The 57,671-nt window shown below is 55.1% G+C and carries 45 protein-coding genes and 2 pseudogenes; 23 read left to right on the top strand and 24 right to left on the bottom strand.

Translation table 11 applies throughout. The annotated features are described in order from the left end of the window. Positions 1-36 precede the first annotated feature (36 nt). Positions 37-450, bottom strand: a complete 414-nt coding sequence (locus tag D5270_RS11595; protein ID WP_166544251.1) for a BlaI/MecI/CopY family transcriptional regulator — start codon at positions 448-450, stop codon at positions 37-39. 218 nt (positions 451-668) lie between these two features. On the opposite strand from D5270_RS11595, the gene D5270_RS11590 reads away from it, so the two are divergent. The 3 genes from D5270_RS11590 to D5270_RS11580 are packed head-to-tail and all read left to right on the top strand — an operon-like array spanning position 669 to position 4,064. Then, the gene (locus D5270_RS11590; RefSeq protein WP_166544250.1) at positions 669-1,340 is read left to right on the top strand and encodes an ABC transporter ATP-binding protein; all 672 of its coding nucleotides are present in this window, start codon (positions 669-671) and stop codon (positions 1,338-1,340) included. A 13-nt stretch (positions 1,341-1,353) separates the two neighbouring features. After that, on the top strand, positions 1,354-2,250 hold the full coding sequence (locus D5270_RS11585; protein WP_207709374.1) for a hypothetical protein: 897 nt from the start codon (positions 1,354-1,356) through the stop codon (positions 2,248-2,250). Continuing rightward, a complete protein-coding gene (locus D5270_RS11580) occupies positions 2,232-4,064 on the top strand; it encodes a hypothetical protein (protein WP_166544248.1) in 1,833 nt (610 codons plus the stop codon). The genes D5270_RS11585 and D5270_RS11580 overlap by 19 nt, the downstream gene beginning before the upstream one ends. A 68-nt stretch (positions 4,065-4,132) precedes the next feature. Here D5270_RS11580 and D5270_RS17135 read toward each other — a convergent pair whose 3' ends face one another. Beyond that, positions 4,133-5,758: an alpha/beta fold hydrolase gene (locus D5270_RS17135; protein WP_207709373.1), complete on the bottom strand. Its 1,626-nt coding sequence runs from the start codon at positions 5,756-5,758 to the stop codon at positions 4,133-4,135. 320 nt (positions 5,759-6,078) lie between these two features. Between D5270_RS17135 and D5270_RS11565 the strand changes: the two genes are divergently transcribed. Next, positions 6,079-8,655 (top strand): GAF domain-containing hybrid sensor histidine kinase/response regulator, encoded by a 2,577-nt coding sequence (locus D5270_RS11565; protein WP_166544247.1) that lies wholly within the window; start codon positions 6,079-6,081, stop codon positions 8,653-8,655. 163 nt (positions 8,656-8,818) lie between these two features. Next, positions 8,819-11,272, top strand: coding sequence for a response regulator (locus D5270_RS11560; protein WP_243150341.1), 2,454 nt, complete (start codon positions 8,819-8,821; stop codon positions 11,270-11,272). Positions 11,273-11,338: 66 nt separating this feature from the next. On the opposite strand, the gene D5270_RS11555 is transcribed toward D5270_RS11560, so the two are convergent. Further along, positions 11,339-13,285 carry a methyl-accepting chemotaxis protein gene (locus tag D5270_RS11555; protein WP_166544245.1) on the bottom strand — a complete coding sequence of 649 codons (1,947 nt, stop codon included), beginning with the start codon at positions 13,283-13,285 and terminating at the stop codon, positions 11,339-11,341. A gap of 231 nt (positions 13,286-13,516) precedes the next feature. Between D5270_RS11555 and D5270_RS11550 the strand changes: the two genes are divergently transcribed. After that, positions 13,517-13,954, top strand: coding sequence for a MarR family winged helix-turn-helix transcriptional regulator (locus D5270_RS11550; protein ID WP_161473637.1), 438 nt, complete (start codon positions 13,517-13,519; stop codon positions 13,952-13,954). Between the two features lie 37 nt (positions 13,955-13,991). Further along, positions 13,992-15,320 carry an MATE family efflux transporter gene (locus D5270_RS11545; protein WP_166544244.1) on the top strand — a complete coding sequence of 443 codons (1,329 nt, stop codon included), beginning with the start codon at positions 13,992-13,994 and terminating at the stop codon, positions 15,318-15,320. A gap of 66 nt (positions 15,321-15,386) precedes the next feature. On the opposite strand, the gene D5270_RS11540 is transcribed toward D5270_RS11545, so the two are convergent. Continuing rightward, positions 15,387-15,875, bottom strand: coding sequence for a hypothetical protein (locus D5270_RS11540; RefSeq protein WP_166544243.1), 489 nt, complete (start codon positions 15,873-15,875; stop codon positions 15,387-15,389). A 152-nt stretch (positions 15,876-16,027) separates the two neighbouring features. Then, positions 16,028-17,755 carry an ABC transporter ATP-binding protein gene (locus D5270_RS11535; protein WP_243150340.1) on the bottom strand — a complete coding sequence of 576 codons (1,728 nt, stop codon included), beginning with the start codon at positions 17,753-17,755 and terminating at the stop codon, positions 16,028-16,030. Between the two features lie 293 nt (positions 17,756-18,048). On the opposite strand from D5270_RS11535, the gene D5270_RS11530 reads away from it, so the two are divergent. The 9 genes from D5270_RS11530 (at position 18,049) to D5270_RS11490 (ending at position 32,522) form a co-directional block, all read left to right on the top strand. Further along, the gene (locus D5270_RS11530) at positions 18,049-20,205 is read left to right on the top strand and encodes a helix-turn-helix transcriptional regulator (RefSeq protein ID WP_166544242.1); all 2,157 of its coding nucleotides are present in this window, start codon (positions 18,049-18,051) and stop codon (positions 20,203-20,205) included. A 322-nt stretch (positions 20,206-20,527) separates the two neighbouring features. Beyond that, complete coding sequence (locus D5270_RS11525) at positions 20,528-21,487, top strand: ABC transporter permease (protein WP_166544241.1); 960 nt, start codon at positions 20,528-20,530, stop codon at positions 21,485-21,487. Positions 21,488-21,519: 32 nt separating this feature from the next. Beyond that, on the top strand, positions 21,520-22,428 hold the full coding sequence (locus D5270_RS11520) for a carbohydrate ABC transporter permease (RefSeq protein ID WP_161473641.1): 909 nt from the start codon (positions 21,520-21,522) through the stop codon (positions 22,426-22,428). 92 nt (positions 22,429-22,520) lie between these two features. Next, positions 22,521-24,191 carry an extracellular solute-binding protein gene (locus tag D5270_RS11515; RefSeq protein WP_166544240.1) on the top strand — a complete coding sequence of 557 codons (1,671 nt, stop codon included), beginning with the start codon at positions 22,521-22,523 and terminating at the stop codon, positions 24,189-24,191. A 158-nt stretch (positions 24,192-24,349) separates the two neighbouring features. After that, on the top strand, positions 24,350-25,717 hold the full coding sequence (locus D5270_RS11510; RefSeq protein WP_166544239.1) for a hemerythrin domain-containing protein: 1,368 nt from the start codon (positions 24,350-24,352) through the stop codon (positions 25,715-25,717). 70 nt (positions 25,718-25,787) lie between these two features. Next, positions 25,788-26,639: an MBL fold metallo-hydrolase gene (locus D5270_RS11505; RefSeq protein ID WP_166544238.1), complete on the top strand. Its 852-nt coding sequence runs from the start codon at positions 25,788-25,790 to the stop codon at positions 26,637-26,639. A 235-nt stretch (positions 26,640-26,874) separates the two neighbouring features. Then, on the top strand, positions 26,875-27,246 hold the full coding sequence (locus D5270_RS11500; protein ID WP_330587523.1) for a response regulator: 372 nt from the start codon (positions 26,875-26,877) through the stop codon (positions 27,244-27,246). Beyond that, complete coding sequence (locus D5270_RS11495) at positions 27,246-29,774, top strand: response regulator (RefSeq protein ID WP_166544237.1); 2,529 nt, start codon at positions 27,246-27,248, stop codon at positions 29,772-29,774. Before D5270_RS11500 ends, D5270_RS11495 begins: the two co-directional genes overlap by 1 nt. 51 nt (positions 29,775-29,825) lie before the next feature. Next, positions 29,826-32,522 (top strand): DegV family protein, encoded by a 2,697-nt coding sequence (locus D5270_RS11490; protein ID WP_166544236.1) that lies wholly within the window; start codon positions 29,826-29,828, stop codon positions 32,520-32,522. Positions 32,523-32,608: 86 nt separating this feature from the next. Here the strand turns inward: D5270_RS11490 and D5270_RS11485 are convergent, their stop codons facing one another. The 12 genes from D5270_RS11485 to larB all read right to left on the bottom strand — a co-directional run bounded on the left by D5270_RS11485 (position 32,609) and on the right by larB (position 45,266). After that, positions 32,609-33,115, bottom strand: coding sequence for a GNAT family N-acetyltransferase (locus tag D5270_RS11485; RefSeq protein WP_166544235.1), 507 nt, complete (start codon positions 33,113-33,115; stop codon positions 32,609-32,611). Between the two features lie 12 nt (positions 33,116-33,127). After that, positions 33,128-33,904, bottom strand: coding sequence for an ABC transporter permease (locus D5270_RS11480; RefSeq protein ID WP_166544234.1), 777 nt, complete (start codon positions 33,902-33,904; stop codon positions 33,128-33,130). A 5-nt stretch (positions 33,905-33,909) separates the two neighbouring features. Continuing rightward, positions 33,910-34,713, bottom strand: a complete 804-nt coding sequence (locus tag D5270_RS11475; RefSeq protein WP_166544233.1) for an ABC transporter permease — start codon at positions 34,711-34,713, stop codon at positions 33,910-33,912. Between the two features lie 9 nt (positions 34,714-34,722). After that, on the bottom strand, positions 34,723-35,511 hold the full coding sequence (locus tag D5270_RS11470) for an ABC transporter ATP-binding protein (protein ID WP_166544232.1): 789 nt from the start codon (positions 35,509-35,511) through the stop codon (positions 34,723-34,725). Beyond that, positions 35,504-36,049 (bottom strand): hypothetical protein, encoded by a 546-nt coding sequence (locus tag D5270_RS11465; RefSeq protein WP_166544231.1) that lies wholly within the window; start codon positions 36,047-36,049, stop codon positions 35,504-35,506. Before D5270_RS11465 ends, D5270_RS11470 begins: the two co-directional genes overlap by 8 nt. A gap of 258 nt (positions 36,050-36,307) precedes the next feature. Then, entirely contained in the window at positions 36,308-37,669 is a 1,362-nt protein-coding gene (locus D5270_RS11460; RefSeq protein WP_166544230.1) for an MATE family efflux transporter, read from the bottom strand. A gap of 21 nt (positions 37,670-37,690) precedes the next feature. Then, complete coding sequence (locus D5270_RS11455; protein ID WP_166544229.1) at positions 37,691-39,574, bottom strand: ABC transporter ATP-binding protein; 1,884 nt, start codon at positions 39,572-39,574, stop codon at positions 37,691-37,693. Then, positions 39,567-41,351 carry an ABC transporter ATP-binding protein gene (locus tag D5270_RS11450; RefSeq protein ID WP_166544228.1) on the bottom strand — a complete coding sequence of 595 codons (1,785 nt, stop codon included), beginning with the start codon at positions 41,349-41,351 and terminating at the stop codon, positions 39,567-39,569. Before D5270_RS11450 ends, D5270_RS11455 begins: the two co-directional genes overlap by 8 nt. 294 nt (positions 41,352-41,645) lie before the next feature. Next, positions 41,646-43,295 (bottom strand): methyl-accepting chemotaxis protein, encoded by a 1,650-nt coding sequence (locus D5270_RS11445; protein ID WP_166544227.1) that lies wholly within the window; start codon positions 43,293-43,295, stop codon positions 41,646-41,648. A gap of 109 nt (positions 43,296-43,404) precedes the next feature. After that, entirely contained in the window at positions 43,405-44,022 is a 618-nt protein-coding gene (locus D5270_RS11440) for a flavodoxin family protein (RefSeq protein ID WP_166544226.1), read from the bottom strand. Between the two features lie 41 nt (positions 44,023-44,063). After that, on the bottom strand, positions 44,064-44,483 hold the full coding sequence (larC, locus tag D5270_RS11435) for a nickel insertion protein (RefSeq protein ID WP_166544225.1): 420 nt from the start codon (positions 44,481-44,483) through the stop codon (positions 44,064-44,066). A 36-nt stretch (positions 44,484-44,519) separates the two neighbouring features. Next, the gene (gene larB, locus D5270_RS11430) at positions 44,520-45,266 is read right to left on the bottom strand and encodes a nickel pincer cofactor biosynthesis protein LarB (protein ID WP_166544224.1); all 747 of its coding nucleotides are present in this window, start codon (positions 45,264-45,266) and stop codon (positions 44,520-44,522) included. Between the two features lie 167 nt (positions 45,267-45,433). Between larB and D5270_RS11425 the strand changes: the two genes are divergently transcribed. Genes D5270_RS11425 through D5270_RS11400 form a run of 6 tightly spaced genes read left to right on the top strand, consistent with a single transcriptional unit; the run spans position 45,434 to position 51,120 of the window. Beyond that, the gene (locus D5270_RS11425) at positions 45,434-46,372 is read left to right on the top strand and encodes an AEC family transporter (protein ID WP_166544223.1); all 939 of its coding nucleotides are present in this window, start codon (positions 45,434-45,436) and stop codon (positions 46,370-46,372) included. Next, positions 46,359-46,748 carry a DUF5655 domain-containing protein gene (locus D5270_RS11420; RefSeq protein ID WP_166544222.1) on the top strand — a complete coding sequence of 130 codons (390 nt, stop codon included), beginning with the start codon at positions 46,359-46,361 and terminating at the stop codon, positions 46,746-46,748. The genes D5270_RS11425 and D5270_RS11420 overlap by 14 nt, the downstream gene beginning before the upstream one ends. Next, entirely contained in the window at positions 46,745-47,209 is a 465-nt protein-coding gene (locus D5270_RS11415; protein ID WP_243150338.1) for a GNAT family N-acetyltransferase, read from the top strand. Before D5270_RS11420 ends, D5270_RS11415 begins: the two co-directional genes overlap by 4 nt. Before the next feature lie 8 nt (positions 47,210-47,217). Beyond that, positions 47,218-47,952 (top strand): HAD family hydrolase, encoded by a 735-nt coding sequence (locus D5270_RS11410; protein ID WP_166544221.1) that lies wholly within the window; start codon positions 47,218-47,220, stop codon positions 47,950-47,952. A 19-nt stretch (positions 47,953-47,971) separates the two neighbouring features. After that, positions 47,972-49,906 (top strand): aconitate hydratase, encoded by a 1,935-nt coding sequence (locus D5270_RS11405; protein ID WP_166544220.1) that lies wholly within the window; start codon positions 47,972-47,974, stop codon positions 49,904-49,906. Further along, positions 49,903-51,120 carry an NADP-dependent isocitrate dehydrogenase gene (locus tag D5270_RS11400; RefSeq protein WP_166544219.1) on the top strand — a complete coding sequence of 406 codons (1,218 nt, stop codon included), beginning with the start codon at positions 49,903-49,905 and terminating at the stop codon, positions 51,118-51,120. Before D5270_RS11405 ends, D5270_RS11400 begins: the two co-directional genes overlap by 4 nt. A 99-nt stretch (positions 51,121-51,219) precedes the next feature. On the opposite strand, the gene D5270_RS11395 is transcribed toward D5270_RS11400, so the two are convergent. Continuing rightward, complete coding sequence (locus tag D5270_RS11395) at positions 51,220-52,122, bottom strand: peptidylprolyl isomerase (RefSeq protein WP_243150337.1); 903 nt, start codon at positions 52,120-52,122, stop codon at positions 51,220-51,222. Between the two features lie 206 nt (positions 52,123-52,328). Between D5270_RS11395 and D5270_RS11390 the strand changes: the two genes are divergently transcribed. After that, positions 52,329-53,027, top strand: a complete 699-nt coding sequence (locus D5270_RS11390) for a DUF5714 domain-containing protein (protein WP_442858606.1) — start codon at positions 52,329-52,331, stop codon at positions 53,025-53,027. 33 nt (positions 53,028-53,060) lie between these two features. Here D5270_RS11390 and D5270_RS11385 read toward each other — a convergent pair whose 3' ends face one another. From D5270_RS11385 to D5270_RS11360, 6 genes and pseudogenes are all read right to left on the bottom strand, one after another. Next, positions 53,061-54,161: a DHHW family protein gene (locus D5270_RS11385; protein ID WP_166544218.1), complete on the bottom strand. Its 1,101-nt coding sequence runs from the start codon at positions 54,159-54,161 to the stop codon at positions 53,061-53,063. A 10-nt stretch (positions 54,162-54,171) separates the two neighbouring features. Continuing rightward, a complete protein-coding gene (locus tag D5270_RS11380) occupies positions 54,172-55,572 on the bottom strand; it encodes an MBOAT family O-acyltransferase (protein ID WP_166544217.1) in 1,401 nt (466 codons plus the stop codon). 25 nt (positions 55,573-55,597) lie between these two features. Then, the gene (locus tag D5270_RS11375) at positions 55,598-56,200 is read right to left on the bottom strand and encodes a bacteriocin transport accessory protein (RefSeq protein WP_243150336.1); all 603 of its coding nucleotides are present in this window, start codon (positions 56,198-56,200) and stop codon (positions 55,598-55,600) included. A 437-nt stretch (positions 56,201-56,637) separates the two neighbouring features. Continuing rightward, positions 56,638-56,790, bottom strand: a complete 153-nt coding sequence (locus D5270_RS17275) for an HAD hydrolase-like protein (RefSeq protein ID WP_166544216.1) — start codon at positions 56,788-56,790, stop codon at positions 56,638-56,640. Positions 56,791-56,910: 120 nt separating this feature from the next. Further along, positions 56,911-57,373 (bottom strand): annotated as a pseudogene (tnpA, locus tag D5270_RS11365) (IS200/IS605 family transposase). A gap of 82 nt (positions 57,374-57,455) precedes the next feature. Continuing rightward, a pseudogene (locus D5270_RS11360) lies at positions 57,456-57,671 on the bottom strand (helix-turn-helix transcriptional regulator); the annotation flags it as partial.

Raw genomic sequence — 57,671 nt, 5'->3', positions numbered from 1 at the left:
AACTAAAGCTTTGCTATACTATCCCGAAAATCCCCCTCACCCCTGCGCCAGCCTTCTCTTCTTAATCACCGCCTCAATCCCGGCCAGCACCGGCTCAAAGTCTATACCGGGAGTGAGGTCCAAAAGGGCTGTAAGTATGTCGGGGATGTCCGAGGGCTTATAGCTCTTTGCGGAGTACACCTGCAGGGCAAGGAACTCATTGCAGGAGACCGTGGGGGCATACCGCCGGGCGTTCTTGCGGCCTATGCCGCCATTGTCGATTGGTATCAGGTAGCCTTTTGCAATCAGCTCGTTTGCCAGCAGGTGAAATGAGTTTTTCGCGAACATATGCTCGTCGGCGCTGGCCTTTTCCAGAATCTCCTGTTTATTTAGGGGCCTTGAGGCCTCCCAGAGTATCTGCAGCAGGGCCAGCTCTGAGGATGTTACCGGTGCGTGAGGCTGCTTTGACATGGGACGCACTCCTTTTCTGATAATCTTATATAGCAATACTATATTATATTCCTGACAGAATGTCAACTAAAAAATAGTATAAATTATTTATTCTATTATTGACAGGACGCCAGAGATATGTTATAGTGAAATAGCGATATTTAAGGGAAATAGCAGCTTCTATATCGTGCACAAATAGCATAATAAAACTATAATGGGTTTTGATTTGAGGGTCAACTATGAGTGTTCTGAGCGCCGAAGAACTATCCTTTACCTACCAGAGCAAGTATCAGAAGGTCCACGCCCTGGACAACGTGAGCTGTGATTTTGAGCTGGGCAGGTTCTATGCCATTGTAGGGCAGTCCGGCAGCGGTAAAACAACTCTGCTGTCCATGTTAGCGGGGCTCGGGAACCCGGACGAGGGCCGGGTGGTCTCCGAGGGCCGTACAGTCCGGGAGATAGGCAGCGAACGCCATAGGCGGGAGAATGTTTCCGTCATATACCAGTCCTTCAACCTGTTCCCCCACCTGACAATACTTGAAAATGTGGCCTACCCCATGCGGGTAGTAAGGGTGCCCATGCGCCAGGCTGTCCCCCGAGCCCAGGAGCTTTTGGCGGCGGTGGGCCTCGAGGATGTTGACCCCCGCAAGCGTCCCGCCATGCTCTCCGGCGGACAGCAGCAGAGGGTGGCTATCGCCCGGGCCCTTGCCAGCGAAGCAAAGGTCCTGCTCGCGGACGAGCCCACCGGCAACCTGGACAGTGAAAACGGCAGGAACATAATCACCCTGCTGAAATACCTGGCAAAAGAAGAGATGCGCTGCATAATAGTCATTACCCATGACCGGGAGATTGCGGCCCAGGCCGACGTTATCTACCGTATGCGCGACGGCAAAATCGAGATGGAGGGCTGAGGATGTACCCGTGGTGGTGAGTGTGACTAATCCCGGCGGGGACAGAGATTCTATGCTGAACATAAACGCTTTCAGACATGACAACTTTCTTTCAAGTCCGTATCTGGAAGATTTTTACGCTCGTATCTACTGTGAAGGCACCTATAGCCAGGAGAGCCGGCAAAGCGAGATACCCCAGGCTGACTGTACAGTAAGTGCCGTCAGCAGCCTGGACCACCTCTGGGTGTCCGACGGCGAGTATGCTTTCTCATATGGCTATGACGAGAGCATGTTCAAAACCAACAAGCCCATATGCCTTGTAGAGCGGAATTTTGCCGAACGCAATGGCATTGAGGTCGGAGACGAGGTTTCCATGCCTCTCTACTCCATGTCCTACGAAGTAGGAAAAGACATTATCTATACTCCACTAGGTGAACAGACCATAAAGGTGGTGGGCACCTGCTTTTCCAAAATAAATTTCTGGGAATTTATTGTCCCGGCAAGCTGGATACGAGCCGAGATGGAGTCCCAGGGTACAGATGTATACTATAACGAACTGAGGGCCGTACTGAAGGACCCTCGGCAGCTTAGCGTCTTTAAAGAGAGCATACAAAGCCTCATTTTTTTGGAGCCCGCTCCAGCTACTTATAAGGACTACACCGGCGCAGCCATAGTAGTGGATGACGAACAATACATCACCTCAGCGGAGACCTTGGGCCAGACAGTTGTGCTCTTTAGGCAGTTTCAGATACCTTTCTTCGTGCTGGCGATAGGTATGATAATATTAGCTATATTCCTGATAATGCGGGGCGTTTCTCCTGTGCGCCTGCGCAGGGGATATCGTGGCGCTACTGCTGCTCCTTCGCTTCAACGCTTTTACGCTGCTCACCGCGGTAGAATAGGGGGTATATCATGTTTAATTTCAGTATAAAGCAACTGTTCCGGCAGCCGTGGAAGGCTATGCTCTTTTTCCTGCTGATGGCGGTAAGCACCGCGCTGGTGGTCACCGGGGCCGTGCTGACAATAGAAAACAACGAGCGCCTACGGATAGTGGAGGATACATACTCTACAGTGGGCTTTGTGGAGCAGCCGGCCGTCAACACGGAGCGCGTGCCGGTTCCAAACGCCTGCGGCGGAATCAACTTTGTCACTACCACTGACTATGGCGAGTATATCTACCCGGAGGACCTGGACTTTCCCGGGGCGGACTACATCCTGAAGCCCGAGCATAGGCCGTATTACATTTTTAATGAGCCCGAGTTTTCACAATTTGGTGATGGCGACACTTTTCATGTAGTGGAGTTTACGCCCCTTGAGCCGGTGGAGGACGATGGCGCGCCGGTGGAAGTAGAGATAACCAAAGTCCTGTTCAGCAAGGACAACAAGAGCCAGGGAACCTGCGTTACGCCGGACACTGCCCTGCACGAGGGCGACCATATCACCGTGTGCCAGTGCTGGGGCGCGACCCGCTATCCTATGGAGCCCGGGGAGAAGTATGCGGCCGAGCTGGCAAAGTGGTGGAACTGCCCGGAGCACCAGGTGGACGAATATGTGGTGTATAGCCGCCCACACTCAGGCCGGACGGACCGGAATGGAAAGCATATCGGCACAGAGAATTTCCCGGACGATAAAGACTGGGGCTTTCAATCTCCTTATTACCCCCAGATTGCCCATGTTACCGGAAAAGATTTCTATGAGAAGGGCAGTCCCGGATATAATTTCGTCCAGTGGGCCAAGAATGTTGAACAGAGGGTGCACAGCTTCTGTTCCCTGGGCACCAACTCACTTGAACTTCTTCCCAGGTGGCACAAAAAAACCAGCGTCCTGAGGGATGGCAGGGAGATAACCCCGGAGGAGTTTGAGGCCGGTGCGCCGGTTTGTATGATATCAAAGGAATTTGCCGGAAGGAACGGGCTAAAGGTTGGCGACAAGGTGAACATGCCCTTTGTCTGCGCAATGTACCGGGACTTAAGCTCAATAGGCGGCAGACCCCACGCCTCCTTCAGCCTTCTGGACGCTGACGGCGAGTTTTACGAGCCTTTCTTTGAGCAGGAGTATGAGGTAGTCGGGCTTGTTGATTGTCTTGAAATGTATGGTATCGAGGCCGGGCCGGACACGCTCATAATCCCTGCAAAGTCCGTCACAGCCAGCGACGATAATAATATTGCCTACTATACGCCTATGACCCCATTCACAGCCTCCTTCCAGATTCCAAACAGTACTATCCAGCAGTTCGACGCGGCTCTAAAGGAGCACGTCCCCGAGGCCGGGCGGCTTAACATCATCTATGACGATAGGGGCTACTCGGAGATAAGGAAGTCCCTTGACAACAGCCGGACCATGGCGCTCCTCCTGTTGCTTGCGGGTATCATGGCGGCGCTGTCCATAGTGGCGCTCCTGCTTTACTTCTTTTTAGCGGGACTGATAATACTGACGGTATTCTCGGCGTGCGCTGGGAGCGTATGCGGCACGCTGGCCCTGGATAAGGTGCGCGAGCCCCAGGTCACGGCCTCGACCGCAGAGGAGCGGGACAGCCTATACAGCTACGACACCCGCTACAGCACCTGGGCGGCGGGCCGGGAGCTTGCAGAGAAGACTGAGATAGACGTGGAGGTGCCGGTGTATGTAAGCTATACTATACCGCTTTGCATAAGCTTACTGGTGCTGGTTTTGGCGCTGATGCTGATGGCAGCCGGCTTCCGCACCGACCCCATATATCTTTTGAGCACGAGAGAAAAAGAGTAGCGTGAGAAAACAGGCGGGCCGGCGGGCATACGAAATGCTCCCCGGCCTGCCTTATATATTGGGGTTTACTAAATGTTTCCTTTCACAAAATCCAGCGCCAGACTGACAGCCCTATCCTCGGCCGCTCCGAAGAACCCATGCCCCGCGCCCTCAATCTCTATAAGCTTAGCCGAGGGAAACACCTCTGCCGCACGTTGGGAATACCTGATGGGTACTACGTCGTCAGCGGTGCCGTGGATGAGCAGTACCGGGCCGGGGTAATTTTTTATCACATCGTAGATGTCAAAGGACATGGCGTCCTTAGCATAAACACGGCCCAGCAGCAGGCCCATTATCTTCTCTGTCTCCGGCAGCTCCCGGCCCTCTGTGCGCTTTTTCGCGTCGTCCTGCAAAACATAGGCCGGGAAGATGGGCACAAGCCCCCGCACCAGCTCCGGGCGGGTGCCAGCCAGGTATGAGGCCACAAAACCGCCCTGGCTCTGACCGGACAGGAAGATGTTTCTGCTGTCAATTTCTTCCATAGCGGATATGCCGTCCAGCACCGCCGACATATCCGCTGCCTCGGTGAGCACGGACATCTCAGTGGTCTTCCCATCGCTCTGAATGTCATTGCCTCCGCCTATGAAGTCGAAGATATAGGCGGCAATGCCGTTTTTGGCAAAGGCCTCCGCATATGGGCGGTTATGGACGCACTTCCCGCCGAAGCCGTGGGCCATTATCACAGCCGGGAAGGGGCCGCTGCCCTCAGGCAGGTACAGCTCGCCATAAATCCTCTTTCTGCCGCGCTCAAAATACAGCACCTTCATTTCGTATTCACTTTCCTCCATCCCCCGCAGCTTCACCAGGAACCTCTCGGCGGCCTTTGTAAACACCTGGTCCTTTTTCCACAGCACAAACATTGGGGTCTCGTTCCGCGGCGTAAGTGGCCGGAAGCACAACTCGCTGTCCCCGGTGGTGTTGATGATATTGTCAAAAGCCAGGGCGTACCCCATGCCCTCCTCCACCATCAGCGAGCCGCTGTACAGCAGATTATAGCTGCCCACGATGTTCAGCTTGCTCTGCCTGCGGCCTAAAATCTCCTCCACACCCTGGTCGCAGATGGCCTGGCGGGAGACAATCAGGGGCTTGTCCCAAAGCTCCTCGGGGTCAATGCTGGTCCTGTCCGCAAGTGGGTCATCCCGGCGCATGAGCACCCCGAAGTGCTCAGGGCGCGGGATTCGAAAGTATCCATATTTAGATGTATCAAAGTTGCCGAATACCACTCCGAAATCGATAAGCCCGCCGTCCAATTGCTCTATCACTGAGCATTTGTCCCCACTGACCACATGGAAATGCACCCCCGGGCACTCCTCACGCAGGGCCTGCACCGCCCGCACCAGTACCCGCAGGCCGTCGGTCTCCCCTGCCCCCACGGTGATATTGCCGGCAGCCGACTTCTCGGCCAGGGCAATCTCGTCCTCGGCCTTTTTAACCAGCTCCAATATCTCCTCGGCCCGCTTGCGCAGAATCATCCCCTCCTCCGTGAGGGTAATGCTCCTGGTGCCGCGGATGAAAAGCTGCTTGCCCAGCTCCCGCTCCATGTCCCTGAGTTGCCTGGAGAGTGTGGGCTGGGAAAGGTGCAGCGCCCCTGCCGCGCGCAGGATATTCTGTTCCCGGGTGACGGCTAAAAAGTATTGCAGCAAGCGAAGTTCCATAATCTGCCTGCCTCCTGTTGAAATTACTGCCTACAGCATAGCAGAAATCGGTATAGCTGTCAAGCATATTGGGGGTGGGGTGAAAAAATGATATAGCTTTTCCGCAGTCTGCTAATTGTAAGTTTCTCCCTTTTTATCATTGACAGGACCCTCATCACGTGGTATTATTATATTGATTTTTTGGAATTTACGGCTAAACCGCGAAAAGGAATTAATTAAGCTCAAGATATATAAACAGTGCTTTCCAGCAAGGAACTCTTCCGTGCTGGAATTTGCTGTGGTATTTACGGCATGAAGCGTTATGAATGGAGGACATGCGTATGGACAATTCAGGGGGAGTTTTGGAGCTTTGCGGGAAATCAAAGGAGCCCTGTGCCAGTGAGCAGCACAGCGGTATGCAGAATGTTCAGAACCTTGAGGCTGTTCTCAATGAGGGCCTTCGCGTAGCTCTGTTGGAGGAGACCCCGGACCAGTCCCTGGAGGTGCTGTTGGAGCGCCTGGGGAAGGCGCTGAACGGAGAGCGCACCTATATATTTGAACAGAACGAGTCCGGCTGTGACGACAACACCTATGAATGGGCCGCCGAAGGTGTTGCTCCGGAAAAGGAAAATCTTCAGAATCTTCCCCCGGAAATATGCGCCAGCTGGTACCGCAATTTCCGCATTGGCAACCATATTGTTATCGAGCATTTGGAGGATATCCGGGAAACGGAGCCCCTTCAATATGCAAATCTGAAGCGGCAGGGTATACATTCCCTTGTGGTGGTCCCTCTTTACGACGACAAAAAAATTATCGGCTTCTACGGCGTGGACAATCCCCCTGTGAAGTCCCTGGAATATGCGTCGAATATGCTCCAGACCGCGGCATACTTTATCGTGTCCTCCCTGAAGCGCCGCAACCTGTTCAGGGAGCTTCAGAAGCGCAGCTATAATGTGCTCCACGCCCTCAGTGTGGACTACCTCTGTATTTATCAAGTAAATTTTGACACAGGCGATTGCGAGGTCTACCGCAGCAGCAGCCGCTGGGAGATAGACTGGGCCGCCAGCTTCAAAGACGGCTATCAGGCGGCAATGGAGCGGTACATATCACAGCACGTGGCCCCCGCCGACCAGGAGAGGTTGCTTGCCGCCACAAAAAAGGAATATGTGCTGGCCCAGCTCAGGGCCGAGAAAAAGCTCTCTGTACGGTATCAGGCGAAGGGCAGCTCCTTCGGGCTCAAGCACCTTGAAATGCATTTTTCCGCTACCGAGGAGACCAGCGGGGAGAACTGCGCCATTTTTGCCCTACGGGATGTAAACGCCGTGGTGGAGCAGGAGGAGAAATACAGGCTTGAGGCCCGGCGCAGCCTTGAGGATGTTTTGGAGGGGGCCCGGATGGGCACCTGGACCATTGAGCTTGAGAACGGCTGCAAGCCAAGGATGTATGCCGACCGTACCATGCGCATACTCTTGGACGTGTCCGAGGACATAGGGCCTGAGGACTGCTATAGTCACTGGTTTGAGCATATCGAGCCGGACTACGTTGAGATGGTCCAGGAGGCTGTGCAGGAGATTCTGGACACAGGGCGCTCCGAGGTGATATACCCCTGGAACCATCCGTCCCTTGGGAAAATCTACGTCCGCTGCGGCGGCGTGCCGGACAGCACCTTCCAGAAGTCCGGCGTCTGTCTGAACGGCTACCACCAGGACATCACTGAGACCATGGTGACAAGAAGGAAGCAGGAGCAGTCAATAATGGAGCTTCTGGAGCGGGTGCGCCAGGCAAACTCCGCAAAAAGCGAATTCCTCTCCCATATGTCCCACGACCTGCGCACGCCCATCAACGGAATACTTGGAATGCTGGCTATCCTTGAAGGGGGCCGCGTCAGCACGGAGCAGCGTGAGGAGTGCCGCAGGAAAATACGCGTGTCCACAGAGCACCTGCTGTCCTTGGTAAACGACGTCCTGCAGGTGAGCAAGCTGGATACAGGGCGCCCGGCAAAGGTGGAGGAGCCCTTCGACCTTCACGATACCCTTGAGGACTGTATCACTATCCTCTCTCCTCAGGCAAGCGAGCGGGGTGTATGCCTGAAGCTGGACCAGTCCGGCCTTCGCCATAACAGGGTCATAGGAAATTCCCTGCACTTAAAGCAGATACTCATGAATGTCATCGACAACGCCCTCAAATACAACCGTCCCAACGGCTCCGTATTTGTCCGGGCGGAGGAGACCTCCTTTAATGACGGCGCCGCCCGCTGCCTCTTTACGGTGGAGGATACGGGAATCGGCATTGGAGAGGACTTTAAGCCCCATATTTTTGAGCCCTTCACCCAGGAGCACCAGGACGCCAGGACAGACTATAACGGCGTGGGGCTTGGCATGTCCATTGTAAAGAAGCTTGTGGACCAGATGAAGGGGTCTGTGGAGATAGGCAGCAGGCTTGGCGAGGGCAGCGTAGTGAAGATTACCCTGCCAATCCGGGTGGACGAGGCCTGGAGCGGCCAGCCCAAGTACGAGGATATAAGCTCCGGCAGCGTTGCCGGAATGCGGGTGCTGCTAGTGGAGGACAACGAGATTAACTGTGAGATTGTTGAGTACATCCTCCGGGAGGCCGGGGCCCAGGTGGTGACCGCCAATGACGGCAAGGCCGCCGTCGACACCTTTGCCGCCGCTGAGCCGGGAGCCTTCGACTGCATACTTATGGATTTGATGATGCCGGTTATGAGCGGCTATGAGGCCACCCGGGTCATCCGCGGGCTGAACCGTGCGGACGCGGGCACCGTACCAATAATCGCCCTGTCCGCAAATGCCTTTGAAGAGGATATCGTCATGGCAAAGGACGCGGGAATGAATGAGCATTTGGCAAAGCCTGTGGACATGCGCAAGATGTTCCAGGCCATGAGCCGTTTGAAGGGCTGAAAGCCCAGAACGTCCCGTAATTGGGGCCTTTGGAATACAAAGCTATAGAAAGGGAAGAACTATGAAAATCAACGCTTTACCGCATTCCTTCAAAGTTAGCATAGCGGTAATGATTTGTCTGACTGTTTTCGTGTTTTCCTTTATGGGGATATACATTCACAATATGAGTGAAAACACAGTTATAGATATCGGCACCTCTTATATGGAGGGCATGAACGAGCAGATATCCCTGCACTTCAAGACTGTAATTGAGCTCAGGCTTACAATGGCTGAATCCATAGCCCACATAGCTACAGGTGACGGAAGCTCGGGCTATGGCTCAAAGGAGGATATTGAATACGGCGCGATAGCGCGGCATTTCATGTGCGCCGCCCTGTATTCCTCCGACGGCGAGATTGAAATGATTTACGGCGACCCTGTAGCTCTGAACCACCCGGAGCTGTTTTTAGACAGCATAGTAAACGGCGAGCGCAAGGTGGCTCCCGCCACTGACAGCAGCGGCGAGGGTGTGATTCTGTTCAGCGTGCCCTGTGAATACCCTATGTCAAGCGGTAAAAACAGCCTGTCTATGGTGGTGGGGCTTTCTACTCAATATATGGGCGAGGTCCTTTTTCTGGATTCAAACCGTTCGCTGAGCTATTCCTTTGTTATCTGCAAGGACGGCAACTACGTGGTCAGAGGCGACGACGGCGGGCATACGAATTATTTCGACAGGCTTTCCGACATTTTCGGCGACGAGGAGCTGGACTCCGCCCCATATATTGAGCAGCTGAAGGAAGCCATGAGCACGGACGACGACTATTCCCTGATAATCCAAAGCGGCGGCTCCCGCCGGCACCTTTACTGTACCAGCCTCCCCTATTGCGACTGGTATCTGGTGACGGTCCTCCCCTTCGATATGCTGGACCACGAGATTTCAGGCATGGGCACCAACTGGCTTACCATCGTCTATATCTCATCCTTCGCGGTCATTGTCATGCTGCTCTATATATTCTTCCGGTATTTCAGATTGTTCAGAAGCCAGGTGGCCGAGCTGAAGCGTATGAACATTGAGATGGACGCGGCCAGACGGGAAGCGGAACAGGCCAATGCTGCCAAACAGGAATTTCTCTCCAGTATGAGCCACGATATTCGCACCCCAATGAACGCCATCATCGGCATGACCGCCCTTGCCACGAACAATGCCGGCAACCCGGAGCAGGTCAGGAATTACCTGCAAAAGATATCCCTGTCCAGCAATCATCTCCTTGGGCTTATCAACGACGTGCTGGATATCTCAAAGATAGAGAGCGGTAAAATGGCGCTGAATATCGAGCCCATATCTTTAAGGGAAGTGATGGACAGCATTGTCAATATCATCATGCCACAGGCAAAGGCGAAAAATCAGCGGTTTAACGCCGCCGCCTACGATATCCTCTCGGAAAATGTCTGCTGCGACAGTGTTAGGCTAAACCAGGTGCTTATAAACCTTTTAGGCAACGCCGTGAAATTTACCCCGGATAATGGCTCGGTCGACGTGACAGTCTATCAGGAGGAGCTGCCTGAGGACACATCATGTGTGCGCACCCATTTCCTGGTGAGCGATACTGGCATAGGCATGTCTAAGGAGTATCAGAAGGTGATATTCGAGTCTTTCAGCCGGGAGGATAACGCCCGGGTGCAGAAGACTGAAGGCTCTGGCCTTGGGATGACAATTACCAAGTGTATTGTAGACAACATGGGCGGCTCCATCTCTGTGAGCAGTGAACAGGGCATGGGGAGTAAATTTCATGTAATCCTCGACCTGGCAAAGGCCGAGGAACCTGAGAGCGCCGCCGGGCTTCCCGGCTGGAGCATACTGGTGGTAGACAGCGACCAGAGGCTGTGTACAAATACTGTTAAGGCCCTTGAATCCATGGGGCTTAGCGCCGACTGGTGCTCAAGCCCGCAGCAGGCTGTTGAGCAGGCCGGTAAGTTAAACGGCGGATATCAGCTTATACTTCTTGGCTGGGAGCTTCAGGGCACGAACGGTATTGAGGCCGCCCGGTCTATACGCTCCGGCCTTGGGGAGGACTGCCCAGATATACTGCTGTCGGCCTGCGATTACAGCGGGATGGAAGAGAAAGCCAGGGAGGCCGGTATCTCCGGATTCGTCTCAAAGCCGCTGTTCAAATCCACCCTGACAGACGCTTTGAAGCCCTACTCAGGTGATAGCTCCAGGGAAAATGTCCACGCCAAAAATAAGGGCGACCGGGTGCTGCGCGGCAAGCATATCCTGCTGGCTGAGGATAACGAGCTGAACTGGGAGGTTGCAAGCGAGCTGCTCTCAGTGCTGGAGATGGAACTGGATTGGGCGGAAAACGGTCAAATCTGCGTTGAGAAGTTTGAAAAATCCCCTGTGGGGTATTATGACGCAATCATTATGGATGTACGAATGCCGGTTATGGACGGCTACGAGGCCACCGCCACTATCCGCGGGCTGGAGCGTGGGGACACCGTGTTACCGATTATCGCCATGACTGCCGATGCATTTTCAGAGGATATCCAAAGGTGCCTTGAGTGCGGGATGAACGACCATTTGGCAAAGCCCATAGACATACAGGCTGTTGCCCGGAAGCTGAAGAAATATTTGAGATGAGCCAACACATAAGCAAGAGGACCCGGCCGAGTTGCCGGGTCCTCTTGCTTATGTTATTTATGCTGCTCACTCCAGCCGGAAGCGGCTGACAAGCTCGTTCATCAGGCGGGACTGCTCGGACAGGGCCTGGGAGGTCATGGCGCTCTCCTCTGAGGTTACGGAGGTGTTCTGCACCACATTTGAAATCTGCTCGATTCCATCTGTGACCTGGGTGATGGCGTCGGTCTGGCCCTCAACCTCCTCCACCATGCTGTTCATCTTCACGGTCACGTTTCCGGCAAGGACGCCGGTCTTATCCAGGGAGTCCGTAACTTTATCCACAATGCGGCCTCCCTCTGAAATAGCCTCAATGGAGTTGCTTATCAGGTCCTTTGTGGCCTTGGCAGCTTCGTCAGACCTTGAGGCCAGGCTGCGCACCTCGTCCGCTACAACTGCAAAACCCTTTCCTGCCGTGCCCGCCCTGGCAGCCTCCACAGAGGCGTTCAGCGCCAGGATATTTGTCTGGAAGGCGATATTCTCAATGGTCTCGATAATCTTGCTTATTTCCTCAGAGGACCTGCGCATGGCCTCAGTTGCGGAATTGAGCTCATTTACATAGCCTATGCTGACATTGAGCTGGGCCCCGGCCTGGTTCACAAAGTCCCCGGCCTCCTCAGCCGCGGCAAGGGTCCGCTTGGCATTTTCAGAGATATCCGCCGCCGTAGCTGAGAGCTCTTGCACGGCGCTGGCCTGCTCTGTAGCCCCCTGGCTAAGGGACTGGGAGCTGTCCGCTACCTGCCCGGCGCTTTGGGCCAGGGTGCCCGCGGAGCTCCTGATTCTTGCCAGAGTGTCCCTTAGGGCGCTATGTATGGACTTGATGGAGTTCTCTATGGCGATGAAATCCCCCCAGTAGGTGCGGTCCGGCTCCTCCCGAAAGTCACCGTCAGCCATCTTGCCCAGGTGGTGGGAGACGTCCTGCACCACGTCGTTAAGCCTGGCCCTGGTGGTGTCCATAGCCTCTATCAGCTCGGCGGTCTCGTCCCGGGAGGTTATATCCGGGGCGGGGGTCTGCAGGTCTCCGTCCGCCAGCCCCTCAAGCCTTGCTACACAGGCGCGGATGGGCCCGGAGATAGAGCGCCCCACCTTCACCGCCACCGGGAAGGTGGCAATTATCACCAGCAGCACCACCACTATGGTTAGTAGGATACTCTGGTCCAGTGTAGATTTAAATTCCTTCTGGCTGGCCTCGATGGCAATGCTCCAGTTCTGGTTGCCCTCCACCGGGGCAAAGCCCACAAACTTGTTGTCCCCATAGAATTTATATTCCCCGAAGCCGGACTCGCCATTTATCATCCGCTGGTTTACAGCCGCCACGTCCGCTACGCTGGGGTCAGATTTTGCCGCCTCTATCATGTTGGAGCCCTTCTCCACCACGTCGCGGTCCTTATGCCCTATGACGTTGCCCCTCTGGTCCATAACATAGGCTATGCCGCTCTCACCCATCGCCAGGTCTGCCACAATCTCCGACAGGAAGTCGGCATCTATGCCGCCGTACACAACTCCGTCAAAGCGTCCGTCAGTGATTATGGGCACCTCCATCAGGAAAATCATCTGACTGCCGTCGTTCATAATGTCCGAGATATATGGCTTCATGGTGGACTTGCACTGCAGGAAGTATTCCTGGTCCCCATAGTCATCACCTGTAGAGGACATCCCCTGGGCGTCTATCTTGCCGGTATAGATAAATCCGTTGCGCTCGGCAAGTGAGTTCCGCACAGACACCAGCTCCTCGGCGTCCGGCTCGGACTCCCTGAATATATCCGAGGCCGCGGCCTCCTCCAGGGCTATCCAATACTTATCCATCTGCCACTCCACCGCATGGGCGGCAATATGGGTGGCCGGACCCAGGGTCTTCTCCATGGTATAGTCAATACCCTGGGCATTGAGCAGTGCGGTTACTATGCCAATCAAAATTGACCCAACTAATACCACCGACAGCATACTGGCCTGTATCTTGGATTTGATTGACTTCATTTTGCATCTTCCTTCCACAGTTATTCCGGTTTTTTCCGTTTTCCGAAATATTATACCACAGTTGGGTAATTCATGCAATACAGATTTTTTGAATTATCATATTAATTTTTTAGTTATTAAATTTTTGGATTAGTAAGCTATAGCAACAAAAACGCTCTTGACAAATGTACGAAAACGTACTATAATACAAATTGTGCCGTGTACGAAATCGTACTTAAGGAGTGAAGCCGTATGTCTGACGCTATCCGGGAGCAGTCCAAGCGCCTGGACCTGCTCATTAGCGAGACCGACGCCATTTATCACGAGGCCACGCTGAAGCTGGGCCTTACAGACAGCGCCATGAGCGTGCTGTATACCATCTGCCTGTTTGATGGCGAGTGCTCCTTAAGGGACATTATAGCCTACTCGGGCATACCCAAGCAGACCGTCAACTCTGCCCTGCGGAAGCTGGAGGGCGGCGGGGTGCTCTATCTGGAGTCGGTGGACGGCCGGAAAAAGCGGGCCTGCCTGACGGAAAAGGGCCGGGAGCTATGTGTGGGCACGGTGCTGCGGCTGATGGACATTGAGGACGAGATAATCGGGAAATGGCTGCCGGAGGAGCGGGAGCTGTATCTGTCCCTGACCCGCCGGTATCTTGAGGCGCTGCGGGAGAAGGTAAAGGAGCTTTAAGAGTATATTTTCTGTTTTTTGTTAGGAGGTAATAATTATGAATATACAACTGTCCGACCGTTTTACATATGGAAAGCTGTTCCGCTTTACACTGCCCTCTGTGGTTATGATGGTATTCACCTCAATTTACGGAGTGGTAGACGGCTTCTTTGTGTCCAACTTTGTGGGCAAGACGTCCTTTGCCGCCGTCAACTTTATCTTCCCCTTCCTGATGATACTGGGTACGGTCGGGTTTATGTTCGGCGCGGGCGGCAGCGCCCTAATTGCCCGGACCATGGGCGAGGGGGACAACCATAAAGCCCAGCGGCTGTTCTCGCTTTTTGTGTATGTGACCGCCGGGTGCGGCGTGGTACTTGGCCTGATAGGTTTTGTGTTTATCCGTCCCATTGCCGCTTGGCTGGGGGCCGAGGGTGAAATGCTTGAAAACTGCGTGCTCTATGGGCGCATTATCCTGCCGGTCCTGCCCGCCCTGATGCTGCAGTATGAGTTCCAGAGCTTTTTCATCACCGCCGAGAAGCCACAGCTTGGCCTTATGGTCACCGTGATAGCCGGTGTAGCGAATATGGTGCTGGACGCCCTGTTTACCGCTGTCCTGCCCTTTGGCCTGGCGGGCGCGGCCTCTGCCACGGCTATCAGCCAGGCTCTTGGCGGCATAATACCGCTGTTCTATTTCGGGCGCAGAAACTCAAGCCGCCTGCGGCTGTGCAAGACCTCCTTTGACGGCAGGGCCCTGCTCAAAGCCTGCACAAACGGCTCCTCTGAGCTTATGAGCAATATATCCATGTCCATTGTCAGCATGCTGTATAACGCCCAGTTAATCCGCTACGCCGGTGAGGACGGCATTGCGGCCTATGGGGTGCTCATGTATGTGAGCATGATTTTCATGGCTATCTTTATCGGCTACTCCACAGGGGTGGCCCCGGTGGTAGGGTATCACTTCGGCGCGGACAACAGGGACGAGCTTCGGAGCCTTTACCGCAAGAGCACGGTTATTATCCTCGCAAGCTCCGCCGCAATGCTTGGGCTGGCTGAGGTGCTGGCCCGGCCTCTATCCACTATATTCGTGGGCTATGACCCGGTGCTCTTTGATATAACCGTAAGCGCCTTTGGCATTTACTCCTTCTCCTTCCTTTTCTCCGGCATAGCAATATTCGGCTCAGCATTCTTCACCGCCCTGAACGACGGCCTCACCTCGGCGCTTATCTCCTTCCTGCGCACCCTTGTGTTCCAGGTTGCGGCAGTGCTCATATTCCCGCTGATATGGGGGCTTGACGGCATTTGGCTGTCAATCGTCGCCGCCGAGGTCATGGCGGCTGTGGTAACTTTGGCGTTCCTTATTGGCAAGAGAAAGAAATTCCACTACTAATAGTATCATGCAGAAAGCACGTTCCAAGCCGGAACGTGCTTTCTCATAACTACGCTATAATCAGAACTATCCATTTGCCGATTCAATGCCCATTATGTCCATATCACAGTAGCCCAGTCCATGAATAAACATACGGTATTTCCCATCTTTCGCGAAAAGCCCCGCAGGTACCGGGAAGGTCCACGTGCCGTCATGATATTCCGTTACGGATAGCTTTGCGCCTTGGTCCCATACCATATGCCACTGGTCTTCATAGAAATAATCTACTGAGTAAGTCTCCGGAGCCCCGGATGCAACACCACCCGATTTGATTTTAATAACTATAAGCACATCGTCGTATTTTTCCCCCGACGGCTTCTGCACGTCAAAGTCTATTCCTGCAAATACAAGCTCAACATCGGGGTCTATATCAGTCCTCCACTTAGGGTCAAAATCCATCCAGAGGGGGAATTGATTTTCAATACGGTTATCCCAGGCCGATATGCCTGCTATTACGCAAAAGAGAAGTAATATTACGCCGGCAATTATTGAAATAGTATAGGACTTGCGCCTCACACTGGACCCCTCCTTGCTGAAAATATTGTATTGTTAATAAATTATACTCCACCTAATTCGTGTTTGTCAACAGATTAAACAAAATTTCTTTCTTAAATTGCACTAACTACAAAAGGAGCGGGTGTTTATCCCGCTCCTTCCCACTTAATGATTTATATTTGCTCCGAGGCCCTGTAGAGCCCCGCGTATACGCCGCCCCTTTGCATGAGCTCCTCGTGGGTCCCCTGCTCCCGGACGCCGTTCTCGTCGAGCACCACTATCCGGCCGGCGTTGCGCACGGTCGACAGCCTATGGGCTATGACCAGAGTGGTGCGCCGCCCTGCCATGCCCTCCAGGTTGTGCTGGATAAGCTTCTCGCTGAGGTTATCCAGGGCGCTGGTGGCCTCGTCCAGTATGAGCACCGGCGGGTCCTTCAGAAAGACCCGGGCTATGGACAGCCTCTGCTGCTGTCCGCCGGAGAGCCGTACCCCGTGGGGGCCGATGTCCGCGTCGTATCCCCCGGGGAGCTCTCTTATGAATTCATCTGCCCCGGCAAGCTTCGCGGCATTTACTATGTCCTCCCGGCTGGCCCCGGGCCTGCCGTATGCGATATTCTCAGCGACGGTGCCGGTGAAAAGGTACACGTCCTGCTGTACCACTCCTATGCTCCTGCGCAGGGCAGAGAGGGATATGTCCCGCACATCCCTGCCGTCCAGAAGCACCGTGCCCTCCCCGGACTCGTAAAACCTCGGCAGCAGGGCGCATAGAGTGGTCTTCCCCACTCCCGACGCGCCTACCAGGGCCACGTACTCCCCGGCCTTGACCTTGAGGTCCAGGCCCTGGAAGACCTCATCCCCCTCGCCGTAGCGGAAGCTCACGTTGCGGAACTCTATATCCCCGCGCACGCTCTCCGGGGCCCCGGCGCCCGGCTTTTCGGTTACGCCGGGCTGTGTGTCCATCAGCTCCCTATAGCGCCTGAAGCTGGTGCGGCCCTCCTGCAGCAGGCGGCTGGTGTTCACAAGGCTCTGGACAGGCCCTGTGAAGTAGCCTATATATAATAGAAAGAGCAGCAGGTCCGAGACGTCCATCCCGCCCTGAAGAATTGCAAGTCCTCCGAACACCACCACCGCGATGGGTATTATAGCCGCAAAAGCGTCCATGCCGGTGTAGAGCCTGCTCTCGCTCTGGTAACCCACCCGGCGGTCCTCCAGGAACCGGCTGTTCAGCCTGGAGAATTTCTCCTCCTCCATGGCCTCCCCGCAGAAGGACTGTACCACCCGGATGCCCGAGAGGGAGTCCTCGGCCTGGGCGTTTATCTGTCCCATGCTCTGCCGGGCGCCCTCCATGGCCCTGCCCATCCTGCGGTTAAAATACAGGGTGTACATGAGCATAAAGGGCAGGAAAGCCAGAATTATGCAGGTGGTCTGCCAGTGCACGGACATGAGTATTGCAGCCGCGCCCACCAGCTTCACTGAGTTTATCAGCAGGTCCTCCGGCACGTGGTGGAAGAACTCAGCCAGGGACAGAGTGTCGTTGGTGATTCGCGACATCAGGTCCCCGACGGTGTGGCTGTCGTAATAGGAGAAGGACAGCCTCTGGCAATGGCTGAATAGCTTTGAGCGCATATCCCGCTCTATCTTCGCCCCAAGGTAGTGGCCCTGGTAGTCGTAGAAATAGGTGCAGAGGGCCTGCACTATCACCAGCCCCAGCAGGAGAAGCCCCGCCCGGAGCACGAGCTGGTACTCCCCTTTGTTAAGCAGGGTGTCGGCTATGTACCGTACCCCAAGGGGCACTATCAGGGCGATTCCAGACACCAGCATGGCGCAGATAAGGTCGGCGGCAAAGAGGCCGCGGTAGGGCTTGTAGAAAGCTGACAGCAGCTTGAAATTTTTTCTAAACAAAACAGATTTCCTCCTAAAATATGCGGGAGGAAGCCTTAGATACCTAAAACCCTCCCGAGATTTCTCATGGTTTTAACAGTAATGGCTTTCATATCATACCGTTCCTTTCAGCATTATTTTGAGCCAATCCCAGCTCCAGGAAATTGTATCACGGGGGGCTTACGGTGTCAAGCCCCTGAAAATAAATTGCAAATTTTTATTTCCGCTGGTGAAACTTCTTGCAATTCTGACAATTTTCCTGTATAGTTATATATATTGCTCTAAAATCCGCAAAAGGGGTGAATACGGAAAGCATGAATGTGTATAAACGGTTTCTCGCCTCATATTTATCCGTCTGCCTCCTGCCTCTGCTGCTCTCCTTCTTCACCATCGTCAGGCTGGAGCGCCGGGTCCAGGACTCTATCATGTCGGACCAGGAGAGCTCCATGCAGCTTGTCCGTCAGGAGTGCGACCGCACCCTGGGCCACGCGGCAAACCTTGTATCCATATTTTCAGAAGACACCGTGGCCTCCTACCTGTCAGAGAAAAGTGAGCTTAGCGCCGAGGAACTCTTTGCCCTATGTGATTTGAGCGAATCCCTCTCCCGGGCTATAGGACAAAATGCGTCCTTTTACAGGGGCTTCTGCTATTTTGCCAAAAGCGGCTTCCTGGTAACCGACCGGCGCACCTACCATCCTGAGGCCGCCGGCCTGCTGCCCTGGGATTTGCAGCTGGACAACGGGAGCTTCTACTCCCTTCTGGACAGCGGCAGCAGTTCCGAGCATATCGCCACAGTGTATAAGGAGACAAACGGCGGCTGGGTAATGGTCCTGCGCAGCCAGTATGACTCCAGCACACAGGAGTTCATCTCCTGCGTTGGAATAATTATACAGCTCGACCGCAGCTTCTCCCCCTGGAGCTCGGGGGACTTCGAGGCCTTTGTCACCGACGACAGCTACCGCCTCATATGCGGCGGGGAGCGGGCCGGGGCCCTGTGTGAGCTTCTGGCCCAGAATGGCTCCGAGTCCGGGGAGGTGGACCTTGAGGGCCAGCGGTATGTGTACTCCCAGTACCCTTCCGGGTTCAGCCGGGTGCGCTACGGCTTTCTCACCCGCCGGGACGCCTACTACCAGCAGCTGCGCATAGTCTGGATTGACCTGCTGATAGAGATTGCTGTCATACTTATAATCAGCGTCTTCTTTGCCGTCTTCTGGAGCAGGCGCACCTACCACCCCATAAAGAGTATCCTCCCCTATGTTGGCACTGGGAGCCCGGAGATTGAGTGCCGGTCCATCTCGGAGCTCGGCTCTGCGCTGGTGAGCTTCGCCCAGGAAAAGGAAGACCTTGCGAGCCAGGTAATGAGCTCTGAGCAGCAGATACTCAGCGCGGCCCTGGCCCAGTATCTGCTGGGGATAACCGAGAGCCCCTCCATACTCTCACAGTACATCGAGGAGGGCCAGCCCTATCAGCTCCTGGCCTTCGCCCCGGCAAGGCATAGGGACAACAGCTTTTCCGTGCTTATGAATCTTAGGGAGCACCTTGACGATATCCTTCTGGACAAAAGCGGCGGCGTCAGCCTGCAGTTCCAGCGCTGTGCGGCGGTGCTCATACAGCGGGCGCTGAGCTATGAGGAGACAGCTGAGATACATTTTGCCGCGGAGCAGTCCATGTCCATGCCCCTTGTCTGCTATATGAGCGACACCTATACCCGCCTTGAGGAGGCGCCAAGGGCCTGGGCCACAATATATAGGACCCTCTATCACGACAGCTTCTGGCGGGTGGAGCGCGGGCGCGGGGTCTGTCCTGCGGGAGGCCTGCCCGAAAGCGACGGCGCCGAGTCCTACCGTGATTTCCTATCACATCAGAAGGCCCTTACAGAATATCTTGGCGCAGGCAAAAGACAGCGGGCCGAGGGCTGCCTTGAGAAGATAATCTCCGGGGACCTCTCCAATATGTCCCTGCCGGTGGAGCGTATCCGGCGGCGGTATGCTGACACCGCCGAGGTCATCCTGCCTTACGTGACAGAGAGCCGGGCCGGGGACATAATGCACCGGTTCCAGCAGTATGAGACCGCCCGGGAGATGGAGGCTGGCTTAAGGGAGCTCTTTGACGGTATCTCCTGGGAGCCCAAGTCTGAGCTCTCAGAGCTGAAGCGGGAGCTTACTGGCAGCGTTCTGGAGTTTATCCGCGCAAACTACCAAGACCAGGCCCTGAATGCCAGCATGATAGCCGACCATCTGGGCATGAACCTCTCAACCCTCAGCCACCAGTACAAGGCCGCCACAGGCAGCGGGCTTTTAGACGAGCTGCACGCCGTGCGGCTGGAAGCTGCGAAGAAGCTGCTCACAGAGGGGGCCAGCGTCCGGGAGACCGCCGAGCGCACAGGCTATGCGGACCCGCGGGCACTTATCCGGGCCTTCAAGCGGTACGAGGGGATTACCCCCGGGCAGTACGCCAAGGGAGCGTCATAAAGGCGCGGTTTTGAAATTTTCTTAAAGCAATTATGCAAAATTGAGATTGCTGTAATAACATATCAGCACTGTGGATACCGGGAAAACAGGGGCGGCAGAAGCGTGCCGTTCCTGTTTTTTGCTGTTTTTGCACCGGCAGGCGGCAAAAATTGCGACTATAGCTGAATTAGTACCAGTATTTGCGCCGTGTCCCCCATAAAATTCTGGCGCTTTACACTTTGGAAACAATTTGTTAATATAAAGTCAAATATTCCCCAGCCGTCCGACCGTATTGCAAGTCCATAGGGTCTGTGGCGGCAAGAGGCAAGAAAGGAAAGATGTTATGCGAAGCTCTACGTCAGCGCTGGAAGCAAAACCGCGCAGGCCGCGCAAGTTCACTTGGTCCAACATCAAAAAGGACCTTGTCAAGAACTGGCCCCTGTTCATCATGGTCCTGCCCGCCGTTGCTTTCTACATTATCTTCCACTACATACCCATGGGCGGCCTTTTGATGGCTTTTGAGAATTTCAAGCCGAAGCTTGGATTCTTCAACTCCCCCTTTGTGGGCATGAAGAACTTTGCGGACTTCTTCGGCTCCGCCTTCGCCGGGCGGACCATCCGCAACACGCTCATACTGAGCCTTCTGCAGATTGGCATAGAGTTCCCGCTTACAATACTCTTCGCTCTGCTGCTCAACGAGCTCAGAAGCAAGCGCTACCGCAAGACCATCCAGACCGTGTCCTATATGCCCTACTTCATCTCCATGGTGGTGGTGGCCGGTATCATAATCGACTTCTGCTCCACCGAGGGCGCCGTTACAGCTATAGTGGGCGCTGTCACCGGCAACTACGACAACCTGCTGGGCAACCCGGACAACTGGCGGACCATATATGTTGTGTCGGACCTGTGGAAAAACCTTGGCTTTGACTCTATCATATACGTCGCAGCCCTTGCGGGCATAGACCAGACCCTCTATGAGGCCGCGGAGATAGACGGGGCCAACCGCCTGCAGCGCATTATGCGGGTTACCATCCCGGGCATAATCGACACCATTATGATAATGCTCATACTGCGTATAGGCCAGATGCTCTCTGTGGGCTATGAGAAGACCATACTGCTCTATAACCCCCAGGTGTATGAAACCGCCGACATCCTCTCCAGCTTCGTGTACCGCAAGGGCCTGCAGGAGGCAAACTACGGTTACTCCACCGCCGTGTCCCTGTTCAACTCCGTTGTGAACTTCTTCCTGCTGATATTTGCCAACGCCTTCAGCAAGAAGTACACGGAGTCCGGACTGTTCTAAACTGAACTCTCGATGAAAGGAGATATGCTGTAATGGCTATGGTAAGAAACAGGTCAGTGGGAAGCAAGATATTCAACGGCGTAAACGTCGTCTTCTTCGCCCTGGTCATCGTCGTCTGCATCCTTCCGGTCTGGCACGTAATATGCGCCTCCTTCTCCGACGCGGGCTGGGTCATGAACCAGACCGGCCTTATCTGGAGGATAAAGGATTTCAATATCAACGGCTACCTGCTGGTGTTCCACGACAACAGGATATGGACCGGCTACCTGAACACCCTCTTATACGTGTTCGGCACCACCGCCCTTGGAATGTTCCTGACTGTAATGGCGGCCTATGCCCTCTCAAGGAAGGACTTCCTCTGGGCCAGCCCCATTATGTTCCTCATATCCTTCACAATGCTGTTTTCCGGCGGTATCGTGCCCCTTTACATCCTGGTGACTCAGGACCTGCACATGTTCGACAGCCGCTGGGCTCTTATACTCCCCCACTGCATGAGCGCCTTCTATCTGATACTTGTGCGCACCGCCATGCAGAACGTGCCCGAGAGCCTGGAGGAGTCCGCAATGCTGGACGGCGCCGGAAGGTTCACTATACTCTTCCAGATAATGCTGCCGCTTATTAAGGCCACTCTCGCGACTGTTATACTATACTATATTATAGGCAACTGGAACTCCTGGTTCAGCGCCATGATTTACCTGCGCAGCAAGGATAAGTTCCCCCTGCAGCTGGTGCTCAAGGAGATACTTGTCACCACCAGCAACAGCAATACTAACGTGGACATAAGCGTGCTGGGCTCAGGCGATTCCGCCGATGCCATACTCTATAAGCAGCTGGTGAAATACTGCACGATAATTGTCTCCACCGTCCCCATGTTCATTTTCTACCCCTTTGTACAGAAGTACTTCGAGTCTGGCGTTATGATTGGCGCCATCAAGGGGTAAGCTTCAAAAGTTGCATACAGCGCCTGAAGCTTAAATGTAACAGGTGCTTTTGCATAGAGAAATCCACAAAAATCTGTTAGGAGGAAACCAAAATGAAAAGCTTAAAGAAAGCCATTGCACTGCTGATGTGCCTTGCACTGGTGCTGTCTCTGGCAGCCTGCGGGGGCAATTCCGGCTCTAGCACCAGCAGCTCCGAGAGCTCCGGCAGCACCGAGAGCTCTGAGAATTCCGAGAGCTCCGGCGAGGAGAGCTCCGAAGCCACTGAGGGCGAGACCGCCACTGGGGAGTTCAAGCTGCCCATCGTTGACGAGCCCGTTGAGCTGAGCTACTTCGTGTCTGCCAGCACCAACGCCGCCATCGTCACCACCGACTACAACGACAACGAGTTCTATCAGGAGATGGAGCGCCGCACCGGTGTTCACCTGAACTTCGAGATGGTCTCATCCGCCGACTATCAGACCAACTTCAACCTGATGATAGCCTCCGGCACCCTGCCCGACCTTATCTGCTACGGCGCTTCCTACTACGCCGAGGGCGTTGACGCCGCTATCGACGACGGCTACTTCATGGACCTCACCGATAAGGTTGACGAGTACATGCCCAACTATCAGAAAATTCGCAAGTCCGACAAGAACTATGAGCTGCTCTCCACCACCGACTCCGGCCGCCTGGGCGCTGTTTACGAGCTGCGCCAGACAAAGCAGGGCCCCTGGCTGGGCCTGTGGATTCGTCAGGACTGGCTGGACGACCTGGGCCTGGAGACTCCCGAGACCTATGAGCAGTGGCACGACGTTCTGAAGGCCTTCAAGGACGAGAAGGGCGCCACCGCCCCCCTGATTCTGAACTTCTCCGGCAGCGACGGCGAGTTCGGCATGATGTCCGCAGGCCTTGGCGTGCTCAACGGCTGGCAGCTGAACGCCGAGGGCAAGGTCACCTACGGCCCCTATAACGACGCCTGGAAGGAGTACGTCACCACCATGCGCCAGTGGTATGAGGAGGGCCTTATCGACCCCGACTTCATGTCCACCGACGAGCGTACTGCCGACATGGCTACCGTTGTCACCGGCAAGACCGGTGCTATCCCCGCCGTGTACACCATGCCCTCCCTGTATGAGAGCTCCTCTGAGGACAAGAACATGAACTGGGCTCCCATCAACCCTCCTGTTAAGAATGCCGGCGACGAGCTGCATATCCGCCTCAGGGACTCCTACACCTCCGGCAACACCGCCATCTCTGCAGACTGCGAGAACTGGGAAGTCGCCATGAAGTGGCTGGACTACCTGTTCACCGAGGAGGGCGCCCTGCTTGCCAACTACGGCGTTGAGGGCGACACCTTCACCTTCGAGGGCGACAAGCCTGTTTACACCGAGAAGATTACCAACAACGAGAACGGCTGGAACCTGGCCCAGACCATGGACAGCTACCTCTGCCCCTCCGCCGGCGTTGCCAACTGGTCTGACTGGACCCGTGAGCTGGGCGGCGTGCCCGAGAAGGACCAGACCTGCTACACCGTCTGGACCACCAACGCCAAGGATGACTGGCGTGTGCCCACCATCTCCCTGACCCAGGAGGAGTCCACCGAGCGTGCGGCCCTCTATGCCGATATGAGCACCTGCGTTAAGGAGAACACCGCTAAGTTCATCAGCGGCGCTCTGGACATCGAGGAGAACTGGGATTCCTACATTGCCGAGCTGGAGCAGCACGGCGTACAGCGCGCTATCGAGATTACTCAGGGCGCTTATGACCGCTACCTGGCCCGCTAAATAGTTCCTTTATAAGCCTTGGGACCTGCGCTTTTGCGCGGGTCCTTTTGCTGTTTTCAGGGTGCCTTAAATGGCGTATTATTTTCCCTTTTAGGAATGGACAGGCCTGTTTTTTTGTGCTATACTTTATGGGAAATACTCAGCACAGGAGGATATATATGGACGGTCAACTTGAGTGGCTCGAAGAATATGAAATCGGGGTTGAGGAGATTGACAAGGAGCATAAACGGCTTTTCAAAATCATCAATAAGCTGTTCTCCTCAGCCGAAGACGGCGAGAATTACCGGCGCACCTGCCAGGAGGGTATCAAGTTCTTCCGCGGGCACGCCGTGAAGCATTTCGCCGAGGAGGAGCTCTATATGGCCACTATGGGCTATGAGGGCTTGGAGCGGCACAAGAAGATACATAAGGGCTTCAGGGAAGACACCCTTCCCGCCCTTGAGCAGGAGCTGGAGCAGAGCAACTACTCCCAGGAGGCCATAGAGCATTTTATCGGCGTATGCACCGGGTGGCTTGTGGGCCATACCCTCACTGAGGACCAGGCCATCGCCGGGAAGAACATAAGCAAATGGGGAGAGCTTCTCCCCGAGGACGAGCTGGAGGCGCTGAAGAAGGTCATAATCCAGCTGGTCTTTGACTTGTTCCACCTGGAGTCCAAGGTAGTCAGCGAGACATATGGAGGCGAGAAGTTCGGCAAGGGCGTGTACTACAGGCTTGCCTACGGCTCAAAGGACTCCGAGACCCGCCAGGAGGTTCTGATGGTCTTTGAGGAGACCCTGCTTGTGAACACCGTGGGCAAGATACTTGGAATACAGTCAAACCGCATGGACAGTATGCTGGTGCACGCGGCAAGGTATACAGCCAGGCAGTTTGTGGGCAAGGTCATGGAGTTTATCGAGACCGGCAAAAACTGCGAGCTCAAGGAGGAAAACCTTCTCTCCTTTGAGCAGTTCCAGGATATATTTGAGCGGGAGAAGCCCCAGGTCAGCCTGCTGTTCAACACCGGCGGCGCGGGGTATTTCGCCTACTGCGCCATAGCACCCCACCTGCTGGAGGCCTCGGTGCTCACGCCCCTTGAGAACGAGAACGCCATGAAGGAGGTTGAAAGATACCTCAGCGAGCGCAGCGCCAAGGAGCAGTATGAGGAGGAGCACTACAGGAAAAAGATACTGGTGGTGGACGACTCCGCCACCATACGCCAGGGCATGAAGTCCCTTTTGGAGCCGGACTACGAGGTGTCTCTGGTGGACTCCGGCGCTGCGGCCTTCAGAGCCATCTCCCTGGACCAGCCGGACCTGGTGCTGCTGGACTATGAAATGCCCGTATGCGACGGGGCCCAGACTCTGGAAATGCTCCGCACTGTCCCGGAGTTTGAGAAGGTGCCGGTCATCTTCCTCACAGGGCGCAGGGACCCTCAGAGCATGATAAAGGTAATGCCCCTGAATCCGTCGGGGTATCTGCTGAAGCATATGAAGCATGAGGAGATTAGAAAAGAGATAGATGAATTCTTTGCGGGAAGAACCTGAGTGAAAAAGCTGCTTTAGCGGCTAAAGCTTATACCAAATAAAATCAAATCTACCGGAAAGGACGATTGCCATGTATGAGTCAAAATTTTTCAGGGCGCGCAAGATATTCGGGCATGTGACCCTTATCACTGGCCTTGGCGGGGAGCAGGCCTATCTTATCGAGGGCGGCGAGCGGGCCCTGCTTATAGACGGGCTCTCCGGGGTGGGCAGCCTAAAAGCCTTCGTGCGCGAGCTGACAGAGCTGCCTGTGACCCTTGTGAACACCCACGGCCATGTGGACCATATCGGCGCGGATTTTGAATACGGAGAGGTCCGTATCGCGCCGGAGGATATAGAGCTGATGTACGCCCACAGCAGCCGGGAAATGCGCCTGGACTTTGCAAAAAGCGGCGCAATGTTTGCCCCGCTGCCCACTGAGCCCAGGCTCTCGGATGTGACCGTGCCAGGGCCTGTGAAGACTCTGCCGGTGAAGGACGGTGACATCTTTGACCTGGGTGGCGTGGAGCTGGAGGTAATTGCCGTGCCGGGGCACACATGGGGCACGGTGGTATTCCTGGACCGGGATTTGCGCGTAGTGTACTCCGGCGACTCCTGCAACAGGAACACCCTGCTGTACGGCACTGAGTCCGCCTCTATTGAGGAGTATAAGGAGAGCCTGCTGCACCTTAAAGACTTCCTGCCCGCCTTTGACGGGCTCTGGGGCGGTCACGGCGGCGGCGCAGAGACCCCCGACATTGTTGAGGACGCTATATCCCTCTGTGACGAGATAATGGCCGGGACCGACGACGGTATCGAGGCCATGGGCTTCGGCGGGCGGCCCTGCCTGTACGCCAAAAAGAAGGACGAGCGCTTCCGGCGGCTGGACGGCGGCATTGCCAATATCGCCTACTCCAGGGACAGGATATGGAAGAAGGATATTTGACCGGCAGGTAAGGTCTGAAAGCGTCTCTGCCAGATACGGCAGGGGCGCTTTCATTTGGCCTAATCTTATTGTGATATTCGCAAAATATGTCTTGATTTTCCGGCAGGTTTCACTTATAATATATTGTGTATATGTGCTAATAAATTATTCTATAGCGCAGCCTATATTTTAAAGAAAGGGAGCCCTTCGTCTGCACTTTTTCACATATATCCGCGCAGACTGTACAGGGGCCGGCATGGTGGCTTATATGCAAAAACGCATTTTAGTTGTGGATGACGACGAAATGAACTTGACTAGAACCAAAATCATACTAAAGAAAAATTATGACGTGCTTCTTGCAAGCTCCGGCATGGATGCGCTGCATATGCTAAGGCATGAGAAGGTGGATTTGGTCTTGCTGGATATTGAGATGCCAAAGATGAACGGCTTTGTGACCTTCCAGCGCATGAAGGAATTTGTGGAAGACGTACCTGTGATATTTTTGACAGCCTCAGGCCTTGAGGGGGACGTGGTAAGCGCTATCAAAATGGGTGCAGTGAACTATCTGAAAAAACCCTTCCAGCCCCAGGAGCTGCTCAAAAGGGTCGCGCAGGAGATAAAAGCATAATGAGGGCGGATGAACAAACAGGCAAACATCTGCTGCTGGCTGTTCTAGCTACTGTTTTCAGCAGCGTCCTATGTATCGTCACAGTCCTTACAGCCTGGGAGCTTTGGATTATCCCCCTGATGATAGCGGGCTGCTTTAGCGTATGGTTTCTGCATATTGCGAGAATCGGCTCGGACACCCTTTATGAGAGCCTCTGCTCTGGCCTGCTGCTGTTTGAGTTCTTTTTCTTCAGCGTGCATGAGGCCAGTCTATTTGATATCCCGGCTATAGCCGGGATTATGGTATTTTCCCTGTTTATCCTGAACAGAAAGTGGATTTTGCATGTGACGGTTGCCCTGTATGCCCTGGCAATACTGTACCATGCTTTTGTTCTGCACACTATCTCCCCTTCCCTTAGTTTCCACGACATCCTGCGGCTGGTCCTTGGGGCTGTGATAGTCCTAGGCGGCACTTCCCTTGCAAGATACTGGATTAGCCGCCGCACTGCCCAGCATAAGTGGTACGAGAATATATTTGCAGAGCTGCGGACCGTAGAGCGGCAGAATGCGGTCTTCCTCTCCAACGTCTCCCACGAGCTGCGCACCCCCATCAATATGGTAATCGGTATCAGCGAGGTGGCCCTTGGGAAGGAGCTCAATTCGGATATCCGCTCGGACGTGACCTCCATAAATATGGCCGGAAAACGTCTGTCGAGCCAGATAAGCAATATGATGGACTATACAGAGATAGTGACCGGTACGCTGACCCCTGCTAAAGAGGAATATATGATAACCTCTGTGCTAAACGATGTTATAACCTCCACCGCCCTGCAGTCCAACCGCCAGCACCTTGAGCTGGTCTTTGATATCGACCCGAAGGTGCCCGCAGTACTTATCGGGGACGCGGAAAAGATATCCCATGTGCTGAAAATCCTGGTGGAGAACTCCATAAAGTTTACGGAGGAGGGCGGCGTAAACGTCCGCATAGGATACCGCCGGGAGGGGTACGGTATCAACCTGATTATCGATATCCACGACACCGGTATCGGAATGACCGACGCCCAGCTCACCAAAATGTACGACGACTTCTACCAGGCCGACAGCGGCAGCAGCCGCCTTGCGGGAGGGCTTGGCCTTGGCCTCCCCATTGCCCGGGGGCTCTTAAACGCCATGGGCGGCTTTATACATTTCTCCAGCAAGACCCAGCAGGGGCTCCACGCCCATATAGTTATACCCCAGTGGATTGTGGACGACCGGCCCTGTATAATGCTTACCAATGCGGACGAGCTATGTATCGGGTGCTATTTTAAGCCGGATAAGTACGCCAGCGACGAGGTCAAGGGCTACTATGACGGGCTGATACTCAGCCTGATGAAGGGCCTTGGCGTAAACGGCTATCAGGCCCATAACTTTGAGGGCCTGCTCAGAATACAGCGCGCCCACGACTTGACCCATGTGTTCATTGCCCAGCCGGAATACGAGGAAAACCGTGAATACTACGAGGAGCTTGCAAATACCAAGAGGGTGATAGTTATTGCCGAGCGCGGCTTCACCCTGGACAGCATGAGCGGACTGCTTGTGATACATAAGCCCTTCTCCGCGCTGTCTGTCGCCAATATCCTTAACGGTGAGCTCGGTGAGCGTGGGTTTGCCGAAGACCAGGCCGCTGGCCGCAAGCCCTTTACCTGCGTCGGAGTCAGGGCTTTGGCGGTGGACGACGAGGAGATGAACCTGGTTGTTGCAAAGGGCGTACTTGGGACCTATGGGATAGACGTGGAGACCTGTCTTAGCGGCAGAGAGGCAATAGAGCAGTGTGAGAATGAGTCCTATGATATTATCTTCCTTGACCATATGATGCCCGGCTTCGACGGTGTGGAGACATTAAAATGTATCCGCGAGCTGAAGGACGGCATGTATCAGGACCTGCCAGTTATTGCCCTGACTGCCAACACGGTCAGCGGCGCCAGGGAGATGTTCCGCAGCGAGGGCTTTACGGAATTTGTGCCAAAGCCCATTGAGCGCACCGTATTGGAGCGGGTGCTTCGGAAGGTGCTGCCAAAGAGCTCTATTCTGTACAGCCAGAGCCACGGCTCTGAGGAGGCCGGTATTGAGCAGGAAAATCCGGCGCCTGAGGAAATTTCCGTGCCTGAGGCCGCTGTCCCGGAGAGCCAGCCTATAGTTTCAGGGGCCGCTGCCTCCTCCCCCTTTGCCCCCCTTGCAGAAGCCGGGGTAAACGTACAGCTTGGGCTTGACTACTGCGCCGGAGACGAGGACTTCTACCGGGAAATGCTCTGCATGTTCCGGGACCAGTGCCAGGCCAAGAGTGACGAGATAGCCTCCCTGTTTGACAGCGGGGACTGGGGCGAGTACGCCGTAAAGGTCCACGCCCTCAAGAGCACCTCCCTGACTATCGGCGCGGAGCAGCTCTCCGCCCAGGCCAAGGAGCTGGAGCTTGCGGGCAAGCGGGACGACGGAGACTTTATCCGCGAGCACCACTCAGCCCTTTTGCAGGCATATAAGGAGCTGTGCGGACAGATTGCCGGGATATAAGGGCTCCCGGCTCTGTCTTTAAATATCGTGTTTGAAGGGATGTAAGACATAGTGATTAAAAAATGGTTTGAACTCATCAACGACCACCGGGTAAGCCTGCGCGACCGGATGTTCCGCATTGTGACCCTCACCTGCATGGTAGCGCTGCTGCTTATCATGCCAATGGGCAGGAGCATATGGAATATCCTGGCGTTGGTGGTAAGCCTTGTGGCCATGGGGATGATTGTAAAGGTCAGCATTCAGAAGGAGCGCATACAGACCGGGGCCACGGCTATCACAATCCTGCTGCTCCTGCTTTTCCCCGTCAGTTTTTTCTCGGCGGGCGGGTTTTACAGCGGGGTGCCCGAGTGGTTTATCTTCTGCTTCATCTATGTCTGCCTCACCCTGCGGGGGAGGCGTATGGCTGTGTTTTTCACCCTCTGCATAGCGGAGACCCTGATATGCTACGCTGCTGCCTTCTATTATCCCGACCTTGCCGCCCAGAGCACTCAGCAGTCCTCCTTCTTTGACTCCGCCTTTTCGGTAGTGATGGTGGGCCTTTTGACAAGTATTCTGCTCATGTTCCTCAACCGGATGTATGAGGAGGAGAACGAGCTCTCCAAGCAGCAGAGGAAGGAGATTGAGGAGCTAAACCGGGCGGAAAACCACTTCTTTTCCAGCATGAGCCACGAGATACGCACACCCATCAACACAATCATCGGGCTCAACGAGATAATCCTGCGTGGGGACATCCCCGAGGATGTGGCTGAAAACGCCAGGAACATCCAGGGGGCCAGCAAACTGCTGCTCACCCTGATAAACGACACCCTGGACCTGTCTAAAATAAAGTCGGGGAAGATGGAAATTGTCAACGTCTCCTACGAGACAGGAGCGCTCTTCTCGGAAATCGTCAATATGATATGGATTAAGGCCAAGGAGAAGGGGCTCGAGTTCAAGCTGCACGTGGACTCCTCCATACCGAGTATGCTCTGCGGCGACGAGGTGCGCATTAAACAGATACTTATAAACCTTCTTAATAACGCCGTTAAGTATACCAGCGAGGGCTCCGTTACCCTTTCCGTGCGCTGTGAGCGCCAGGCGCTGAACCGGGTGCGGGTGTGGTACGCGGTGGAGGACACCGGCCAGGGGGTGAAGAAAGAGAATATCCCCTATATCTTCAACGCCTTCAGGCGCGTGGACGAGGAGCGCAACCGCTATATTGAGGGCACCGGGCTGGGGCTCAGCATTGTGCAGCAGCTGGTGGACATGATGGGCGGCGAGATAAGCGTGAACAGCGTCTATACCAAGGGCTCCACCTTCATTGTCCGGCTGGACCAGGACATTGTGGATGATAAGGAGCTGGGGACGTTTACCCTGGCCTCCCGGGCGAGGAGCCACGAGGGGGAGCAGTACAAGCAGAGCTTCGAGGCACCCGACGCGCATATTCTTATTGTGGACGATAATGACATGAACCTGATGGTGGTGAGCAAGCTGCTGTCTGACACCAAGATACAGATAGACACGGCAAAGAGCGGGGCCGAGTGCCTGAAGCTCACCCAAAACCACCGCTATGACTGTATACTAATGGACCATATGATGCCCGGGATGGACGGCATAGAGTGCCTGCACGCCCTGCGGGACCAGCCTGTGGGATTATGCCAGGACGTTCCTGTGGTGGCCCTCACCGCCAACGCCGGCAGCGACAACCAGCTACTCTACCGCAAGGAGGGCTTCAGCGGATACCTGGCAAAGCCTGTCAGCGGCGCACTGCTTGAGGCAGCTGTGCTGAGCATCCTGCCCAAGGATCTGGTGCACCTGAACGAGGAGGCCAGCCAGTCGGATATCGAGAAGGATATCTTAATCTTCGAGCAGGTACAGCGCCGCTCTATTCTGGTCACCACAGACAGTGTCTGCGACCTTCCAAGCTCCCTTCGGAAAAAGTTTGGCGTCCCTGTATGCCCGTACTATGTGTGCACCGACGAGGGCCGCTTCCTGGACGAAGATGAGCTGAAGGCCGACGAACTGCTGATGCATATTGCCGAGGGGCGCAGCGGGTACTCCAAAGCCCCTGAGGTTGAGGACTATGAGCGCTTCTTTGCCCAGAAGCTGACAGAGGCCCAGAACATAATACATATCACCATGGCAAAGCATGTGAGCGCGGGATATCATAATGCCTGCGAAGCGGCAAAATCCTTTGAGAATGTCACGATCATAGACTCCGGGCACCTCTCCAGCAGCATGGGCCTGGTGGTGCTATGCGCGGCATATATGGCTGAGCACCACGCCTCTAAGGAGGATATCATAGATGCGGCAAAGCGGATGAAGCGCTTTATCTCCTCCGCCTTTGTTATAAACGATACCCATATGCTCCGCCAGTCCGGGCGGATATCCAAGAAGATACAGATTCTCTGCGACTCGTTGCTGCTGCACCCGGTCCTTGTGCTGAGGAAATCCAGGATGGTGGTCGGCGGCATGAAGATGGGCGGGTTTAACCGGGTGGCGAGAAGCTATGTGCGTAAGCTGCTCTTAGAGACCAGAAACATTGACCGGCGCATACTGTTCATCACCTATTGCGGGATGGATGATAAGAAGCTCAAGTACATCCAGAGCCTTGTACAGCAATACTGCCCCTTCGAGCGGGTATACCTGCACAAGGCCTCGTCAGCCATTGCCAGCAACTGCGGGCCGGGGTCTTTTGGCCTATTGTTTATGAAAAAAGACGACTCTACCGCCTCCTTTTTCCAGGTGCCTGAGCAGAACAGGGGATAATAAGAAAACAGTACCCGAGGGGTTTCCCCGGGTACTGTTCTTTTATTATTCAGATATTATGCGCCAAGAGCCCAGCCTGGCGGCTGCTAGCAGAGAAGCCTATACTTTAGCAGAGTGTATTCCCTGCCGTCGTGCTCCCTGACATGCCTCTCCTCAGCATACTGCCTGAAGCCCGCCTTCGCTGCCAGGGCCCTGGAGGCCAGGTTTTCCTCCCATGAGGAGTAGTGGAACTCCTTAGCCCCCAGCTCCTTGGCCCTGGATATCAGCGCCTGGAGTATCTGCCAGCCGTAGCCCCTGCCCCAGAAATCCGGGCCAATGGCAATGCCGGTCTCCTCCCAGGTATCATCCTCCAGGGGAGCTATGCCGGTAAATCCTATGGCCTCGCCGCCGGACCTAAGGTAAACCAGGTAAGACTCCCGGCCCTGCTGAAAGGCGATGGTGCGCTCCATTCGGGAGCGGGCCTCCCCTTCGCCAGGGCTGTTCTCAATCACCATATATTGGAAGCTCTCCGTACGGCTCCACAGGTTCTTATACATGGGGAGCCAGTCATCATACTTTGCCTTGTCCAGAATCAAATCTTTAGTCTCTATCATAACATCCTCCTCTCAGGACCCCGTTGACTTATATCTGCTCACGCCGATACGCCAGACTATCCAGCAGGGCACCACAAACAGGCAGGCTATTATTGGCAGGAACATGTACCAGAGCCGTTCAGTGCGGCCCAGTACGTAGGTCAGGGGATAATACTGTATGAGGGCATAGGGTATCACAAAGGTGCAGAAGGTGAGCATTTTCCTACCGTAGATTGAGAGGGGATACTTGCCGTGCTCCAGGGCACCGTAGGTGAAGACGTTCATAACCTCCAGCCCCTGAATGGTGAAGAATGCAATGGAGCCGTCCAGAAGGAACAGGGCCGAGAACAGCACGAAGCCGCCCGCTATCATGAATATCACCGTCAGCACCCTGCTGAAGGTCCAGTCCACCGGGCAGGTCACAAGGCTGTATACCAGCATTACCACCGCCTGAAAGAGCATACCCAGGCGCACAAAGTCTATACGCTGTGACAGCACCTGAAAAATCTCGTTCCTGGGGCGGCAGAGTATGCGGTCGAACTGGCCGTTGCCTATCATAGAGTCGAAGACCTTGAAGCCCGAGGCAAAGAGCTGTGACAGCCCGAATCCCATGAGGATGATTGCATAGCAGAGCACCACCTCCTCATAGGTGAAGCCGTCCACGCTGTTGAAGCGCCCGAACATGAAGGTTATGCCCAGGAACACGGTAAAGGCGGTGAGGAACTGGGAGATTATGGTGGCAAAGAATGAGCCCTTAAACTGCATGGCGCTCTTTAGGTGAATCTCAAAATATTTCAAGTATAATTTCATAATGCTCAGCCTCCCTGTACTGTTACTCGCCTAAGCTCACGGCGCTCTATGAGCTTGCCAACCGCTATCAGCACCGCCGCCCAGAACACCTGCAGGAGCATTAGCTTCACCATCTCCGGGCCGTGCAGGTCCCCGGAATAGATACGCAGGGGCACATTAGCCGTAGCGGAGAATGGCAGCAGCTCCACAAACTCCTTAAAGCCCGCCGGGAAGAAGGGCAGGGGAATAATGTCCCCGGAGAAGAAGTCGCAGATATTCACCGCTATCAGCCGCACACCCCGGGGGGTGATGGTATGAAAGGTTATCATGTACACAATCATACCCATGGCGTTTATGACAGCCAGAGCCAGGACCAGGGAGAGCAGGAATGTGAGGAAGGTAAGCAGGTCCGGCGGGGCCGAGAGGCCGTAGGGAGCGGGCAGCAGCGCCGCGATTACTATAACCGGCACGCACCGCAGCAGGGCATTTGACACCCTGGTAGCCGCCGAGCGGGAGTACCACATGCCGTACACGTCCACCGGGCGGCAGAGCTCGTAGGCCACGTTGCCGCTCTCTATCACACTGAAAAACTCGTTGTCCATGCCGCCCATGGTCAGAAGGGTCAGCAGGGCCTGCTGGAGCCAGATATAGCTGGACATGGCAGGCAGGGACATAGGGAAGGACGAGGGGTCCGTATCATGGAAGGCCTTGAATGCAAGAATAGCCATGGCCCCCCAGAAGAACTGGCAGGCAAGGCCCGCTATAGCCGCCGTGCGGTACTGGAGCCCCATATTAAATCGTGTCCGGAAGAATGCTAAGTATTTTCTCATGGCCCGCCCTCACACGTCAAACTTCTTGTAGAGCTCTGCCACGGTCTCGTCAATATGCTCCCCGCCCCGGCGTATGTCGTCGAGAGTGCCGTCCAGTAGGATTTTCCCCTTGCCGATAAGTATAATACGGCTGGCAAGGGCCTCGATGTCCTGCATGTCGTGGGTGGTGAGTATCACGGTAGTGCCGTGGTCCTGGTTCCGGCGCTTGATGAAATCCCGCACCGCAAGCTTCGACACGGCGTCCAGGCCTATGGTGGGCTCGTCCAGGAAGAGCACCTTTGGGTCGTGTAAAAGGGAAGCCGCTATCTCACAGCGCATACGCTGGCCCAGGGAGAGCTGGCGGGCAGGGGTCTTAACAATTTTTGACAGGTCCAGGGTCTCAGTAAGCTCGCTGAGATTTTTGCTGTAGACACTGCCTGGTATGCTGTAAATCTCCTTTAAAAGCTCAAAGGAGTCTATCACCGGCACATCCCACCAAAGCTGGGAGCGCTGTCCGAATACCACGCCTATCCCCTTAACATGGGCTCGGCGCTCCTTCCAGGGGGTGCGCCCCCCTACGGTGCATATGCCGCTGTCGGGAGTTAATATGCCGCTTAGAATCTTAATGGTGCTGGACTTGCCCGCGCCGTTTGGACCGATATAGCCCACCATCTCGCCGTCCCTGATGGAGAAGCTGACTCCGTCGAGAGCGTGGATATACTCATACTCCCGGTGGAACAGAGCTTTTACAGCCTCGCCAAAGCCTGCCTCCCGGCGGGCCACCTTGAAGGTCTTGCGAAGGTCTTTTACTTCAATCATGGAGAACACCCCCTTCTGTAAGCTTTGCAAGGATATCCACGGCGATTTTTTCCACGCTCTGAGCGCCGTCTATCACATAGTCGGATGAGGGCAGTATGTCCCTGTGCATCTGCACAAAGGCGGGACGCGCGTGCTTTAGGTACGTCTCAAGGTCAAGGCGTATCTCCTCCCCTGTGGCTGAGCTCATATCCCTTAGGATTCGCCTTGCAAGGGCGATGTCCAAGGGCGTGTCAATGAAGAAGGCCGCGTCAATATAATTTTTGACAGCGTTATGACGGTAGGCGAAGGGGTAGTCCAGCAGAAGATAATCACAGTCCCCCTCCTCCCGGGCCTTGAGAATGTCCTCCTCCAGCGGGGCCAGGTCCCAGAGCTGATAGTCCGCGCCGTTTCGCACCCACTCCGGGAAGTCCTCTACACTGCCGTCAAAGCTATACTCGTCAAAGTGCAGCGACCGGGAATTGGGGAGCCGTTTTTTCAGTTCGCCTACAACAGTTGTTTTGCCGCCCGCTGTAACCGCGGCTACAGAAATAGTTTTCATCGCAAAAGCAGTCCTTTCCTGGGTTTTCAAGAGCTTTCCTGATGACGTCCCCGGCAGCCGCTCCGGGGCCCCGGCCTCTGGCTTTTGAGGGCAGGGAAGTTAATTATATATCATTATACATAAAATCTCAATATGTGAACTTACCGAAAAACCTCCGGGTGTTTCTGTGTAAAATCACTAGTTTTAGGTATATAAAAGGAGGTGAGCTTTCGCTCACCTCCAAGACCGTGGGGCGCTGCCCCACACCCTGCAAGGTGCCTAACGCGCCTTGACCGCGTCGTTCTGCTTTGCAATCCACCTGAGCAGGATAAACAGCGACGGCGCCATGCCCAGCACCCAGCCTATGGGCGCAGACAGCCATATGCCCACATACCCCATCCAAATGGGCAGCAGCACCGACCCGCCTATCTTCGCCGTCAGCTCCACTATGCTGGACACCAGGGTTGCCTTCACCTTGCCCATGCCTCTCAGGGCCGAGTTTACCGTCCAGATACCTCCCAGCGCCCAGAAGAACATGGCCTCTATGCGCACCATGCTCACCGCCGCCTCCAGCACGTACTCGCTGGGGCTCTCCATAAACACCAGCGCCAGGGGCCGGGCGAAAATCAGCATTACCGCCGTTGAGACTACCGACAGCCCGCAGACTATCAGGAGGCCCTTCCTAAGGCCCTCCTTTATCCTCTGGAACTTCTTCGCCCCGAAGTTCTGCCCGGCATATACGGAGAAGGAGAAGGCCACGTTGCTGAAGGATACCGTTGCCAGCTGCTCCACCTTGCCGCCCACTGTGTAGGCCGCCACAATGTCAGAGCCGAAGGAGTTTATCACCGCCGTTATCACGAACATCCCCACGCAGAGCACCATGCTCTGGGCGCACATGGGCAGGCCAATGGAGAGGTACTCCTTTATCATGGCCTTATCAAGCCGCCAGGACTCCCTGTCCGGCACGAGCCTTTTGTGCCGCTTCGACATATACAGCCCGCAGAGCACAGCCGATACCAGCTGGGAGAGCACCGTGGCGAAGGCCACCCCGGCTACGCCCCCGTTAAAGCCCAGCACAAACAGAAGGTCCAGGCCCACATTGAGCAGGGAGCTGAATATCAGGAAGTATAGCGGGGTCTTCGAGTCCCCAACCGCCCGCAGTACCGAGGACACGCCGTTATAGGCCTGCTGTATAACGGTCAGCCCGCCGGTTATCTGTATGTACAAAACCGACTGGTCGATGATGTTCTCCGGCGCGCCCAAAAGCTCCATCAGGGGCCTTGCCCCGAAGAAAGACAAAGCGCCCAGTACCGCCCCGCCACCCAGCACCATATACGCCGCGTGGGCCACGGCCTTTTTCAGCCTCTCCTCCTGCTTTGCGCCCTCGGCCTGGGACACGATTATTGAAAGGCCGTTTGTGAGGCCGTTGCCCATGAACATAATAAACATGCTGGTTGACGCCGCCGCGCCTATAGCCGCCAGGGCGTCTATGCTCACAAACCTGCCCACAACTATTGTGTCCACCAAGTTGTACATCAGCTGGAATATGCCGCCTATCCACATGGGGATGGCGAAGAGTATCAGCAGCCTTGCCGGGCTCCCCTGGGTCATGTCAAGGCCCGCTCTTTTCCTTGCCTCCAACTTTTATCCCTCCTTGACTTATTACGCCCTCTGTAGCTGCTCCTTATTATACTGCAAGGTATAGAGATTATAATATCTCCCCTTCTTATGCAGCAGCTCCTGGTGGGTCCCCTGCTCCAGAATCTCGCCGTGGCTCAGCAGGATAATATTGTCCGCATGCTGAATAGTGGAGAGCCTGTGGGCCACAATGAGCATTGTGCCGATATTCTTCATCTTCTCAAGGGAGTCCTGGATAAGGAGCTCTGTCTCCGTGTCGATATTCGCTGTGGCCTCGTCCAGAATCATCACGGCGGGCTTATGGAGTATGGTCCTTGCGAAGCTCAGGAGCTGTCGCTGCCCTGCCGAGAAGTTGTTGCCCCGCTCCCTGACTACCTCGTCAAGGCCGCCCTCAAGACGGTAGATAAACTTGTCGGCGTTCACGTACTCACAGGCCTGCTTTATGTCCTCCTCAGGGAACTCGTCCCTCAGAACTATATTGCTTCTGATGGTCCCCGAGAACAGAAACACATCCTGCAGCATCTGCCCGAAATGCTTCCTAAGGGAGGCTATCTTAATATCCTTGATGTCCACACCGTCTATCAGTATCTGCCCCTTCTGTATGTCGTAGTTGCGGCAGATAAGGGATAGTATGGTGGATTTGCCGGAGCCTGTGGAGCCCACAAAGGCCACAGTCTCCCTGGGGCTGATATGGAAGCTCACTCCCTTTAATACCCACTCGCCGGGGTTATAGGCAAACCATACGTCCTTAAATTCAATCTCGCCCTTAATATCGCTGAGCTCCCGGGCATTGGGGGTGTCCACAACCTCGGGCACCATGTCCATGACAGTAAATATCTTCTCAGCGGCTGCAAAGGAGCGCTGGAGCATGTCGAACTGCTCGGCAAGCTGCTGAATTGGGTTGAAGAACTTTGAGATATACATATAGAAGGAGACGATAACGCCGCTGGACATCACCTGCCCGAACACGTTCCAGTCTCCTATATAGCCCTTGCCGCCCAGGTACAGCAGGCAGAGCACCGAGGAGATATAGAGCATATATACCATGGGCTGGAAAATGCCGAAGACAAACATGCGGCTGCGCTTGGCCCCCTGCAGGGTCCTGGAGCGCTCCAGGAAGTCCCGCATTTTACGGTCCTCCTGGTTAAATATCTGGGTTATCTTGATACCTGAAAGGTTCTCCGAAAGGTAGGTGTTCAGGTCCGTGGTGGCGTCGTTCACCCGCAGGTGCACCGAGCGGGAGAACTTGCGGAAGATTACGGTGAAAAGTACCACGAAGGGCACGAAGCAGAGCACCATCAGGGTCAGAAGGTAGTTCAGCATGAGCATGGCGGCAAGGACCCCGAATATCACCATGACATTCTTTGCCAGGGTCACAATGATATTTGTAAACATAAAGGATATGGCGTTGGGGTCGTTGCTCACCCTGGTGACCAACTTGCCCACAGGGATATTGTTCAGCTGCTCATGGGAGAGGCCCTCAATATGGGTGAACACATCCTCGCGCATGGCGGACAGTATCTTCTGCCCCACCTTCTGCAGCACCATGGCCTGGATGTAGGTGCACACCAGGGACACCAGGAGCACAGCCACATAGCCGCCCACAATGCTCAGCAGGTAGGACATCTCAAAGTCCCCCACCACTGTCTCCTCAATATGGCCCACCAGCAGCGGTGAGACCACCTCGTACCATATTGAGAGCATCATCACGAAGAACACCAGCACAAACTGCATTTTATAGGGCTTCGCATAGCGGAGAAGCCGCCGGATTATCTCTGAGTCGGGCATATTGCGCTCCCGGTTTTCCAGGATGTTCCTGCGCCTTGCGGTGAGGTATGCAATAAGGAATACAAGGGCGAACAGCCCGATTATGCCGCCCACTATCAAAACAGGAAGATACTCACGCATTGTGATATTCAGCTCCTTCCTCGTCCAGCTTTTGCAAGTCTACCATCTTTGTGTACTCCAGGCAGCTTCTGTAGAGCTCCTCATGGGTGCCAGCCGCCACAAGCCTGCCCTCGTCAATAAAGAGCACCTTGTCCATCTGCTCGATGGTGGAAATCCGGTGGGCGATAAGTATGGTGGTCTTGCCCGCCCGGGTCTCCCTGAGGTTCTGGAGTATGGCGCGCTCGGTCTTGGTGTCCACCGCCGAAACTGAGTCGTCCAGTATTAGTATGGGGGCGTTCTTCATCAAGGCCCTAGCTATGGAGATTCGCTGCTTCTGCCCGCCGGAGACCGTCACGCCGCGCTCCCCAAGGACAGTATGATAGCCGTGCTGGAACTTCTTTATGTCGTTTGCAATGTCTGCCAGCTTGGCATACTGGGTGATTGTCTTGTCGTCGTAGTCCTCTACGCCGAAGGCTATATTATGCTCTATAGTGTCCGAGAACAGGAAATTATCTTGGGGCACATAGGAGCAGCCGTCCCTCAGGGAGCGGATTGTAATATCGTTCACATCGTGGCCGTCTACAAACAGGGTCCCGTCAGGCACGTTATATGTACGCAGTATCAAATCCACCAATGTGGTCTTGCCTGAGCCGGTCTTGCCCACCAGGCCCACGTTCTCACCGGGCTCAATCCTGAAACTGATATTTTCCAGGGCGTCGTACTCACCGTCGGGGTACTTGAAGGTCAGGTTCCTGAACTCTATGCCGCCCTTCACCTGCTCCAGGGGCTTTGCGCCGGGCCTGTCCACCACGGTGGGTGCCGCATCCAGCAATTCGCTTACCCGGTTCATGCTGGCCTGGCCCCTGGAGGTCATGTCGATAAGCTCGCCCACAGCCATAATGGGCCAAATTACCGCGTTAAAGTAACCGATGAACTCCACAAGCTGGCCGGCATTAAATATGCCCTTATAAACCAGGAAGCCGCCGTAGCCAAGGATAACGCAGACCACGCTCTCAATAAACAGGGAGACGAATATCCTGAAGAGCACGGATATCTTGGTGTGGTTTATGTTCGCCACCTCGTTCTCCTTATTGAGCTCCTTAAAGGCCAGAAGCTCCTTTGCCTCCTTCACAAAGGCCTTCACAACGGCTATCCCTGAGAAGCTCTCCTGAGAGAAGTCCGAGAGCTTGGAGAAGGCCTCCTGGCGTATCTCCCAGCGCTCCATCATTTTGCGCCCGATTATTGTGGCGCAGCAGAGCAGGAAGGCCATGGGTATCATTGAGAGGCCTGTGAGCAGCGGGTTCATGCTCCACATCTTTACTATTGCCATGCCGCCCATAAAGAACGCGTCGAAGAACATGAGCACTCCCCAGCCGAAGCAGTCCTGCACGGTATCAAGGTCGTTGGTGAAAAGGCTCATCAGATTGCCGACCTTGTTCTCCTGATAGAACTCCCGGCTGAGATTCTTGCAGTTGTCAAACATCCGGTTGCGAAGGTCCGCTTCAAGCCGGATTGCGCTGCCCATAAAGCAGAGCCTCCAGAAAAAGCGCCCGGCAACTATTATCAGGATTACCACTACCATGGGCATACATATCCTGTCTAGCAGGAAGCCCATATCAAATGGCACCGTCTGCCCGTCAACCTCCACAAAGCCCTGGTTTATGCCGTTTATCACCATCTGATAAAGGTTTGGTATCACCAGCTGGAAGTAGTCCACCGCTATGAGGGCCCCGAGGCCCATTAGCAGTATGGGGGCAAACTTCAGATAATAACGGTTCATATGCCTGCCGAAAATCACGCTGTTTTCCTCCTTTTTTCGCCGTTTGGGGTTGTCATCACAAGCTAATATTATATCACAGGTCTCCGGGTTTTTCCAGTCCTTTTATAAATATTTTTAAGAGATTGTTGCCGGGTTGTAAATATTTTATAAATGAGTTTAGGGGTATACATTAAAAAGCACCTGCCGAAGCGGGTGCTTTTTCTTTAGGGTTTATGGGGTGATTTGGCGGGCACTGCGCTATAGGCGCTGCCCGAAGTGGGCCGCGGGGCTCTGCCCCGCACCCTGCCACCTTTGAAAAGGTGGACGAAACTTTTAATCCTTCAGCCTGAAACGGCTGGTCTGCTCCCTCAGGTTCTTCGCCTGGGCAAAGAGCTCGGAGCTTACGGCTGCGGACTCCTCACTGCTTGCGGAGTTGGTCTGCACCACCGCGGATATCTGACCAATGCCCTCGGTGACCTGGGCAATGGACTCGGCCTCTCCGCGCACAGCGTCAGCGATAACGCCGATATCCTCATTGGACCGGCTCACCAGCTCCATGGTCTCCTCCAGGGCGGCGGAGACTTCCGCCACTATCCCGCTGCCGCGGCTGGCTGCGGCCACACAGTTGTCTATAAGCTCAGTGGTAGCGGCGGCGGCCTCGTCAGACTGGGCGGCAAGCCTGCGCACCTCGTCGGCAACGACCGCAAAGCCCTTGCCGGCCTCACCGGCCCTTGCGGCCTCAACCGCGGCATTCAGGGCAAGTATATTGGTCTGGAACGCGATATTCTGGATAGTGGTGATGATTTGTCCTATTTGCTCGGAGGAGGAGCTCACGTCCTCCATTGCGGACACCATCTGCTCCATCTTCTGCTCGCTCTGGGCGACCTGTTCCCCGGTAAGGCGCGCGCGCTCCTGTGCCTCGGTAGCCGTCTGCACATTGCTCTGGGCGCTGCGGGATACGCCGTCCAGCGTGGCGTACAGCTCCTGCACGGCACTGGCCTGCTCGGTAGCTCCCTGGGCCAGGGACTGGGCGCTGCTTGAGAGCTGTTCGGCGTTGCCGGATATCCTTATCTCCGACTGGTTTATCTGGCCCATAGCCATAGATAGGGTGGTAGTCAGGCTCTCAATAGAGGCCTGTATGCTGGCAAAGTCTCCGATATACTCCTCAGATGTGCTCACATCAAAGTTGCCGTTGGACATCTCGCCCATAATACGGTTGATGTCTGAGACATAGCCGTTTATGGTCGCAAGGCTGTCCCTGAGGATATCGGCAAGCCTGCCCAGCTCGTTCTGCGACCGGTAGTCCAGCTCCAGGTTGAGCCGCCCCTCCTGCATTACGGAGCTGCTCTTGCTTATGGCGACTATCGGGTTTACGGCCCGGGTAATCACATAGTAGATAAGGCTCATAAGGCATACCAGCGCCAGCAGCAGGCAGGTGCCTGTTGTGACCTGCATGGTGAATGTTGTATCATCCATGGTCTTCTGGGTCTCGTCCCTTAGGAGCGTGCCCTCCTCCACCACCTGGTCCAGATACCCCACCAGGGTGGAAAGGTTTGTGCCTATGGTCTGCTGGTAATACTCCTGCGCGGCCTGGGGGTCGCTCTTATGCAAATCCAGGACATATGTAGCAGACTCGTGCAGCTCCTTATGCAGGGGCTCAAGCTTCGAGCGCAGGCTGAGCACTGCCTCGTTCTCCGTGCCGGCTTCCCCATAGAGCCACTGGCCTAAAACACAGCCGGTAGGGTCTGTGCTGCCGGTAAACTCGGTCCCTGCGTACAGAGCGTTCGACAGATTTTGGGACCACTTATAGTGTGCGGCCTCAGCCTTCTGGGCTCGTTCCAGAAGGGCGCTGGCCTGCTTAGCCTGCTCCTGGGTGTTATCGATTTTGAAGGTGTTTGCAGTGGTGATAAAACTAAACAGCAGCATTGCCGCCAGCGCTAACGCTGCCCTTATAGCTATCGACCGTTTGATACTCTTTCCCATACTTATTGTCCTTTCTTTCGTCAGCTTTCGGCGGTACCGCCGCCACGGAGTGCGTACTGCTACTATCATACACGAATAGGCGAAATTTTGCAACCCTTACAATTAAATTTTACCTTACGAAGTTTGTAAACGTCTTGGGCTCCTTTTCGGGCAGGCCGTACCTTTCCCGCCCAAGGGCTATGCTCTTCATCAAAAAGCTCATGTTACTGGCAAGTGTCCTCATCATCTGCAGGCCCTCCGCGTCCTCCAGGGCCTGCCCTGGGGTCTGTCCGTGTATGCCGTTCCAATACTGCCCGCTGGCAATGGGCATGCCCGAGATGGCGAAAAATTTGTTTAGCTCGTCATAGGTCGCCGTGAGCCCGCCCCTTCTGGCCGCCGCCACAGCCGCGCCCACCTTCATTGTCTTGTCACAGCCGCAGCTATAGAAAAGCCTAGTGAGAAATGCAACCAGCGTGGCGTTTGCCGAGGCATAGTACACCGGGCTGCCCACAACCAGGCCGTCACACCGGGCGAACTTCTCCGCGGCCTCGTTTACAGCGTCGTCAAACACACAGCGGCCCAGCTCCCCGCACCTTCTGCACCCCACGCAGCCCCTTATGGCCTTATTGCCTATGTGCAGAATCTCCGTTTCAAAGCCCTCGGCCTGGAATACCTTCTCCATCTCGTGCAGGGCAATATAGGTGTTCCCCTCTTTATGCGGGCTGCCGTTAATCATAAGTACATTCATTATATAGTCCTCCTTATATTATAATATAATAATTAAAATTTTTATTCCAAAAGCCTGCGGGCCTCCTCAAGGCTCAGCCCCTGCTCCCGGGCAATTTTCGCAAGGTCCTCATACTCGGCCTTCTCCCTCTCTGTCCCCCAGCCCTCAACGTGCTTTATGCGCACCGGGCCGTACTCAGTCTCGGCCTCTGTAAAGCTCCGCTCCAGGGTATAGCGCCTGCAGCGGCTCTCCCTTATCCCCAGGGTGGTGGTGTGCTTAAAGATAAGCCGGGCCATTTTCTCGCTGTCGCCGGGCTTACAGAGGCAGGTGAGCATTGTGCCAGGCCTTGATTTCTTCATGCCTATAGCCGTGGTAAACACGTCCAGCGCCCCCTCGTTCAGCAGCACCTCCATGGCAAAGCCAATGCCCTCGGGGGACATGTCGTCCAGGTTGCAGCTCAGCTCTGTTATCTCATCGGTCATAGCCGTTCCCCCCTGCTATAATATATAAGTATATTGCTAGATATGGTTTATCATGCTTGCAAGGTACCCCGCGCCGAAGCCGTTGTCAATGTTCACCACACTCACCCCGCTGGCACAGGAATTCAGCATGGACAGCAGGGCGGAGAGCCCCCCGAAGGACGCCCCATACCCCACGCTTGTGGGCACGGCTATCACCGGACAGTCCGCAAGGCCGCCTATAACGCTGGCAAGCGCCCCCTCCATCCCGGCTATGGCTACTATCACCCGGGCGCTCATAAGGTCCTCAAGGTGGGCAAGGGTCCTGTGCAGCCCCGCCACACCCACGTCATAGAGCCTTACGACCCGGTTGCCCAGCACCTGGGCGGTGAGGGCCGCCTCCTCAGCCACAGGCATATCGCTGGTGCCGCCGGTGGCAACGACAATATTCCCCTTCCCGGTGGGCTCCGGCATACGGCCCACAATGCCGACCCTTCCCATCTCATGGTATTCAAGGGGCAGGGCCTCCCCCACCACCCCCGCCGCTTCCGGGCTCATGCGGGTTATGAGCACCGCCTGCTCTCCGTCCTTTCTCATGCTGGCGGCAATGTCCCTTATCTGCTCAGGGGTCTTCCCCGCGCCATAGATGACCTCAGCGGCCCCCTGGCGCAGTCCCCTGTGGCCGTCCACCTTGGCAAAGCCCAGGTCTCGGAAGGGCTCCATTTTGAGCTTCAGCAGGGCCTCGTCCACGGTGCAGCCCCCGGATTTCACCTGCTCGAGTATATTTTTAATGTCTGCCTGGTCCATTTTCCCTCTCCTTTTCGCAAATTACCTATATTATACTGCATTTGGGGAGAGTTTACAAGCCCCGGGGACAACTTGCCAAGGGGTTAGTTTTGTGATATACTATTAGCATATTAAAGCCATATAAATTCAAAGCTATATAACCCCTATAGCCAAGGAGGGTCCCAAAGTTGGACAGCCTTTTTATATCCGTCAACGCCGTAGTCCCCCTATTCCTTATAATGGTAGCGGGCTATATTATACGGCTCACAGGCCTTTTAAACGAGGCCTCGGCCCGGCAGGTTAATAAGTGTATCTTCAAGGTCTTCCTGCCGCTGATGATTTTTATAAACATATACGATACCGGGGAAGGAGTCAGCCTCCAGAACAATCTGCTGTTCTTCGCCGCTGCCGGGGTGCTCATAGAGTTCCTGGTGTCCCTGGTGCTGGTGCTCCTGACAGAGCAGGACAACTCCCGGCGGGGGGTAATGCTCCAGGGGATGTTCCGCAGCAATTTTGTACTCTTCGGCATACCCATCAGCATGGCCCTTTTCGGGGACAGGGCCGCGGGAACTGCCTCGCTGCTGATAGCCGTTATAATCCCCATGTTTAACGCCCTTGCTGTGCTGGCCCTGGAGATGTTCAACGGACAGCGCCCGAACCTCTGGGGGGTGCTCCTTGGGATAGCCACAAACCCGCTTATAATTGCCTCCATTATCGGCATACTTTTCACCCGCTTCAACTGGTACCTGCCCAATGTGCTCCACAGCACCATGTCTACCATTGGCGGTATCGCCACTCCCCTTGCCTTCGTGGTGCTGGGGGCGTCAATGAGCTTTGGCGAGACCGGGCGCTGCGCGCGCCCCCTGCTCATAACCCTTTTCATGAAGCTTATCGTCTACCCCGCGGCCTTCGTGGGCGCCGCCATCCTCATGGGCTTCAGGGGCGCCAACCTAGCGGTGCTGCTTACGGTATTCGGCTCGCCAATCGCCGTGTCCAGCTTCACAATGGCCCAGCAGATGGGCGGGGACGACCAGCTTGCCGGGCAGCTGGTAGTGTTCAGCTCGGTGCTGTCTATCGGCACCATGTTCCTTTCTATATGGGGGTTGAATTATTTTGGATTCTTCTAATGCCATAGATGAAAACATACTGCTTTTCTTTAATAAAAGGCCCGGGGCTCTGCCCATTTACGAAAGGCTATTAAAGATGCTTACAGAGCAGGCCGGCCCCTTTGAGGTGCAGGTGAAGGCCACCCAAATATCCTTTTTCCGGCGGCGCATGTTCGCCTGTGTGTCCTTTAACCGGGTGCGCCCGGGGATAAAGGGCGATTTCCTCACAGTCACCTTTGGGCTGGGCCAAAGGCTCAGCTCCCCCAGGCTCACCGCCACGGAGCCGTACTCTGGCCGCTGGACCCATCACGCGGTAATAACCGGGCCCGGCGGGATTGACGGCGAGCTGCTGGATTGGCTTGTCCAGGCTGTGGAATTTGCGGAGGGAAAGAGATGAACATGCCGTCTGATATTATTATAAGAGCCTACCGGCCCGCCGACTGCCCGGAGCTCCTGAGGCTGTTTTTTGACACGGTGCACACCGTCAATGCTCGGGACTACTCCCCGGAGCAGCTTGACGCCTGGGCCGGCGGCAGGCCGGACACAGAGGCGTGGGGGCGCTCACTCTCGGAGCATTTTACCCTGGTAGCCGAGACTTCCGGCATTATATCAGGATTTGGAGACATTGATAACAGCGGGTACCTGGACAGGCTCTATGTGCATAAAGACTTCCAGGACATGGGCATAGCAGCGGCTCTGTGCGACCGGCTGGAAATGGGGCATGAGCGTATCACAACCTACGCCTCCATAACCGCCCGGCCCTTCTTCCTGAAGCGCGGGTACCGGGTGGTGCGGGAAAACCGGGCGGTGAGGCAAGGTATCGAGCTCTTGAATTACTTTATGGAGAAGACCCTATGAGGTGCACTATGGAGCTGACACGGCCTGACATTATTATATTCGACTATGGGGATACCCTAGCCTGGGAGCCTGTGCCGGACTTTCTCCGTGGCTGGCGGGCGGTTTTTCGGTATGTCTCCGAGAATCCCGACGGTGCGGCGCCGGAGGACGCCAAAAATATCGGCGACGAACTCTGGCAGCGCTTTTCCGGCTCACGAAGCCTCTCCGCTGCCCGCAATGGGGGCTGGGAAATACATGAATGGCAGCAGCTCCGTACTGTTATGGAGGCGCTGGGCCTGAAAACCTCCGTCCCATTGGAGGAAGCCGAGCTGATATTGATGGAAAATTCCTGCCCCAGCTTCCTGAAGCCCGGCGCGTCCGAGATGATAAACTTCCTGCGCAGCCGGAATATCCCCACCGGGGTCATCAGCAATATCGGCTGGTCTGGCAATGCGCTGGCTAACCGCTTGGGCAGGCTGTTCCCCTTACACAGCTTTGAGTTTGTAATCGCCTCCAGCGAATACGGCATCCGCAAGCCGGACCCGCTGCTGTTCCGCATAGCGCTGAAAAAGACCTGCCCGCCTGCGGAAAAAGTCTGGTACTGCGGCAACGACTGGTATGCCGACGTGCTGGGTGCCCACGCCGCCGGGATGTTCCCGGTGTGGTTCAACGAAAGTGGCGGGGAGCCGCCGGAAAAAGCAGATATTCCCTGTCTCTGCGTCGGCAGCTGGCGGGAATTTACCAATATACTGATGCTAAATTAACTGTAAAGGAGCGAGTACAATGGGCAAGACTATCGCACAGAAAATCATCGAGGCACACCTTGTCAGCGGCGAAATGAGGGCGGGCGAGGACATCGGCCTGCGTATCGACCAGACCCTGACCCAGGACGCCACAGGCACCATGGCCTACCTTGAGTTCGAGGCCATGGGAGTGCCAAGGGTGAAGACCGAAAAGAGCGTGGCCTATGTGGACCATAACACCCTGCAGAGCGGCTTCGAGAATGCCGACGACCACAGGTACATCCAGACGGTCGCCAGGAAGCACGGCATTTACTTCTCCCGCCCGGGCAACGGCATTTGCCACCAGCTCCACCTTGAGCGCTTCGGCGCGCCGGGCAAGACCCTTATAGGCTCGGACAGCCACACCCCCACCGGCGGCGGCATAGGTATGCTGGCCTTCGGTGCCGGTGGCATGGACGTTGCGGTTGCCATGGGCGGCGGCGAGTACCATATAAATATGCCCACCATGACAAGGGTCGAGCTTACCGGCTCCCTCTCCCCCTGGGTCAGCGCCAAGGACGTTATCCTGGCAGTGCTGCGCAAAATGAGCGTCAAGGGGGGCGTTGGCAAGATTATTGAGTACACCGGCGAGGGTGTTAAGACCCTCACTGTCCCCGAGCGGGCCACCATCACCAATATGGGCGCTGAGCTGGGTGCCACCACCTCCCTGTTCCCCTCAGACCATATCACCCGGCAGTTTATGGAGGCCCAGGGCCGTGGGGACCAGTGGGTGGAGCTCTCCTCAGACCCGAATGCCCAGTACGACGAGACCATAGAAATCGACCTCTCGTCCCTTGTGCCCCTTGCCGCATGCCCTCACAGCCCTGACGCCGTGAAGCCTGTGGATGAGCTCGAGGGGATGAAGATAGACCAGTGCTGTATCGGCTCCTGCACCAACTCCTCCTATCTTGACATGATGCGCGTGGCGGCTATACTCAAGGGGAAAACCGTACACCCGGACGTGAGCCTGACTATCGGCTGCGGCTCCAAGCAGGTATACCAGATGCTGGCTGAAAACGGCGCCCTGGCCGACATGATTTCAGCGGGGGCCCGCATACTGGAGTGCGCCTGCGGGCCCTGTATCGGCATGGGCCAGTCCCCCAGCTCTGCGGGCGTGTCCCTTCGCACCTTCAACCGCAACTTCGAGGGCCGCACCGGTACCGCCGACGCGAAGGTCTACCTTGTGAGCCCCGAGACCGCCGCCGCCTCGGCAATCGCCGGAGTCTTCACAGACCCCCGGAGCCTTGGGGAATATGTGAAGATAGACATGCCCCAGCGCTTCCTGATAAACGACAACCTTATCCTCCCCCCCATCGAGGAGCCCCTGATGGAGACCGTGGAGGTACAGCGCGGGCCCAACATCAAGCCCCTGCCCATTGCCGGAGCCTTAGCTGACAGCGTCTCCGGGAAGGCTGTGCTCAAGGTGGGCGACAACATCACCACCGACCATATCATGCCCGCCGGGGCAAAGATACTGCCCTACCGCTCCAATGTGCCCTATCTCAGCCAGTTCTGCTTCGCCGTCTGCGACAAGGAGTTCCCGGAGCGCTGTAAGCAGGAGGGCGGCGGCATTGTCATAGCCGGACATAACTACGGCCAGGGCTCCTCCCGTGAGCACGCGGCGCTGGTGCCCCTGTACCTGGGCGTAAAGGCCGTTATCGCCAAGAGCTACGCCCGGATACACGCGGCGAACCTTGCCAACACCGGCATACTGCCCCTGCAGTTTACGGACGAAAGCGACTATGACAAAATCAGCCAGATGGACATGCTCTCCCTGCCCAATATCAGGGCTGAGTTTGAGTCAGGAAATGACGTGACAATGGCAGACGAGTCCACCGGCCTGCAGTTCAGGCTGCGGGCTGTGCTCACCCCACGCCAGCGGGATATGGTCTTAGTTGGCGGCCTCTTAAACTACACGAAGGGAGAAAAAATATGAGCTTTGAAAAGATACCTATGAAGACCCCGCTGGTGGAGATGGACGGCGACGAGATGACGAGGGTCATCTGGCAGATGATAAAGGACATGCTGCTTGCCCCCTATATCGACCTGAACCTGGAGTATTACGACCTGGGCCTCCCCCACCGGGACGAGACCGGCGACCAGGTTACAATCGACTCAGCCAATGCCACCAAAAAGCACGGCGTGGCTGTGAAATGCGCCACCATAACCCCCAACGCCCAGCGTATGGAGGAGTATAAGCTCCATGAGATGTGGAAGTCCCCCAACGGCACCATCCGGGCTATTTTAGACGGCACCGTCTTCCGCGCGCCAATCCTTGTCAAGGGTATCACCCCCTATATCCCGGGCTGGCGGAAGCCCATCACCATCGCCCGCCACGCCTTCGGGGACATCTATAAGAACACCGAAACTGTCGTGCCTCCCGGGGCGAAGGCCGAGATAGTCGTGACAAAGGCTGACGGCTCAGAGGAGCGCCTTACGGTCCATGAGTTTAAGGAGAGCGGCGGCGTGTTCCAGGGGCAGTTTAATGTTGACGAGAGCATAGCTAGCTTCGCCCGCTCCTGCTTCAACTTCGCCCTTGACACCAAGCAGGATATCTGGTTCTCCACCAAGGACACCATCTCCAAGAAGTACGACCACCGGTTCAAGGATATTTTCCAGGAAATATATGACGCCGAGTACGCCAAAAGGTTTGCCGAAGCCGGAATCGAGTATTTCTACACCCTCATAGACGACGCAGTGGCCCGGGTGGTCCGCAGCGAGGGCGGGTTTATATGGGCCTGCAAGAACTACGACGGCGACGTGATGAGCGATATGGTCGCCACAGCCTTTGGCAGCCTGGGCATGATGACCTCGGTGCTGGTGGCCCCCGACGGCACCTGCGAGTACGAGGCCGCCCACGGCACCGTCACCCGGCACTATTATAAGCACCTGAAGGGGGAGGAGACCTCCACAAACTCTGTGGCGACGCTGTTTGCATGGACGGGTGCCCTTAGAAAGCGCGGGCAGCTTGACGGCAACGGAAGGCTCGTGGACTTTGCCGGGAAGCTGGAGGAGGCCACTGTTGAGACCATTGAGGCTGGGATAATGACAGGTGATTTGGCGGCTATGTCTACGCTGCCTGAGATTAAGAAGGTCAATACCCAGGACTTTTTGATGGCTATTAAAGAGAGGCTCGAGAGTAAGCTTTGAGTATAAATTTGTAACCCCTTTCCTCTTTGGAAAGGGGTTACACTTTCGCTAAAGCCACAAAAATAGGCGGCGGACAAAAGTCCGCCGCTGCCATTTAAGTCAATCCGCTGCCTTGCTTTGGGCCGTGCCCGGGGTGCCGCCGTCGTAAACCTCTATCTTCACGCTCTCTATGACCATATCAGTGACGGGCTTATCGTTGCTGTCGGTCTCGGCTCTGGACAGCTCGTACACGCCGTCCATGCCCTCGAACACCTGCCCGAATACCGTGTGCCCGGTACCGTTGGTGGAGTAGGCCCCGTCCAGGTGCATATTCCCGCCGTGCTCCTCATAGAGCTTCTTGTAATCGTCGGTTATCTTGCTTGTGTCCAGGGTCTTGGCGTTGGGATTCTGGTCAAAGGCCTCCTTGTTCTCCTTATAGAGCTCCTGGAACTGCTCGTACTGGCCCTCATAATACGCCCACATCTCGCTTGACGCCGGTGTGCCGGTGCAGTTGATGAAGAACTGGCTGCCGTTGGTATTTGGGCCGCTGTTCGCCATGGACAGCGAGCCGTCGATGTTCACCAGGGACTTGTCAAACTCATCCTCAAAGCTCCCGCCCCAGACGCTCTCGCCGTCAGTGCCGGTGCCGTTGGGGCTGCCACCCTGTATCATAAAGTTTTCAATCACCCTATGGAAAGCCATGCCGTCGAAATAACCGTTCATAGCGTGGTGCTTGAAGTTATAGACAGCCTTCGGCGCCTCGTTGGGGAAGAAGCGAATCTTAAAAACCTCGCCGCTCTTCATGGTGACAACGGCTATCTCCTCGCCCTTCTCCGGAGCCTCCGTCTGCCAGCCCAGCTTTTTCCCGGAGCTGCTGGCCTTGAGCTCCTCTGCAGGCACCGGCTCGCTCCCGCCATCCAGCACCTTCCCTGCAGGCGAGCTGCTGCCGCTCCCGCTGCCCCCGCATCCGGCAAGGCCCAGCACCAGGACCAGCGGCATCAATAAGCATAATAATCTTTTCAAGTGTTTGTCCTCCTACAAAAATATTTCCCCACTATTGTAGCAAAGAGCGGGGGAATATGCAAGCTTTTATTTTTTGTGTAATTGGAGTCGGGGGTAAACATTTCAACTATCGCCGCAGCCTTGGCATTGTTGACTCCGCCGTTTTGCTGTGCTATACTGGGATTAGTTTCGCCGGTCAACTTAAAACTTTCGGGAGGTCCAGCCACATGAACATGAAAGATGAATGCCTGATTTGCCGTGAAATTCTGGAATATTTAGAGCAGGACGAGCTTATGGAATGCGCCATTTGCCACAAAACAGAAAACAGTAAAACCAGATGTGTGAACGGCCACTATGTCTGTAATGAGTGCCATACCAAGGGTATGGACAGCATAATCAAAATCTGTCTGGATGAAACCTCCCATGACCCTATTGAGATAATGGAAAAGCTGATGTCCCAGCCATTTTGCCATATGCACGGGCCGGAGCACCATGTTATAGTGGGCGCCGCCCTTCTGACTGCCTATAAAAACGCAGGCGGTGATATTGACCTCCCGGCCGCCCTGATTGAGATGATGAACCGGGGAAAAAGCGTCCCCGGTGGGGTCTGTGGGTTTTGGGGAGCTTGTGGAGCAGGCATAAGCTCCGGCATGTTCATTTCCATCATATCAAAGTCCACGCCTCTAGCTAATGAGCCTTTTGCCCTGTCCCATCAGATGACCTCGACAGCCCTCGGTAAAATTGGAGAAGTCGGAGGGCCAAGATGCTGTAAAAGAGATTCCTTCCTCTCCATATTAGCCGCTGTTGATTTTGTGAAGGAGCATTTCGGCATCACAATGGGAGAATCCAAGGCGGTCTGTCACTACGCCCACAAGAACAATCAATGTATTGGCAAACGCTGCCCTTTTTCAGAAGTTGGTAAATGACAGATTCTTTCTGCACAATCTTCCTATGCCCGGTCACTTGATGGTCTCGCTGTTATTGAGAACAGAAGTGCTGTAAAGGAACAAAACGTCCTGATTGGTAAAGGAAATAAACTGACCCAGCATCTGAGGGGATATATAACGGATATCCACCAGCGTGATAGAGGCATAGCCCTCTGCCAGCAGGGGGGCTATACTGCTCCCGAAGGAGTCCCGGAAGAGAATCAGCTCCTTCCCGGTAGTAGCGTTGGGGTTTTCAATTTTCAGCAGCGATTTTGGCCCTGCCAGGAAAAAGGCGTAGGGGTCACGGCCCTCGGCCTGCTCCGGGTCGTAAATGGGGATATACGTGCGTGTTTCATAGTCATAGGCCCGGCAGTCCTCCAGGGCGGCGCTGCTCAGGCAGTACAGCTCCTCCCCCGGAAGCGGCAGAGCCGCCTGCCCATAGTACACCCCATAAAAGGGAACCTCAGCCAGACTTTGGGTGTAGCCGCCTGACAGGGTGACCCCCATCTGCCCCGCAAGGTACCTGGCGGCGTCTGTTATATTTTCCTGCCGCCAATGGCTGTCTGTGCGGTAATAGTCTGACAGCTCTAAAAAGGGGAAGATATCTATATACCTGGCAAAATCCAGCCGGTCCCGCAGGGCGGCTGTCAGCCCGGCATAGTCAAGGGCCGGGGCGCTGTGTTCCTCCGCCATATAATAGTTTTTGTCCGGGATGACAGACAGATATACCGCCATGTCTTTGTCCTCCATATACTGCTCGTAGACATACCGGAACCGTGACGCCGCATAGTCCACAGACGGCATATCCAGGGGGTAATCCAGCTTGGAGATATAGCCGTCCTGCATGTAGACCCCGTTGTTGTCCTTCTGCCTGAAGGCGTAAAGGGAGGTGATGGCCTTGACTGTGCGCAGCCCGTCCCGCAATGGGAACTGGTCTAGCGCGTATTCCTCAAAGTCTGTCATAAATTTTCCTGAAAAAACGGCATCCCAGCTGGCAGCCGGCGGGGCAGCCAGAGGCCTTCGCTCGCTGACCGACTGGGCGTCCACAGGCTTGATAACTGCCCACAGCAAAAAGCCATATAAAAAGATGCAGGTGAGAGCCACAAGGGCCATATTCTTCCGTTTTTCCGGCATACCATCGCTCCTAAAATCTAAAATATAAGAAGGGATTGAAGGAACCGTCTATGAGATAGGCTGTGCATACCGTCAACAGTACCAGGCAGGCCACCGGCTCCGCTATATGGCAGGCCACGCGGGTATACCTGCCTTTCCCTGCCAGAGCCGCCAGCTTTTTGGGCAGAGGGGTCGCGCCTATCAGGGCCAGGGCCAAAATCACCAGATAGCTTTTCAGGTAATAGACGCTCTCCACCGTAAGGACCGGCATGGCCTGTCCCCCAAACATGGCGGAGATACGTGAGAACGCCGCTGCCACGCTTTCCGCGTCAAATATAACAAAGCTGACCATGACAAGGAACAGCACATACAGATGGCTTATCACCCTATGCCTTTTAAGCCACCCGGACAGCCACAGCTTTTCCATCATCAGCAGGGCCGCAAACAGCAGGCCCCAAAGGGCAAAATTCCACGCCGCGCCGTGCCAGAGCCCGGTCGCCGCCCAGACCACCGCTATATTGAACAACCAGCGAGGCTTGCCCACCCGGTTGCCGCCCAGCGGGATGTAGAGATAGTCCCTGAACCAGGCCCCCAGCGAGATATGCCATCTTCGCCAGAATTCCGTAATGCTGCGGGAGATATATGGATAGTCAAAGTTTTCCGGGAAGCGGAAGCCGAACACATACCCCAGGCCAATCGCCATGTCGCTGTAGCCGGAGAAATCAAAATAAATATGCAGCATATAGGCGGCGGCATACAGCCAGTAGAACAGTACAGAGGGCTCCGCTGACTCCTTAAAGACAGCCACCAGAGCCCCCAGCTGATTAGCAATCAGAACTTTTTTTGATAAGCCAATGATAAACCGGCGGACGCCCATTGCGGCCCCGCTGAGGCTGTGGGTCCTGTCCCGCAGCTGACCTGCTATGTCCGCGTACCGGACGATGGGCCCTGCCACCAGCTGGGGGAACATGGCTATATATGCCGCCAGGTCCACATAGTTCCGCTGTGCGGGCACCGTGCCCCGGTATACGTCCACCGTATAGCTGATTACCTGAAAGGTATAAAAGCTGATACCTACCGGCAGCGCAATTTTAAGCAGCGGAACAGACAGCCCTGTTGCCAGGTTGAAATTGCTGATAAAGAAGTCCGCGTACTTGCAGTATCCCAACAGCAGCAGGCTGAAAAGGACAGAGGCCGTCAGAAGGGCTTTGGTCCGTCCTTTTCCCCGGTATTTTTCAATCAGCAGCCCGAAAATATACCCTTGGGTGATGGAGAGGAGCATAAAGGCCAGGTATCTGGGCTCGCCCCAGCCATAGAAAAAGAGGCTGGCAAGAAGCAGCACGCCGTTTTTCAGGCACATGGGCGAGATAAAGTACAGGGCCACCACCACGGGCAGAAAGTAAAACAGGAAGGTTACGCTGGAAAATAACATCGCTCAGCCTTTACCCTGCCGCCGACTACACCACGGGCTCATCGCACATGGTTTCCGCGTCGGGGTACGCGGCTGTCAGTTTCTCCCGGAAGTTGCTTATAATCTCCTCCTCGCCAAAGAAGGCCGCCACATAGCCGCCGGCCTGCATTATCACCAGCCGGTCCGGGAAACCGCACATCCACTGCCGCTGCAGGATATTGTCCTTCAGGGCAGATGAAACCTCTTGGAGGTCCCCGGCCTCCTTGACATGGTACACGCCACAGGTAAAGGTATTGGCGTTCATCATGTGCACCAGTGAGGCCGCGTCGTCAATTTTGTCCACAGCAGCCTCCGGGAACCCCAGCGTGGTATTCAACGCGACGGCGTCGCTGACGCTGAATTTGCCAGGGCCGTCCATAGTCATGTTTTCCTCAGACATATCGCCTCCGGCGGCGGCAAAGCGCTCCTCTTCCCCATAGCTGTCCCATACGGTGGTGAGCAGCTCCAAAGCGCTGCCTATGGCGTTTTCACCTTCTCCCTGAGAGCCGGAGCCCTGCTTGCCGTCACCACCGCACGCCGCGAAGGCGAAGGTAAACAGCACCGCCAAAAGTGCCGCAAGGATTTTTTTCATAGTATTCATTGCTTTCATGGTATCCATCCTCCAAAATATGATTGCCTGGACTGTTTTGCCGGGCACTCAGGCGCATTTCCCCCGGATGTCCGGCAAAAGCGAAATCCACAGAAACTTTACAGTTTCTAGGGATTGTAGACTTGGCAGCGCCAATGTCTTTTGGCCCTACCGTGCTTAAAAGATACCCTTTAAGTTACAAAATCCGATTCAAGTTTACCGGCACTTTTGTACAATAAAAGGCGGCCGCTTTGCGGGCGGGGGAAACTCACAGTGCTTGAGAACACCCTCCTTTTAAGTACATTATACCCGAATTCAGCCTAAAAAGCAACTGCTTTTCTTTACCCATCGCCGCCTCCACCAGCCGGATGACGAAAGCCCTCAGTTTAACCCGGCAGTGCTCAGGGTAGGCCTTTATTCTTGAATCAGGCCAGGGCCACAATCTTAGCGTAAGAAAATCAGACCAGGGATAGCAGCTCACGGAGGTTAGAGATGTGATAATCCGCCGCATCTCGCCCGGAAACTCCCTGTCCTTTATGGTCGTACCAGCAGGTGGCTATGCCGGCGTTTTTTGCCCCCATAATATCACTTGAAAGTGAGTCACCTATCATCAATACCACGCCCAAAGGACGTTGTATGAATAATAAACCCTAAAATGGCATAATACCAGTAGCGCCTAAAGGCGCACTATGAGAAACGCCAACCGCACTTAGGGTTAGGCGTTTCTTTACTTACATTTCTTCTAATTCTTTAAAGGGATCTTCGTACTCTTTAAATCTCATCTGATCCATGATCTGGTCTTCTCTTTCTTGATCCTGGATGTATTTCTGAATGGCCTTTTTATTTCCTCCTACTGTGCTTACATAATATCCCTTTGCCCAGAACACTCTGCGGCCATATTTATACTTCAGATTTACATGCCGCTCGAATATCATCAATGTGCTTTTCCCTTTCAAATATCCCTTAAACTTACCCACACTCATCTTTGGCGGAATGGACAGCAACATGTGAATATGATCCGGCATATCGTGGGCCTCTATGATTTCTACATGCTTATACTCACATAGCTTCCTCAAGATTTTTCCTATATCCGCTCGCAGTTTCCCGTATACTACTTTCCTGCGATACTTTGGTACGATTACTATGGTGATATTAACACTTCCACTTCGTATGTGATAAATTTTGCTCCTTCATTTGGACTGACCTCCTTTGTTTTTGGTACGGCTGCCGTTACCCGTTTCCATTATATCAAAGAAGGTCTTCTTTTTTATAATCTTTCCTCCCTGTATCTGTTGGGGGATTTTTTATACATGGCTTTGAAAATATCCATAAAGGACTGCTGGCTCTCATATCCGGCAGAAAGCGCAATTTCAAGGATTGGTCGGCCGGAAAGAACAAGCAGTTTTGCGGCTTCGGTCAACTGGCGGCGTTGTACATAATCGTGAATTGTCAACCCTACCGTATCTGTAAACATTCGGTGCATATGATATTT

This window comes from Acutalibacter sp. 1XD8-36 (assembly GCF_009917525.1).
Taxonomy (GTDB): Bacteria; Bacillota; Clostridia; order Oscillospirales; family Acutalibacteraceae; genus Acutalibacter.
Note: the sequence above shows the minus strand (reverse complement) of the source record. Positions and strands in the feature narration are given on the sequence as shown.

Excerpts from the sequence above, each read along its gene's own strand:
- D5270_RS11590 (WP_166544250.1), top strand. The coding sequence starts at position 669 with ATGAGTGTTCTGAGCGCCGAAGAACTATCCTTTACCTACCAGAGCAAG.
- D5270_RS11465 (WP_166544231.1), bottom strand. The coding sequence starts at position 36,049 with ATGAAAACTATTTCTGTAGCCGCGGTTACAGCGGGCGGCAAAACAACT.
- D5270_RS11470 (WP_166544232.1), bottom strand. The coding sequence starts at position 35,511 with ATGATTGAAGTAAAAGACCTTCGCAAGACCTTCAAGGTGGCCCGCCGG.
- D5270_RS11560 (WP_243150341.1), top strand. The coding sequence starts at position 8,819 with ATGAGTGAAAACACAGTTATAGATATCGGCACCTCTTATATGGAGGGC.
- D5270_RS11455 (WP_166544229.1), bottom strand. The coding sequence starts at position 39,574 with ATGCGTGAGTATCTTCCTGTTTTGATAGTGGGCGGCATAATCGGGCTG.
- D5270_RS11415 (WP_243150338.1), top strand. The coding sequence starts at position 46,745 with ATGAACATGCCGTCTGATATTATTATAAGAGCCTACCGGCCCGCCGAC.
- D5270_RS17275 (WP_166544216.1), bottom strand. The coding sequence starts at position 56,790 with ATGATAGGTGACTCACTTTCAAGTGATATTATGGGGGCAAAAAACGCC.
- D5270_RS11565 (WP_166544247.1), top strand. The coding sequence starts at position 6,079 with ATGGACAATTCAGGGGGAGTTTTGGAGCTTTGCGGGAAATCAAAGGAG.
- D5270_RS11510 (WP_166544239.1), top strand. The coding sequence starts at position 24,350 with ATGGACGGTCAACTTGAGTGGCTCGAAGAATATGAAATCGGGGTTGAG.
- D5270_RS11390 (WP_442858606.1), top strand. The coding sequence starts at position 52,329 with ATGAACATGAAAGATGAATGCCTGATTTGCCGTGAAATTCTGGAATAT.
- D5270_RS11580 (WP_166544248.1), top strand. The coding sequence starts at position 2,232 with ATGTTTAATTTCAGTATAAAGCAACTGTTCCGGCAGCCGTGGAAGGCT.
- D5270_RS11485 (WP_166544235.1), bottom strand. The coding sequence starts at position 33,115 with ATGATAGAGACTAAAGATTTGATTCTGGACAAGGCAAAGTATGATGAC.
- D5270_RS11410 (WP_166544221.1), top strand. The coding sequence starts at position 47,218 with ATGGAGCTGACACGGCCTGACATTATTATATTCGACTATGGGGATACC.
- D5270_RS11550 (WP_161473637.1), top strand. The coding sequence starts at position 13,517 with ATGTCTGACGCTATCCGGGAGCAGTCCAAGCGCCTGGACCTGCTCATT.
- D5270_RS11500 (WP_330587523.1), top strand. The coding sequence starts at position 26,875 with ATGGTGGCTTATATGCAAAAACGCATTTTAGTTGTGGATGACGACGAA.
- larC (WP_166544225.1), bottom strand. The coding sequence starts at position 44,483 with ATGACCGATGAGATAACAGAGCTGAGCTGCAACCTGGACGACATGTCC.
- D5270_RS11380 (WP_166544217.1), bottom strand. The coding sequence starts at position 55,572 with ATGTTATTTTCCAGCGTAACCTTCCTGTTTTACTTTCTGCCCGTGGTG.
- D5270_RS11475 (WP_166544233.1), bottom strand. The coding sequence starts at position 34,713 with ATGAGAAAATACTTAGCATTCTTCCGGACACGATTTAATATGGGGCTC.
- D5270_RS11530 (WP_166544242.1), top strand. The coding sequence starts at position 18,049 with ATGAATGTGTATAAACGGTTTCTCGCCTCATATTTATCCGTCTGCCTC.
- D5270_RS11405 (WP_166544220.1), top strand. The coding sequence starts at position 47,972 with ATGGGCAAGACTATCGCACAGAAAATCATCGAGGCACACCTTGTCAGC.
- D5270_RS11495 (WP_166544237.1), top strand. The coding sequence starts at position 27,246 with ATGAGGGCGGATGAACAAACAGGCAAACATCTGCTGCTGGCTGTTCTA.
- D5270_RS11375 (WP_243150336.1), bottom strand. The coding sequence starts at position 56,200 with ATGAAAGCAATGAATACTATGAAAAAAATCCTTGCGGCACTTTTGGCG.
- D5270_RS11515 (WP_166544240.1), top strand. The coding sequence starts at position 22,521 with ATGAAAAGCTTAAAGAAAGCCATTGCACTGCTGATGTGCCTTGCACTG.
- D5270_RS17135 (WP_207709373.1), bottom strand. The coding sequence starts at position 5,758 with ATGGAACTTCGCTTGCTGCAATACTTTTTAGCCGTCACCCGGGAACAG.
- D5270_RS11520 (WP_161473641.1), top strand. The coding sequence starts at position 21,520 with ATGGCTATGGTAAGAAACAGGTCAGTGGGAAGCAAGATATTCAACGGC.
- D5270_RS11545 (WP_166544244.1), top strand. The coding sequence starts at position 13,992 with ATGAATATACAACTGTCCGACCGTTTTACATATGGAAAGCTGTTCCGC.
- D5270_RS11480 (WP_166544234.1), bottom strand. The coding sequence starts at position 33,904 with ATGAAATTATACTTGAAATATTTTGAGATTCACCTAAAGAGCGCCATG.
- D5270_RS11400 (WP_166544219.1), top strand. The coding sequence starts at position 49,903 with ATGAGCTTTGAAAAGATACCTATGAAGACCCCGCTGGTGGAGATGGAC.
- D5270_RS11445 (WP_166544227.1), bottom strand. The coding sequence starts at position 43,295 with ATGGGAAAGAGTATCAAACGGTCGATAGCTATAAGGGCAGCGTTAGCG.
- D5270_RS11595 (WP_166544251.1), bottom strand. The coding sequence starts at position 450 with ATGTCAAAGCAGCCTCACGCACCGGTAACATCCTCAGAGCTGGCCCTG.
- D5270_RS11385 (WP_166544218.1), bottom strand. The coding sequence starts at position 54,161 with ATGCCGGAAAAACGGAAGAATATGGCCCTTGTGGCTCTCACCTGCATC.
- D5270_RS11525 (WP_166544241.1), top strand. The coding sequence starts at position 20,528 with ATGCGAAGCTCTACGTCAGCGCTGGAAGCAAAACCGCGCAGGCCGCGC.
- D5270_RS11505 (WP_166544238.1), top strand. The coding sequence starts at position 25,788 with ATGTATGAGTCAAAATTTTTCAGGGCGCGCAAGATATTCGGGCATGTG.
- D5270_RS11440 (WP_166544226.1), bottom strand. The coding sequence starts at position 44,022 with ATGAATGTACTTATGATTAACGGCAGCCCGCATAAAGAGGGGAACACC.
- larB (WP_166544224.1), bottom strand. The coding sequence starts at position 45,266 with ATGGACCAGGCAGACATTAAAAATATACTCGAGCAGGTGAAATCCGGG.
- D5270_RS11555 (WP_166544245.1), bottom strand. The coding sequence starts at position 13,285 with ATGAAGTCAATCAAATCCAAGATACAGGCCAGTATGCTGTCGGTGGTA.